The organism is Pseudomonas fjordensis (genome assembly GCF_976987115.1).
This window is the reverse complement of record NZ_OZ336860.1, coordinates 1,750,885-1,805,203: the sequence shown is the minus strand read 5'-3', so window position 1 is coordinate 1,805,203 and position 54,319 is coordinate 1,750,885. Positions and strand designations below refer to the sequence as shown.

At 60.2% G+C, this 54,319-nt stretch carries 56 protein-coding genes, 1 tRNA gene and 1 pseudogene (2 of these 58 running past the window's edge); 26 read left to right on the top strand and 32 right to left on the bottom strand.

Annotation, left to right across the window (positions count from 1 at the left end; translation table 11 throughout):
* From rnd to ACWHXD_RS08290, 3 genes are all read right to left on the bottom strand, one after another.
* Window positions 1-946 carry the 5' portion of a ribonuclease D gene (gene rnd, locus ACWHXD_RS08300; protein ID WP_032892875.1) on the bottom strand. It extends 188 nt beyond the left edge of the window, so only the first 946 of its 1,134 coding nucleotides appear in the window; the start codon lies at window positions 944-946; its stop codon lies beyond the left edge, outside the window.
* Window positions 947-1,068: 122 nt separating this feature from the next.
* Window positions 1,069-1,668: a class I SAM-dependent methyltransferase gene (locus tag ACWHXD_RS08295; RefSeq protein WP_032892876.1), complete on the bottom strand. Its 600-nt coding sequence runs from the start codon at window positions 1,666-1,668 to the stop codon at window positions 1,069-1,071.
* 101 nt (window positions 1,669-1,769) lie between these two features.
* Window positions 1,770-3,140: a glutamine synthetase family protein gene (locus ACWHXD_RS08290; protein WP_138762181.1), complete on the bottom strand. Its 1,371-nt coding sequence runs from the start codon at window positions 3,138-3,140 to the stop codon at window positions 1,770-1,772.
* Between the two features lie 448 nt (window positions 3,141-3,588).
* On the opposite strand from ACWHXD_RS08290, the gene ACWHXD_RS08285 reads away from it, so the two are divergent.
* Window positions 3,589-4,362, top strand: coding sequence for a transporter substrate-binding domain-containing protein (locus ACWHXD_RS08285; protein ID WP_138762182.1), 774 nt, complete (start codon window positions 3,589-3,591; stop codon window positions 4,360-4,362).
* Between the two features lie 568 nt (window positions 4,363-4,930).
* On the opposite strand, the gene cynR is transcribed toward ACWHXD_RS08285, so the two are convergent.
* A complete protein-coding gene (gene cynR / locus ACWHXD_RS08280; RefSeq protein ID WP_138762183.1) occupies window positions 4,931-5,782 on the bottom strand; it encodes a transcriptional regulator CynR in 852 nt (283 codons plus the stop codon).
* 112 nt (window positions 5,783-5,894) lie between these two features.
* Between cynR and ACWHXD_RS08275 the strand changes: the two genes are divergently transcribed.
* The 4 genes from ACWHXD_RS08275 to ACWHXD_RS08260 all read left to right on the top strand — a co-directional run bounded on the left by ACWHXD_RS08275 (window position 5,895) and on the right by ACWHXD_RS08260 (window position 10,127).
* On the top strand, window positions 5,895-6,536 hold the full coding sequence (locus ACWHXD_RS08275) for a carbonic anhydrase (protein WP_138762184.1): 642 nt from the start codon (window positions 5,895-5,897) through the stop codon (window positions 6,534-6,536).
* Between the two features lie 28 nt (window positions 6,537-6,564).
* Complete coding sequence (gene cynS / locus ACWHXD_RS08270; RefSeq protein WP_032892881.1) at window positions 6,565-7,035, top strand: cyanase; 471 nt, start codon at window positions 6,565-6,567, stop codon at window positions 7,033-7,035.
* 286 nt (window positions 7,036-7,321) lie between these two features.
* Window positions 7,322-9,157 carry a phospholipase effector Tle1 domain-containing protein gene (locus ACWHXD_RS08265; RefSeq protein ID WP_138762185.1) on the top strand — a complete coding sequence of 612 codons (1,836 nt, stop codon included), beginning with the start codon at window positions 7,322-7,324 and terminating at the stop codon, window positions 9,155-9,157.
* A gap of 130 nt (window positions 9,158-9,287) precedes the next feature.
* Window positions 9,288-10,127, top strand: coding sequence for a cache domain-containing protein (locus ACWHXD_RS08260; protein ID WP_138762186.1), 840 nt, complete (start codon window positions 9,288-9,290; stop codon window positions 10,125-10,127).
* 163 nt (window positions 10,128-10,290) lie between these two features.
* Here ACWHXD_RS08260 and ACWHXD_RS08255 read toward each other — a convergent pair whose 3' ends face one another.
* Window positions 10,291-11,808 (bottom strand): MDR family MFS transporter, encoded by a 1,518-nt coding sequence (locus ACWHXD_RS08255; protein ID WP_138762187.1) that lies wholly within the window; start codon window positions 11,806-11,808, stop codon window positions 10,291-10,293.
* Between the two features lie 66 nt (window positions 11,809-11,874).
* Complete coding sequence (pobA, locus tag ACWHXD_RS08250) at window positions 11,875-13,068, bottom strand: 4-hydroxybenzoate 3-monooxygenase (RefSeq protein WP_499083787.1); 1,194 nt, start codon at window positions 13,066-13,068, stop codon at window positions 11,875-11,877.
* 180 nt (window positions 13,069-13,248) lie between these two features.
* On the opposite strand from pobA, the gene ACWHXD_RS08245 reads away from it, so the two are divergent.
* Window positions 13,249-14,124, top strand: coding sequence for a helix-turn-helix domain-containing protein (locus tag ACWHXD_RS08245; RefSeq protein ID WP_003189581.1), 876 nt, complete (start codon window positions 13,249-13,251; stop codon window positions 14,122-14,124).
* On the opposite strand, the gene ACWHXD_RS08240 is transcribed toward ACWHXD_RS08245, so the two are convergent.
* Together ACWHXD_RS08240 and ACWHXD_RS08235 are read right to left on the bottom strand one after the other, a co-directional pair.
* Window positions 14,117-14,296, bottom strand: coding sequence for a hypothetical protein (locus tag ACWHXD_RS08240; RefSeq protein WP_003189580.1), 180 nt, complete (start codon window positions 14,294-14,296; stop codon window positions 14,117-14,119). The genes ACWHXD_RS08245 and ACWHXD_RS08240 overlap by 8 nt on opposite strands.
* A 91-nt stretch (window positions 14,297-14,387) precedes the next feature.
* Window positions 14,388-15,293, bottom strand: a complete 906-nt coding sequence (locus tag ACWHXD_RS08235; protein WP_044273488.1) for a LysR family transcriptional regulator — start codon at window positions 15,291-15,293, stop codon at window positions 14,388-14,390.
* A 105-nt stretch (window positions 15,294-15,398) separates the two neighbouring features.
* On the opposite strand from ACWHXD_RS08235, the gene ACWHXD_RS08230 reads away from it, so the two are divergent.
* Window positions 15,399-16,265 (top strand): MBL fold metallo-hydrolase, encoded by an 867-nt coding sequence (locus tag ACWHXD_RS08230; RefSeq protein WP_138762189.1) that lies wholly within the window; start codon window positions 15,399-15,401, stop codon window positions 16,263-16,265.
* 34 nt (window positions 16,266-16,299) lie between these two features.
* Window positions 16,300-16,914, top strand: a complete 615-nt coding sequence (locus ACWHXD_RS08225; RefSeq protein ID WP_138762190.1) for an NAD(P)-dependent oxidoreductase — start codon at window positions 16,300-16,302, stop codon at window positions 16,912-16,914.
* A gap of 512 nt (window positions 16,915-17,426) precedes the next feature.
* On the opposite strand, the gene ACWHXD_RS08220 is transcribed toward ACWHXD_RS08225, so the two are convergent.
* Window positions 17,427-18,299, bottom strand: a complete 873-nt coding sequence (locus ACWHXD_RS08220; RefSeq protein WP_138762192.1) for a LysR substrate-binding domain-containing protein — start codon at window positions 18,297-18,299, stop codon at window positions 17,427-17,429.
* Window positions 18,300-18,410: 111 nt separating this feature from the next.
* Between ACWHXD_RS08220 and ACWHXD_RS08215 the strand changes: the two genes are divergently transcribed.
* The 3 genes from ACWHXD_RS08215 (at window position 18,411) to ACWHXD_RS08205 (ending at window position 22,436) form a co-directional block, all read left to right on the top strand.
* A complete protein-coding gene (locus ACWHXD_RS08215; protein ID WP_138762193.1) occupies window positions 18,411-20,033 on the top strand; it encodes a 5-guanidino-2-oxopentanoate decarboxylase in 1,623 nt (540 codons plus the stop codon).
* A 142-nt stretch (window positions 20,034-20,175) separates the two neighbouring features.
* Entirely contained in the window at window positions 20,176-21,363 is a 1,188-nt protein-coding gene (locus ACWHXD_RS08210) for a cyanate transporter (RefSeq protein WP_138762194.1), read from the top strand.
* Window positions 21,364-21,500: 137 nt separating this feature from the next.
* Entirely contained in the window at window positions 21,501-22,436 is a 936-nt protein-coding gene (locus ACWHXD_RS08205; protein ID WP_032892894.1) for a LysR family transcriptional regulator, read from the top strand.
* Window positions 22,437-22,544: 108 nt separating this feature from the next.
* Here the strand turns inward: ACWHXD_RS08205 and ACWHXD_RS08200 are convergent, their stop codons facing one another.
* The 3 genes from ACWHXD_RS08200 to ACWHXD_RS08190 form a co-directional block, all read right to left on the bottom strand.
* Window positions 22,545-22,907 (bottom strand): 5-carboxymethyl-2-hydroxymuconate Delta-isomerase, encoded by a 363-nt coding sequence (locus ACWHXD_RS08200; protein WP_069558512.1) that lies wholly within the window; start codon window positions 22,905-22,907, stop codon window positions 22,545-22,547.
* A gap of 57 nt (window positions 22,908-22,964) precedes the next feature.
* Window positions 22,965-23,888 (bottom strand): LysR substrate-binding domain-containing protein, encoded by a 924-nt coding sequence (locus ACWHXD_RS08195; protein ID WP_014717462.1) that lies wholly within the window; start codon window positions 23,886-23,888, stop codon window positions 22,965-22,967.
* A gap of 192 nt (window positions 23,889-24,080) precedes the next feature.
* Window positions 24,081-24,224: a hypothetical protein gene (locus ACWHXD_RS08190; RefSeq protein ID WP_003189552.1), complete on the bottom strand. Its 144-nt coding sequence runs from the start codon at window positions 24,222-24,224 to the stop codon at window positions 24,081-24,083.
* Between the two features lie 197 nt (window positions 24,225-24,421).
* Here ACWHXD_RS08190 and ACWHXD_RS08185 point away from each other — a divergent pair, with 197 nt between their 5' ends.
* Together ACWHXD_RS08185 and ACWHXD_RS08180 are read left to right on the top strand one after the other, a co-directional pair.
* Window positions 24,422-25,729, top strand: a complete 1,308-nt coding sequence (locus ACWHXD_RS08185; RefSeq protein WP_032892897.1) for an MFS transporter — start codon at window positions 24,422-24,424, stop codon at window positions 25,727-25,729.
* Window positions 25,726-26,484 (top strand): substrate-binding domain-containing protein, encoded by a 759-nt coding sequence (locus ACWHXD_RS08180; protein WP_138762195.1) that lies wholly within the window; start codon window positions 25,726-25,728, stop codon window positions 26,482-26,484. The genes ACWHXD_RS08185 and ACWHXD_RS08180 overlap by 4 nt, the downstream gene beginning before the upstream one ends.
* Here ACWHXD_RS08180 and ACWHXD_RS08175 read toward each other — a convergent pair.
* The 4 genes from ACWHXD_RS08175 to ACWHXD_RS08160 all read right to left on the bottom strand — a co-directional run bounded on the left by ACWHXD_RS08175 (window position 26,476) and on the right by ACWHXD_RS08160 (window position 31,249).
* Entirely contained in the window at window positions 26,476-27,378 is a 903-nt protein-coding gene (locus ACWHXD_RS08175) for a LysR family transcriptional regulator (RefSeq protein WP_032897556.1), read from the bottom strand. The genes ACWHXD_RS08180 and ACWHXD_RS08175 overlap by 9 nt on opposite strands.
* Window positions 27,379-27,577: 199 nt before the next feature.
* Window positions 27,578-28,615 (bottom strand): histone deacetylase family protein, encoded by a 1,038-nt coding sequence (locus ACWHXD_RS08170; protein ID WP_138762196.1) that lies wholly within the window; start codon window positions 28,613-28,615, stop codon window positions 27,578-27,580.
* 73 nt (window positions 28,616-28,688) lie between these two features.
* Complete coding sequence (locus tag ACWHXD_RS08165; protein ID WP_138762197.1) at window positions 28,689-29,921, bottom strand: Zn-dependent hydrolase; 1,233 nt, start codon at window positions 29,919-29,921, stop codon at window positions 28,689-28,691.
* 11 nt (window positions 29,922-29,932) lie between these two features.
* Window positions 29,933-31,249: an MFS transporter gene (locus tag ACWHXD_RS08160; protein ID WP_032892903.1), complete on the bottom strand. Its 1,317-nt coding sequence runs from the start codon at window positions 31,247-31,249 to the stop codon at window positions 29,933-29,935.
* Between the two features lie 157 nt (window positions 31,250-31,406).
* Between ACWHXD_RS08160 and ACWHXD_RS08155 the strand changes: the two genes are divergently transcribed.
* The 4 genes and pseudogenes from ACWHXD_RS08155 (at window position 31,407) to ACWHXD_RS08140 (ending at window position 34,256) form a co-directional block, all read left to right on the top strand.
* Window positions 31,407-32,348 carry a LysR family transcriptional regulator gene (locus ACWHXD_RS08155; RefSeq protein ID WP_032892905.1) on the top strand — a complete coding sequence of 314 codons (942 nt, stop codon included), beginning with the start codon at window positions 31,407-31,409 and terminating at the stop codon, window positions 32,346-32,348.
* A 30-nt stretch (window positions 32,349-32,378) separates the two neighbouring features.
* Window positions 32,379-32,497, top strand: a pseudogene (locus ACWHXD_RS08150) (type II toxin-antitoxin system RelE/ParE family toxin); the annotation flags it as partial.
* Between the two features lie 2 nt (window positions 32,498-32,499).
* Window positions 32,500-32,787 carry a NadS family protein gene (gene nadS / locus ACWHXD_RS08145; protein ID WP_032892906.1) on the top strand — a complete coding sequence of 96 codons (288 nt, stop codon included), beginning with the start codon at window positions 32,500-32,502 and terminating at the stop codon, window positions 32,785-32,787.
* A gap of 242 nt (window positions 32,788-33,029) precedes the next feature.
* A complete protein-coding gene (locus tag ACWHXD_RS08140) occupies window positions 33,030-34,256 on the top strand; it encodes an MFS transporter (protein ID WP_138762198.1) in 1,227 nt (408 codons plus the stop codon).
* A 72-nt stretch (window positions 34,257-34,328) separates the two neighbouring features.
* On the opposite strand, the gene ACWHXD_RS08135 is transcribed toward ACWHXD_RS08140, so the two are convergent.
* A complete protein-coding gene (locus ACWHXD_RS08135; RefSeq protein ID WP_138762199.1) occupies window positions 34,329-34,583 on the bottom strand; it encodes a DUF6124 family protein in 255 nt (84 codons plus the stop codon).
* Between the two features lie 653 nt (window positions 34,584-35,236).
* Between ACWHXD_RS08135 and ACWHXD_RS08130 the strand changes: the two genes are divergently transcribed.
* Both ACWHXD_RS08130 and ACWHXD_RS08125 read left to right on the top strand, forming a co-directional pair.
* On the top strand, window positions 35,237-35,476 hold the full coding sequence (locus ACWHXD_RS08130; protein WP_020301039.1) for a type II toxin-antitoxin system RelB/DinJ family antitoxin: 240 nt from the start codon (window positions 35,237-35,239) through the stop codon (window positions 35,474-35,476).
* Window positions 35,466-35,759, top strand: coding sequence for a type II toxin-antitoxin system RelE family toxin (locus ACWHXD_RS08125; protein WP_032892910.1), 294 nt, complete (start codon window positions 35,466-35,468; stop codon window positions 35,757-35,759). Before ACWHXD_RS08130 ends, ACWHXD_RS08125 begins: the two co-directional genes overlap by 11 nt.
* A 95-nt stretch (window positions 35,760-35,854) precedes the next feature.
* Here ACWHXD_RS08125 and ACWHXD_RS08120 read toward each other — a convergent pair.
* From ACWHXD_RS08120 to dapA, 5 genes are all read right to left on the bottom strand, one after another.
* Window positions 35,855-35,944: transfer RNA gene (locus tag ACWHXD_RS08120), tRNA-Ser, on the bottom strand.
* A gap of 83 nt (window positions 35,945-36,027) precedes the next feature.
* On the bottom strand, window positions 36,028-36,741 hold the full coding sequence (gene purC / locus ACWHXD_RS08115; RefSeq protein WP_027604309.1) for a phosphoribosylaminoimidazolesuccinocarboxamide synthase: 714 nt from the start codon (window positions 36,739-36,741) through the stop codon (window positions 36,028-36,030).
* Window positions 36,742-36,768: 27 nt separating this feature from the next.
* On the bottom strand, window positions 36,769-37,527 hold the full coding sequence (locus ACWHXD_RS08110; RefSeq protein ID WP_003189469.1) for an MBL fold metallo-hydrolase: 759 nt from the start codon (window positions 37,525-37,527) through the stop codon (window positions 36,769-36,771).
* A 4-nt stretch (window positions 37,528-37,531) separates the two neighbouring features.
* Window positions 37,532-38,647, bottom strand: coding sequence for an NlpB/DapX family lipoprotein (gene bamC / locus ACWHXD_RS08105; RefSeq protein WP_032892980.1), 1,116 nt, complete (start codon window positions 38,645-38,647; stop codon window positions 37,532-37,534).
* Window positions 38,648-38,664: 17 nt separating this feature from the next.
* Entirely contained in the window at window positions 38,665-39,543 is an 879-nt protein-coding gene (gene dapA, locus ACWHXD_RS08100) for a 4-hydroxy-tetrahydrodipicolinate synthase (protein WP_014717368.1), read from the bottom strand.
* A gap of 262 nt (window positions 39,544-39,805) precedes the next feature.
* Here dapA and ACWHXD_RS08095 point away from each other — a divergent pair, with 262 nt between their 5' ends.
* Window positions 39,806-40,366 carry a glycine cleavage system transcriptional repressor gene (locus tag ACWHXD_RS08095; RefSeq protein WP_003189463.1) on the top strand — a complete coding sequence of 187 codons (561 nt, stop codon included), beginning with the start codon at window positions 39,806-39,808 and terminating at the stop codon, window positions 40,364-40,366.
* Between the two features lie 14 nt (window positions 40,367-40,380).
* A complete protein-coding gene (locus tag ACWHXD_RS08090; protein ID WP_003189461.1) occupies window positions 40,381-40,854 on the top strand; it encodes a peroxiredoxin in 474 nt (157 codons plus the stop codon).
* A 598-nt stretch (window positions 40,855-41,452) separates the two neighbouring features.
* On the opposite strand, the gene ACWHXD_RS08085 is transcribed toward ACWHXD_RS08090, so the two are convergent.
* Complete coding sequence (locus tag ACWHXD_RS08085) at window positions 41,453-41,692, bottom strand: sulfurtransferase TusA family protein (RefSeq protein ID WP_278914802.1); 240 nt, start codon at window positions 41,690-41,692, stop codon at window positions 41,453-41,455.
* Window positions 41,693-41,787: 95 nt separating this feature from the next.
* On the opposite strand from ACWHXD_RS08085, the gene ACWHXD_RS08080 reads away from it, so the two are divergent.
* Window positions 41,788-43,221 carry a M48 family metalloprotease gene (locus ACWHXD_RS08080; protein WP_032892982.1) on the top strand — a complete coding sequence of 478 codons (1,434 nt, stop codon included), beginning with the start codon at window positions 41,788-41,790 and terminating at the stop codon, window positions 43,219-43,221.
* 68 nt (window positions 43,222-43,289) lie between these two features.
* On the opposite strand, the gene ACWHXD_RS08075 is transcribed toward ACWHXD_RS08080, so the two are convergent.
* From ACWHXD_RS08075 to rpoE, 5 genes are all read right to left on the bottom strand, one after another.
* A complete protein-coding gene (locus tag ACWHXD_RS08075) occupies window positions 43,290-44,726 on the bottom strand; it encodes a DegQ family serine endoprotease (protein ID WP_014717365.1) in 1,437 nt (478 codons plus the stop codon).
* A gap of 39 nt (window positions 44,727-44,765) precedes the next feature.
* Window positions 44,766-44,894: a hypothetical protein gene (locus ACWHXD_RS08070; protein ID WP_269150157.1), complete on the bottom strand. Its 129-nt coding sequence runs from the start codon at window positions 44,892-44,894 to the stop codon at window positions 44,766-44,768.
* Window positions 44,895-44,960: 66 nt separating this feature from the next.
* Window positions 44,961-45,920 (bottom strand): MucB/RseB C-terminal domain-containing protein, encoded by a 960-nt coding sequence (locus tag ACWHXD_RS08065; RefSeq protein ID WP_138762202.1) that lies wholly within the window; start codon window positions 45,918-45,920, stop codon window positions 44,961-44,963.
* Between the two features lie 16 nt (window positions 45,921-45,936).
* Entirely contained in the window at window positions 45,937-46,524 is a 588-nt protein-coding gene (locus tag ACWHXD_RS08060; protein WP_032892984.1) for a sigma-E factor negative regulatory protein, read from the bottom strand.
* Window positions 46,525-46,556: 32 nt separating this feature from the next.
* Entirely contained in the window at window positions 46,557-47,138 is a 582-nt protein-coding gene (gene rpoE / locus ACWHXD_RS08055) for an RNA polymerase sigma factor RpoE/AlgU (protein ID WP_138762203.1), read from the bottom strand.
* Between the two features lie 459 nt (window positions 47,139-47,597).
* Between rpoE and nadB the strand changes: the two genes are divergently transcribed.
* Complete coding sequence (nadB, locus tag ACWHXD_RS08050) at window positions 47,598-49,214, top strand: L-aspartate oxidase (protein ID WP_032892985.1); 1,617 nt, start codon at window positions 47,598-47,600, stop codon at window positions 49,212-49,214.
* Here nadB and ACWHXD_RS08045 read toward each other — a convergent pair.
* Together ACWHXD_RS08045 and ACWHXD_RS08040 are read right to left on the bottom strand one after the other, a co-directional pair.
* Window positions 49,183-49,629: a protein YgfX gene (locus ACWHXD_RS08045; RefSeq protein WP_032892986.1), complete on the bottom strand. Its 447-nt coding sequence runs from the start codon at window positions 49,627-49,629 to the stop codon at window positions 49,183-49,185. The two genes, nadB and ACWHXD_RS08045, sit on opposite strands and share 32 nt — an antisense overlap.
* Window positions 49,613-49,867: an FAD assembly factor SdhE gene (locus tag ACWHXD_RS08040; protein WP_014717362.1), complete on the bottom strand. Its 255-nt coding sequence runs from the start codon at window positions 49,865-49,867 to the stop codon at window positions 49,613-49,615. The genes ACWHXD_RS08045 and ACWHXD_RS08040 overlap by 17 nt, the downstream gene beginning before the upstream one ends.
* Window positions 49,868-50,006: 139 nt before the next feature.
* Between ACWHXD_RS08040 and ygfZ the strand changes: the two genes are divergently transcribed.
* Both ygfZ and ACWHXD_RS08030 read left to right on the top strand, forming a co-directional pair.
* Window positions 50,007-50,948: a CAF17-like 4Fe-4S cluster assembly/insertion protein YgfZ gene (gene ygfZ, locus ACWHXD_RS08035; protein ID WP_056790519.1), complete on the top strand. Its 942-nt coding sequence runs from the start codon at window positions 50,007-50,009 to the stop codon at window positions 50,946-50,948.
* Window positions 50,949-50,984: 36 nt separating this feature from the next.
* Window positions 50,985-51,806 carry an HDOD domain-containing protein gene (locus ACWHXD_RS08030; RefSeq protein WP_138762205.1) on the top strand — a complete coding sequence of 274 codons (822 nt, stop codon included), beginning with the start codon at window positions 50,985-50,987 and terminating at the stop codon, window positions 51,804-51,806.
* Here ACWHXD_RS08030 and ACWHXD_RS08025 read toward each other — a convergent pair whose 3' ends face one another.
* Both ACWHXD_RS08025 and ACWHXD_RS08020 read right to left on the bottom strand, forming a co-directional pair.
* Window positions 51,807-53,192: a sensor histidine kinase gene (locus ACWHXD_RS08025; protein ID WP_003189439.1), complete on the bottom strand. Its 1,386-nt coding sequence runs from the start codon at window positions 53,190-53,192 to the stop codon at window positions 51,807-51,809.
* The gene (locus ACWHXD_RS08020) at window positions 53,185-53,856 is read right to left on the bottom strand and encodes a response regulator (RefSeq protein ID WP_014717358.1); all 672 of its coding nucleotides are present in this window, start codon (window positions 53,854-53,856) and stop codon (window positions 53,185-53,187) included. Before ACWHXD_RS08020 ends, ACWHXD_RS08025 begins: the two co-directional genes overlap by 8 nt.
* Before the next feature lie 235 nt (window positions 53,857-54,091).
* Here ACWHXD_RS08020 and ACWHXD_RS08015 point away from each other — a divergent pair, with 235 nt between their 5' ends.
* Window positions 54,092-54,319, top strand: partial view of an OprD family porin gene (locus ACWHXD_RS08015; RefSeq protein WP_138762206.1) — the start only. It continues 1,065 nt past the right edge of the window; 228 of the gene's 1,293 nt are visible here — the first part of the coding sequence; it begins with the start codon at window positions 54,092-54,094; its stop codon lies beyond the right edge, outside the window.

Here is a 54,319-nt window from a genome sequence, read left to right as displayed (position 1 = left end):
GGCCCAGGGCCCGCAGTTGCTTGATCAGCGCGGCGGCGTCCACAGGCAAAGGCTCAGCCACGGCAGGCGGCCATTGGTCCATGGGCACGCTACCGGCGCGCTTGATCAGGTCCAGCAGGAACTGGCCGTCCTGGCGCACGGTGCGCGGGTGCATGTCTTCGATCTTGCCCAGGGCGGCGAGGTTATCCGGCTGGGATTTGGCCAAGGGCCACAACGAGTGTTCGCGAACGATGCGGTTGCGCGGCAAGTCGCGGGCACGGGCCTGCTGCTCGCGCCAGGCGCACAGTTCACGCAGCACCGCAAGTTGAGCACGGGACAACTTCCACGCCAGCTTGGCGTCGCGGTACAGCTCGTAGGGGTCGATCTCGCGGCGCAGGTTGGCCACCAGTTCGGCGCCGTCTTCCAATACCCAGGCGTATTTGTCGTCCGACAGTTGCGGGCGCAGGCGGGTGTAAACCTCGGCCAGGTGCACCGCGTCTTCGGCGGCGTAGCTGATCTGCGTCTCCGACAATGGCCGCTGCAGCCAGTCGGAGCGGGTTTCACCCTTGGGCAGCTCGATATCCAACACCGCCTGCACCAGGCGCGAGTAGCCCATGGAGAAACCGAGGTTGAGGTACGCCGCCGCCAATTGGGTGTCGAACAACGGCACCGGCAAGCTGCCGGTCAGGCGCAACAGCACTTCCAGGTCTTCGCTGCAGGCGTGCACCACCTTGATCACCGCTGGGTTTTCCAGCAAGGCGGCCAAAGGTTGCCAATTGTCGATGGTCAGGGGGTCGATCAGGTAAGCGCGCACGCCATCACCGATCTGGATCAGCCCGGCAATAGGGTAAAAGGTGTCGACCCGCATGAATTCGGTGTCGAGGGCGACGAATGGCAACTGCTGCCATTCGGCGCAATGCTGGCCGAGGCTATCGTTGTCGCAGATCCAGTGAATATCGATGGCCACACGGCTCTCCCTTGAAGAATGGCGCGCAGTATATATCGCGAAAGGGGCTTGCGAGCATCCGCAGTGCACACGCCATCATGAAAACTCCGACAGGAGATGAAGAATAGTCCGACAAAGGGGAGTTATCCCTTCTTACGCAAAACGTAGACGCACCATAGTCGCGAGCCCGGCAGGAACTCTTGGTAGTTGAGGATTTTGAAGCCGGCTTGGCGAAACTCGCTCTCTACCGGCGTGCCCACGTTCACGGCAACAATCACCGTGTCGCGGCTGACGCGGTGAAATTCATGCAACAACATGAGACGCGCATCGCTGTCGGGCACATGGCGAAACAAATCCAGGCAGAAAATGCAGTCCACCGCATTTGCCGAAAGGCCAATGGAAAACGCCGAGCCCTGGAATGTTTTGACACGCTTGAGCAATGCGCCCGGGTGATGGGTGCGTGCGTGATCGAGCATCGCCTGGGAGTTGTCCGAGGCCAGGATCACGCGGTTGACGTGTTCGGCCAGCACCGGCCAGAAGCGCCCGGAACCGCACGCCAGGTCGAGGATAAGCCCAGGCTCGCCCGCCACCTTCAGGGCTTGGCGCACCAGCCGCGCATCGCGCCACGCCGACAGGCGCTGCAACAGCCTGGGCGGACGCGGGTCGCCACAGCCCCTGGCATGCTCACGGTCATAGCGCTCGGTGAATTCGGTCTCGATGGAGGATGGAGGTTGTGGCGACATCGCGGGCTCATGTGAATGAAACGGTAGTAAACGACCTTGATTCGCAGCTTAACCGCCGCAACGTGAAAAAAAGGTCGAAAGCCCCTACCCGCTAAAATCGATCATGCCTGGTGCAAATACCAGCGCCAATCCTGCTCCCCCACCTCGCCCATGAACTGGCGGTATTCGGCACGTTTGACCGCCAGGTAAACGCCGAGGAATTCACGCCCGAACGCGTCCGGCGCCCAGCGGGAAGCTTCAAGCGCGCGCAAGGTGGTCAGCCAGTCGGTGGGCAGCAGCTCCTTGGCCTGGGCGTAGCCGTTGCCTTCCACCGGGGCGCCAGGGTCGAGCTGTTCGCGGATGCCTCGATGAATACCGGCCAGAATGGCGGCTGCGGCCAGGTAGGGGTTGGCGTCGGCGCCACAGATGCGGTGTTCGATATGCCGGGACTGGGCCGGGCCACCGGGCACGCGCAGGCTGACGGTGCGGTTGTCCACGCCCCAAGTGGCGGCGAGCGGCGCATAGCTGTTGGTTTGGAAGCGCCGATAAGAGTTGGCGTTGGGGCAGAACATCAACAGTGAATCGAGCAAGGTACTGAGCATGCCGCCCACGGCCTGGCGCAGCAGTGGCGTGCCGTCGGCCGCTTCACTGGCAAACAGGTTATTGCCCTGGGCATCGGCCAGGCTGACGTGCATGTGCATGCCGGTGCCGGCCAGGTCGTCGAATGGCTTGGCCATGAAGCAAGCGGTCATTCCATGCTTGTGCGCCACGCCCTTGACCAGGCGTTTGTAGCGCACGGCTTCGTCCATCGCCTGCAGCGCGTCGGTGCGGTGTTCGAGGGTGATTTCCACTTGGCCCGGCGCGTACTCGGAGATGGCCGTGCGCGCCGGAATGCCTTGCAGTTTGCAGGCGCTGTAGAGGTCGGCAAGAAACGGCTCGATCTGCTCCAGCTCGCGCAGGCCGTAGACCTGAGTCGAGCGCGGACGATTGCCATCCACATCCCGTGCCGGTTGCGGGCGGCCGTGGCTGTCGGGCTTCTGGTCGAGCAGGTAGAACTCCAGCTCCGCCGCCATTACCGGGTAATAACCGTCGGCCTTGAGCGCCTCGATAACATTGGCCAGCAGGTGCCTGGGGTCGGCTACAGTGGCGGGCAGGCCTTCGGTGGGGTGCATGCTGACTTGCACCGCCGCGGTGGGGATCAAGCGCCACGGCATGCGTTGCAAGCTGCCGCTGATCGGGTAGGCGCGGCAGTCGATATCCCCCACCTCCCACACCAGCCCGGAGTTTTCTACGTCATCGCCATTGATAGTCAGGCCGAGGATGGTGCTGGGAAGAGGCCGACCACTTTCGTACACCGCCAGCAGTTCGTCGCGGTGCAACAGCTTGCCGCGCGGTACGCCGTTGTTATCAAGGATAAACAGCTCGAACATCTCAATGTCGGGGTTCTGTTCAAGGAACGCCTGGGCTTCGTGCAGGCTGGCAAAAACACTCATGGGAATTCTCATACGTTTGCGTCAGGCAAGCGCGCAGGCGCCGCCAGGCAGATGCGCACAGGTGCGCGTCATCCATGTGGGTAGATCAACGTAGGAGAGAGGTATCTGGCGGGCGCGCGTGCCGGCAATGGAACAAGGCCCAGAACGCAAGCGCAGACGGCAATGTCGCGGTGTGAGTGTCGGGGCAAGCGTGCATGCGCAAGTCACAGTGAGAGAGATACCGGAGCGTCACACGGTGGGATACGCGGGTCAATTCAGGCTTGACGGAGTTTGGTTGCAGTTTGGCTAAACATTCAGTCTGTAGGAGCGAGCTTGCTCGCGAAGATCGTCAACGAAAACGCGGGACGCCTGATTCACAGCGGCGCACTCAGGTTTTTCGCGAGCAAGCTCGCTCCTACAAAAAACGGGCATTATGCTTGCCTCGACCGTGCCCTAAGGATTCGACTCCATGAAAGCGCCTCTGGCCCTCTGTGTACTGGCAAGCCTGGCCAATGTCGCCCTGGCCGACACCGCCGCGTCACGCCTTGACGAAGTAATTGCACGCGGCACCCTCACCGTGTGTACCACCGGCGACTACAAGCCTTACACCTCGCTGCGCAGCGACGGCAGCTACGAAGGCATCGACATTGCCATGGCCGAGTCCCTGGCCAAGAGCCTCAACGCCAGAATCACCTGGGTGCCCACCACCTGGAAAACCCTGATGCCGGACTTTCTGGCCCAACGCTGCGACATCGCCGTGGGCGGTATTTCCGTGTCGTTGGAGCGTCAGAAAAAAGCCTTCTTCAGCCAGTCGCTCGGGGTCGATGGCAAGATCCCACTGGTACGCTGCGCCGACGTGCAGCGCTACCAGACAGTGGAACAGATCAACCAGCCCCAGGTGCGGGTAATCGAACCGGCGGGCGGCACCAACGAAGTGTTTGCCCGTGCACACCTGGGCCAAACGCAAATTCGCCTGCATGACAACGTAACGATTTTTGATGAACTGCTGACGGGCAAGGCCGATGTAATGATCACCGACGCCAGCGAGGCGCGGTATCAACAGAAGCTCAAACCGGGTTTGTGTGCGGTCAACCCGGAGCAACCGATGCAGTACAGTGAAAAAGCCTTTTTGCTGCCGCGCGATGATGTGGCCTGGAAGAGTTATGTGGATCAGTGGTTGCACTTGAGTGTGGCGACCGGGGCGTATGCGGGGATTGTCGGGCAGTGGTTGGCTGCGCCATAAATGTGGCCGGCGCCATCTAAATGTGGGAGCTGGCTTGCCTGCGTTTTGGCCATAAATACCTACACAAAAAGCTGCTGCAGCCCAAGCTAACCACGATGCGAAGCGAGCCGCTCTTGATCTTGATCTTGATCTGAAGCGCCCCGTTAAACCACGCTGGCCGGAATTCGACAGGGATTTGGGGGGTAAACCGGCAGGGATGCCGGTTTAGCCGCCCCGCGCCATGGATGGCGCGTGGCGGCGGCCCCCCAAATCACTGGCGAATTCCGGGCACACCGAGCCTAAGCGAGGTGCCGAGTGGTGGGGCAAGAGCGCTTTGCTTACTTTCGCGCTTTTCGAAAGTGAGCCGCCGTCAGGGCGGAACCCTAAGTGGCCGTTACCTAAATAACGGATATGTACCCGGTCCAACTGTGTTGACTGCCAGGCCGCCTTCGCGAGCAAGCCCGCTCCCACATTTGAATCGCGGGGCATCAGGTAGAAAGGCGTCGGCTGGCGGGCCGTCATCGCAGGCAAGCCAGCTCCCACATTTGGATCGCGGGGTGTCAGATAGAGATGCGTTGGCTGGCGGGCCCTACTCCTTGATCAACGCTACAAACGCCGCACACGCAGCACTGCGGTACCCCCCCTTGCGGCTCAACAAGGCCGCAGTACGCTGCGGCAACGCAGGCTCGATCACCACAGCATGCAGACCCGCCTGAGCCTCGGCCAGTGCCCGGGGCAGGATAGTTGCCAGGGGCGTGCTGCGTACGATCTCGATAATCGCACTGATGGAATTGGCTTCCATGGCAATCTGCGGTTTAACCCCTTGCCGGTGGCAGTAATCGTCGATATAGCGGCGGGTGGCAAAGCCAGTGTTCAGCAGCACCAGAGGCTGTTCGAGCCAGGCCGGTTGTGTGCGTTCGGGATGACTGGTACTGACGACCAGGCTCAGCTCTTCGACAAACAGCGCCTCACAGTCGATCTCTAGCCCATGCTCGCCAGTAAACCCGATGCCGATATCCAGCAGGTCCTCCCCCAGCGCGGCTTCGATACGGTCTTGGGTCAGTTCCTCGATGCTCAGGGTGATGCCGGGGTACAGCGCATTGAACCGTGCCAGCAGCGGGCCGATCAGGTAGGCAGTAAAGGTCGGCGTCATCGCCAGACGCAAATGCCCTCGGCGCAGGTCCTGCACGTCGTGTATCGCACGGGTGCCGGCCTGTAGGTCCTGCAAGGCCAGCCGCGCATAACGCACATAGGCCTGCCCCGCGTCGGTCAGGCTGATGCGGCGCCCAGTGCGGTCCAGCAGTGGCGCGCCCAGGTTTTCTTCCAGTTGCTTGATCTGCTGCGACAAAGTCGGCTGCGACACGTGCAGCGCCTCGGCAGCCCGCGTGAAGTTGCGGTGCTCGGCAACGGCCAGCAAGTAACGGATATGACGCAACAGCATGGGCAGCGCTCCAACTATAGGCATGACTTATAGAAAGCATCATAAACCGGTCTTGGACGCTATAACCGAAAACTTCCATCCTTGCCCCATCAGCGACGCAAGGAGAACCACCATGCAGCATCTCATCGACGGCTTTCGCAAATTCCAACGTGAAGCCTTTACCCCTCGCAGTGACTTGTTCAAACACCTGGCGACCACGCAAAACCCCGGCACCTTGTTCGTGTCCTGCTCTGACAGCCGCGTAGTCCCCGAGCTGTTGACCCAGCAGGAACCCGGTGATCTGTTCGTCATCCGCAACGCCGGCAACATCGTGCCGTCCTACGGCCCGGAACCTGGCGGCGTGTCGGCCACGGTCGAATATGCCGTGGCGGTGCTGGGCGTCAGCGACATTGTGATTTGCGGGCATTCAGACTGCGGCGCGATGACTGCGATTTCCACCTGCAAATGCCTGGACCACCTGCCCGCCGTAGCCAACTGGTTGCGCCATGCCGAGTCGGCCAAAGTGATCAATGCCGCCCGCACACATGCCTCGGACGCTGCACGCCTGGATGCCTTGGTGCGCGAAAACGTGGTCGCCCAACTGGCTAATCTCAAAACCCACCCTTCGGTCGCCCTGGCGCTGGAACAAGGCCGGATGAACCTGCATGGCTGGGTGTACGACATCGAAACCGGCGGCATTGACGCTTTGGACGCGCACACCGGGCGCTTCGTCTCCCTGCTCGACCACCCCAGCACCCGCGCCCACGCCGCCTGAACCTTATTCAACCCAAGAGGACCTCACCATGTTGCAATCCCAATTCGCCCAAACCCCACGCCTGGCCCTGGCCGACACCGTTATCGACCTCAAGGCACGCAAAAACCTGTCGTGGCAGGACCTCACCGACGGCACCGGGCTAAGCCTGGCATTCGTCACCGCCGCCCTGCTCGGCCAGCACCCGCTGCCCAAGGAGGCAGCCGATATCGTGTGCAGCAAACTCGGCCTCGACGAGGACGCCAGCCGCCTGTTGCAAAGCGTACCCCTGCGCGGCAGTTTCCCAAGCGGTGTGCCGACCGACCCGACTATGTACCGTTTCTACGAAATGCTGCAGGTCTACGGCTCTACCTTGAAGGCCCTGGTGCATGAGCAGTTCGGCGACGGCATCATCAGCGCCATCAACTTCAAACTGGACATCAAGAAAGTCGAAGACCCGGACGGCGGCTCCCGTGCGGTCATCACCCTGGACGGTAAATACCTGCCAACTAAGCCCTTCTGATTCCTGGGCGGCCGTCGCTCGATCTTGTCACATCAACAAGATCGAGCGACGGGTATATGAACACTGCCGTGACTCACAGGGCTGCTGTGTTGCAGTCAAGTACGTGCCGACTGAAAAGTTAACGTATGAATATTCGAATTTCACCTGCACCTTTTTCGCAAATCAACAGCTTCACCCTTCACGGCCCCAAGCTTAATTTATTCAACGACTAGGGTAACGGCACGGTCACTTTTTATCAGCCGACGATCAAAACCCAGTACCTGGATAACAGCATGGAGCCAAGCAAATGACACTTGATACACCAACAATCACTATAAGGATCGGATTATTCTTTGATGGAACCGGAAATAACGCTTTGAACGTCCTGGCTGGCACCCCTGATAAAGGAGCCAGCTACCAAGGTGCAATTTCAAATATTTATCGACTCTATAAATACTACACCACTACCACCGCGCCAGAAACATTGTTGCAAGCGGGGATTTATATCGAGGGTGTGGGTACAAAAACCAACGATTTTGATAGCACGCTGGCGATGGCTGTAGGCGTTGACCTTCCATTAACCGTAGGCGGCTACGGCGTTTTCGCGAAGTATGCGATGGCAATCACCAAAGCCTGTGCAAAGATCGGGCAATTATTGTCTTCCATGCTACCAACACAGAAGAACGTTAAAATCGAATTTGACGTATTTGGCTTCAGTCGCGGCGCCACCATTGCAAGACACTTTACCAACATGATCATGTCAAAAAACGACTCTATATACCTGCCCATCGCTGAAATATTAAAAAAACACGACAAACTACTCTCACGCGCTCTAGATATTCATTTTCTGGGGCTCTTCGACAGCGTCGCAAGTATCTGGGCATTGGATAAGGGTCAATGGCAAGACCCTCATGACACGGGCAACACTTCCGGCATGGACATTGAATTGCGGTTGATTCACCCCAACAAAGTACTGCAAATCCGATCCATGCATGAGTATCGATACAACTTCCCTCTGCGCAGTGTGCAACCGCCTTATGTCGAACTCCCCTTGCCCGGCTGCCACTCCGATATAGGTGGCAGTTATGCACTGGGTCCTGCCGTTCAAACTGAAGTTTGCCACATTACGCCAAAACGTTATTGGCCTAACCCGTACTACGATCCCAGAAAACATGTGGTGGATGAAATTGATAATTTAAGAACCGACCCTATGCTTGATGTGCTGCTGGAGCATAGTTCTGTCGAGTACGCTGCACGGCCACTGCCTTATTATCAAGGTATCAGTCGTCGCGAGGTGAAAGGCGAATTGCAGCTCATTGCTGGCTGGGTAATGCTCGATACCGTCTGCCATAACGGTTGCCGGTTTGAGAAGGAATTGTTCAGAGCAGAATACCCATTACCTGAAGACCTCAAGCCTTTTTTACGCATGGGACTGATTCGGCGAAACGAAGTGAGCGCCGACATGCCCTTGACACCGTACTCCCCGCCACAGCTGGCGTTCCTTGCGAGAAACTATATTCATATTTCGGTGGACTGGAAAAACGTATTAATGCCTGTTGCTCCGAGGCCGCTCACCCTGCCCACAGAGCAAGCGCAATTAGCGCTGGAGGCGCACTTCAACGGGATCTTTGGCAACGAATGTCCCAATCGACCCGATATGAATTGGCAACGCAAAATCTTCTTGAATGCTCACTCGATTTTACCCCACCTCAATCTGGGTGACATGCGAGCAGAAAATTTTGTATCCGATAGCGCGGTAATCCTCAACAAAGTCGTGAATTATCTCGCGCCTTCCGTTCTGTCCCTCGATCACTGGAGCCTGGAAGGGTTATGGAACTACGCCAACCAGACAATAACCCAGGACGCGCCTGACGGCCGTATTGTCTATCGCTTCAATCGCCCTGATCTCTACTTGGTGCTGGGCCCCGCCGTCGACGGCAATCCTGTCCATTTCGAGGTCAAGCTCGACAGCCAGGCACCCACCCCGTATTCGGGCAGCGATGTCGCGCCAGACGGCACCGGCACCGTGGTATCGAAGCGAAAGTATCATCTGGTTCATCGAACCGATACCACTGAAGAGCAAACATTCAGCATCACGTTTTCCGGACCTAAAGTCGTGGTCTATCCTTTCGCCCTTGAATGATTGCCCAGTTCTAAATCAACTCGACTCAAGCACATCACGCTCACCCGTCTCTCTTCAGCTATAGCTGACGGCGCGTTGACCAAGAGCCGTCTACGCTCCTGTCACACCAATCAGATCGAGGTTCAAGAATATGAACACACTGCTGCGATTCACCTGGCTGCTGCTGTTGTGTTGCAGCCAGGTGCATGCCGCAACGGCACAGGAAGCGGATGCCCAAGCCGCCAAGGCCCTGCTGGAAAAGGCCTTGGCGTACTACCAAAAGCAAGGTGACAAGGCCTTCGCCGCCTTCAGCCGTCAGGGCGAGTTCATCGACCAGGACCGCTATGTGTTTGTGGTCGATACAAAAGGCGTGCTGCTGGCCAGTGGCGGGCCCTCCTCCGCGCTGATCGGTCGCGATGTGTCCGAGGTGCTCGGGCCCGACCTGCAAGCCTCGTTCAAACAAGCCCTTGGTGTGCCCGAAGGCCAGGGTATCCAGCAGGCTGACTATCGCTGGCAGAACTGGAATGACGGCAAGGTCGAACACAAGCATGTGTTTTATCAGCGGGTGGGTGAACGCATCCTGGCGGTCGGTTATTACCTGCCGCGCGCCACGCCGGAACAGGCACGGGCGCTGCGCAACAAGGCGGTGGAGGCGTTGGTCAAGGATGAAACAGGCACGCTCAAGGCGATCAACTCTTTGCAGGGCGGATTCCTGCAAGATGACCTGTACGTTTTCGTGGTGGACCTGAACACCCGGCGCTACGTCGCCCAAGGCACCAACCTGCGCCTGATCAACACCGATTTCGCCAAGATCAAGGACCCGGATGGCAAACCGGTGGGTGTGCCGATCCTCCAGATGATGGCCGAACAAGACCAGGGCGAATACAAATACCGCTGGAAAAACCCGGTGACCGGCAAGGTCGAAAACAAGCATGCCTATGTGCGCAAGAGCGGGCATTTCATGGTTGCGGTGGGGTATTACAGCCCCTGATCCAAGATGTGAACTGCAATAAAACGGTGGGCGGGGGCAGCGCTTTTTTGTAGGAGCGAGCTTGCTCGCGAAAAACTCAAAGGCACCGCGTTCACTCAGAAAGCCCGCGTTATCGTTGATGTTTTTCGCGAGCAAGCTCGCTCCTACAGTGGGCGATTAACCGTTATTGGGCTTTGTCTTCACGACCGCGCAGTACCCGGTTGGGCATCGCTATCGCAGCCGCCAACCCCAGCAGCGACACCGCCGCACTCACCATCAGCAAATGCCGAAACGTCACCGCCAGCTCGCCGCGCAACGCATCCTGCGCCGGGCCGGGTGCGGCGTTGAGGCCGTCGAGCAGTACGTTGCCGGAACTGCCTTCGGCCATCAGCGCGCCGCTTGCCAGATGGGAGAAACTGGAGTCGTGCAACAGCGCCAGCAGCAACGCCGACATGCAGGCCACCCCCACTGCCCCGCCCAGGGAGCGGAACAGGTTGGTGGTGCTGGTAGCGACGCCGATGTCCCGCTGTTCCACCGAGTTCTGCGTACCCACCAACGAGGTCGGGAACTGCATGCCGGCGGCGATACCGCACAACAACATGAAGACGCTGGTGAGCACCACCGCCTGGGGCGCGCTGTAGGCCATGCCGAGAATCGCCAGTGGGCTCAACACCGCGCCGCTGAGGATCATCGGTTTGTAGCGGCCGGTCACCGAGGTCATGCGCCCGGCGAAATACGCGCCCATCGGCAAGCCCATCGCCAAGGGCAGCAAGTGCAAGGCCGCGCTATCGGCACCGGCGCCGGTCACGCTCTGGTAACGCAGGGGCATCAGCACGGTCAGGGAAATCGCCTGGAAACTGGTGACAAAAATCGTGCACCAGCACAACACCGCGCTGTGGTTGGCAAACAAGTGCATGGGCAGCAGCGGCTCTCGCGCCCGACGTTCGTGCCACACAAACGCAGTCAGCGCCAGCAGTGCGCAGGCCAGCAACCCCAGCACTTGATCGTCATGCCACGAATGGCCCTGGCCGATTTCGGTGATGCCCAGCAACAAGGCAGTCAGGCCGATGATCATCAGCACCGTGCCGAGGTAATCGATAATGGGCTTGCGCTGCGGTACCGGCAGCCCCACCAGGGTGCGATGGGCCACGTACCAGGCGCCGGCACCCAGTGGCAGGTTGATCAAAAACACCCAGCGCCACGACAGGTACTCGGTCATATAGCCACCCAACACCGGCCCGGCCACGCTGGCTACCGCGTACATGCTGCTGAAATAGCCCTGATAACGCCCACGCTCGCGGGGAGGAATGATGTCGCCAATGATCGCCTGGCTCACCGAGACCATCCCACCCGCGCCGATACCCTGCAGCACCCGCGCCAACACCAGTTGTTCCATGCTTTGCGCCAGGCCACAGAACAGCGACGCCAGGGTGAACACGCCCATGCCGATCAGCATCATGGGCCGACGCCCATACAAATCACCCAGCTTGCCGTAGATCGGCACCGCCACGGTCATCGCCACCATATAGCCGGAGATCACCCAGGCCAGCAGGTTGACGTCATGGAACTGCGCAGAAATGGCCGGCATGGACACGGCGACGATGGTCTGGTCCAGGGCACCCAGGAAGATCGCCATCATCAGCGCGACCAGGATACTGCGTACGGCGGGGACGGTTGGAGCGGGCTGATTGAGGTGTGTCACGGCAGAACCTTCGAGCAGGGCCCACAGGCAACGGTCACCGGTGGGAATGCTCGATACGATAGCAGGCTATTCGATAGGCTCGTAAGGAAGGCCGACGTAATTTTCTGCGATGGTTTTGCGCCCGGCCTGGGAGTGAATGAAATAGTCCAGCTCGCTTTCGGCAATGCGCTGGCTGAAGCCATCCGCCTGTGGGAATTGATGCAGCATCGAGGTCATCCACCAGGAAAACCGCTCGGCTTTCCACACCCGGCGCAGGCAGATTGCCGAGTACTTTTCCAGCAGGTCCAGGCGCCCTTCGCGGTACACCTTGAGCAAGATGCGGAACAAGGTGCTCACATCACTGGCCGCCAGGTTCAAGCCCTTGGCGCCGGTGGGCGGCACAATGTGTGCGGCATCGCCGAGCAGGAACAGGCGGCCGTACTGCATGGGTTCCACCACAAAGCTGCGCAGCGGCGCGATGCTTTTCTCGATCGAGGGGCCGGTCACCAATTGTTCGGCCAATGAGCCGGGCAGGCGGCTTTTGAGTTCATCCCAGAAACGTTCATCTGACCAGTCTCCCAGCTTCTCTTCGACCGGCACTTGCAGGTAGTAACGGCTGCGGGTCGGCGACCGCATGCTGCACAGCGCAAAACCCCGCGTATGTTTGGCGTACACCAATTCGGCGTGTACGGGCGGCGTGTCAGCCAACACGCCCAGCCAGCCGAAGGGATAGACCCGCTCGAACACCTTCAGCGCTTGCGCCGGTATCGACTGGCGGGCCACACCATGGAAGCCATCGCAGCCGGCGATGTAGTCGCACTCCAGGCGACAGGCTTGGCCTTCATGCTCGAAGGTCAGCCACGGCTGTTCACTCTTCAGGTCATGGGGCTGAACATTGGAGGCTTCGTACAGGGTGATGGCACCAGCGGCTGCGCGGGCGGCCATCAGGTCGCGGGTGACCTCGGTCTGGCCGTAGATCATCACCGACTGGCCGCCGGTCAAGGCCTTGAGGTCGATGGAGGTGAGTTGGCCATTGAGGGCAATGTCGAACCCGTCGTGCACCAGACCCTCGGCGTCCATGCGTTGGCTGACCCCGGCTTCGCGCAGCAGGTCGACCATGCCCTGCTCCAACACACCGGCGCGGATACGGCCTTGCACGTAATCGGCGCTCTGGCGCTCTAGAACAAGGGTTTGGATGCCAGCATTGTGCAACAGTTGGCCGAGCGACAATCCGGAAGGACCGGCGCCAATAATGGCGACTTGAGTTTTAAGGGTTTTCATTATTTTTATGGCCTTCAAGCTTCATGCGAACGTATGGAGTGAAAGAGTTGTCATTGCTCTTATGGCTGACATTTTTCACTTGAGCGAGCCGCATAAGAAGGTGAAAACTGCGTCAAAACCTGTGCTTTTCGCCAATCGGGGCGATTACCGAACCATTATCCTGAGTATCGGATTGAAACCATGACCAAAACCGCGATTCCGGTCTTCAAGCTTTACGGGGAAAGCCAGCAGTGGCCGACTCCCGATTTGTTGCACTGCGAAACCATTTCCCGGCGCAGTCGGGAATACCAGTGGGAAATCCAGCCCCACCGGCACGCGGACCTGTGCCAGTTGCTGTATGTGCACAAAGGCCAGGCACAACTGGAAATCGAAGGCCAGCGCACCACGCTCAATGAGTCGAGCCTGCAAGTGCTGCCACCGCTGTGCGTGCATGGCTTTCGTTTTTCCGAGGATGTGGAGGGGTTCGTGGTGACGCTTTCGGCGCCGCTGGTCAGCCACTTGCAGGCGCAACTGGGCTCTACCGTCGATGGCCTGCACACCCTGGGCAGTTACCCAGCGGGCAAGGACAGCGATTACTTGAACAGCCTGTTCATGCGTTTGCAGGACGAATACGCCGATGATCAACCAGCACGGGACATGATGCTGCACGCCCTGGTCAGTGTGTTGCTGGTATGGGTCAGCCGCCAGGCGATCCAACGCCGCCATCCACGCGCACCGCGGGGTCGTGAGTACTTTCGGCGGTTTACGCAACTGGTCGAACAGCATTACCGCGAACACCCCAAGATTGAAGACCTGGCCCACAAGCTGGGCATCTCGGTCTCACACTTGAACGGGACGTGTCGGGAGTTGGGTGGGCAGCCGGCATTGCAGATCATGCATGACCGCCAGTTGCTGGAAGCCAAGCGCCTGCTGACCTACACCAGCATGACCATCAACGAGATGTCCGAGGTGTTGGGCTTTTCCGACCCGACCAACTTCTCACGGCTGTTTCGCCGCAGGGTCGGGTTTTCACCCAAGGCGTTTCGTGAACAACTGAAGGCAGAGCAGCCTACCTGAGTGCACTGAAACTGCCGGTGCGCGGAACGCATTGGTCCTGATGGCAGCTGATGGCGAACGCCGCCGGCTGCATGCGTGTTTGCTCGACGCGATAGGCGGCAGTCCCATACAGCGCTGTCGCCAATGCGCAGAGGGTGAAAATGGTCAGGTACTTTCTGGTTTTGATGCTCATGGCACAGACCTCTGAACGGATCTACAGGGTGCTGTTTAAAGCATAGGTCAACTTGCCCTGATGCGATGCCATTCAGCGCGCTTATTTCAGCTCAAAGCCCGACGTCCCAAACAGGCTCTTCGGGGAAACGCAGCACCAGGAAATCCAGGAGGCTGCGCAGCGCCGAGGGCATGTGTTTACGTGAGGCGTACACCGCGTAAATATTCATCTGGCGTGGCTCGGCGTGCGGCAGCAAGCGCACCAACTCCCCACTGCGAATCAGCTCACCAGCCTGATAACTGGGCAGCATCGCCACCCCTGCCCCGGCCAGCGTCACGCGCATTAACGTGCTGGCCTCGTTGGCCGTGATATTGCCGTGGACCGGCACCGACACGTGTTCGCCATTTTCTTCGAAATGCCACAGGCTTTTGCCGAAGTAAGAGTGGGTCAGGCAGTTGTGCCGGGCCAGGTCTTCGACTTTCTGCGGCGCCGGATGCTCGCGCAGATAGGCCGGTGTGGCGCACACCACCGAGCGGCATACGGTCAGGCGCCGGGCGATCAGGTTGGGGTCCAGGTCGTTGCTGGTGCGGATCGCCAGGTCAATGCGCTCGTCCACCAGGTTCACCGTGCGGTCGAGCATCTGTAAATCGACCGTCACCAACGGGTAGCGTTTGACGTACTCGGCAATCGCCGCGCCCAGTTGCGCCTGGCCGAACGAGGTGCTGACGCTCAGGCGTAACAGGCCTCGAGGCGCGTCATCGGGCTCGCTGACGGCGGCCTGCATATCCCCACACAAGTCCAACAATTGCCGGCAACGCGGCAGCGTTTCTCCCCCGGCGGCGGTGAGGCTGAGCTTGCGCGTGGTGCGGTGCAGCAGGCGTGCGCCCACCCAGTCTTCCAGTTCGGCCAGGTAGCGCGAGACCACCGGGCGCGAGAGGTCCAGGTGGTCGGCAGCGGCGGATTGGCTGCCCAGGTCCACCACGGTGACAAACACGCGCATTGCTTGAAGACGATCCATGATTTGCCCGCTTTTAGAAACAAACTATGTCCCAGCATCGCATTTTTTGTTGCGTTTTATGCAACTAAGCTCTGTGCATCCCTTACCGATGGCAGGAGCTGCCCGATGTTCTCGACCTTCAAACGCTTGACCCTGGCCACCGCCGCCCTCGCCTTCGCTGCCCACGCAACGGCGGCAGAGCTGACACTGGACGTGTACAACCCAGGCGAAGCCGCGATCTTCCCGGTCAGCTCGGTGCTGGTGAGCGGCGAGAAAGACGCGATCCTGGTGGATGCGCAATTCGGCAAAGGCCAAGCCGAGCAACTGGTGCAGAAGATCCGCGCCAGCGGCAAGCACCTGACCACCATCTACATCAGCCATGGCGACCCGGACTACTACTTCGGCCTCGACACCCTGACCGCCGCCTTCCCCGACGCCAAGGTGCTGGCGCCGCAGCCAGTGGTGGACCATATCAACGCCACCGTCGCCGACAAGCTGGCCTTCTGGGGCCCGAAAATGGGTGCCGACAAACCGGCCAAGACCCTTGTGCCGCAAGTGCTTAAAGGCCACAGCCTGACCCTGGAAGGGCAACAGCTTGAAGTGGTGGGCCTTGACGGCCCGCAGCCGGATCGCAGCTTTGTGTGGATCCCGTCGATCAAGGCCGTGGTCGGTGGTGTGGTGGTCGCTGAAAATATCCACGTCTGGATGGCCGATACCCAGAGCGCGCAATCCCATAAAGACTGGTTGGCCACCCTCAAGCGCATTGAAGACCTGAAGCCCAACACCGTGGTGCCGGGCCATTACCTGGGCAAGCCGTCGCTGGCCTCGGTCACCTTCACCGCCGATTACATCAAGGCCTTCGACCTCGAAACCGCCAAGGCCAAGGATTCCGCCGCACTGATTGCGGCCATGAAAAAACGCTACCCCACCCTCGCCGACGAAAGCTCGCTGGAACTGAGCGCCAAAGTCGCCAAGGGCGAAATGAAGTGGTGATTGGTTTTAAACCCTAACCCTGTTGGAGAACATCATGAGCAAGATTGCAATCATTGGTGCCACCGGCCGCGCCGGTAGCCAACTGCTGGAAGAAGCACTGCGTCGCGGGCATACCGTGACCGCCATCGCCCGCAATACCGACAAGCTGGCTGTGCGCCCAGGCGTTACGGTCAAACAGGCCGATGCCCTGGATGCCAAGGCCTTGCAACAAGCCATCAGCGGCAGCGACGTGGTGATCAGCGCCGCGCACTTCTCCACCCTCCCCGCCAGCGCCGTGATCGGCCCGGTGAAAAAGGCCGGCGTGAAACGTTTGTTGGTGGTCGGCGGCGCAGGTTCGCTGCTGTTGCCCGGTGGCGGACGCGTGATCGACAGCGAAGGCTTCCCGGCTGAATATAAAGCTGAAGCCAGTGCAGGAGCTGACTTCCTGGAAACGCTGCGCCAGGAAAAAGAACTGGACTGGACCTTCCTGTCGCCCTCGGCCCTGTTCGACGGCACCGAGCGCACCGGCAAATTCCGCCTGGGCAAGGATGATCTGCTGGTGAGCAGTGACGGCACTAGCTCGATCAGTTTTGCCGACTTCGCCATCGCCATGCTGGATGAAGTAGAAAACCCGAAGCACTCTCGCCAGCGCTTCACCGTCGGCTACTGACCCAACGCCGTCAACGCTAACCACGATGCGAAGCGAGTAGCTCTTGCTCTGCTTTTGATCTGCTTTTGATCTGCTTTTGATCTTAGGCGCCCCGTTAAACCACGCTGGCCGGAATTCGACAGGGATTTGGGGGGTAAACCGGCAGGGATGCCGGTTTAGCCGCCCCGCGCCATGGATGGCGCGTGGCGGCGGCCCCCCAAATCACTGGCGGATTACGGGCACACCGAGCCTAAGCGAGGTGCCGAGTGGTGGGGCAAGAGCGTTTTGCTTACTTTTGCGCTTTTCAAAAGTGAGCCGCCGTCAGGGCGGAACCCTAAGCGGCCGTTACCGCAGCAATGGATATGTACACAATCCAACTGTGTCGCCTGCCAGGCCGCCTTCGCGAGCAAGCCCGCTCCCACAGTTGGATCGTGGGGTGTCAGGTGGATAAATGTCGGCTTTCAGGGCGTCATCGCAGGCAAGCCAGCTTCCACAGTTGGATCGCGGCGAGTCAGGTAGATAGGCGTTGGCTATCATCCCACACCGGCCTCACTGACCAACCAATCCATCAGCTCGACCAACCCAACCGACGGTTCCTTCCCCGGCGGATACACCAAGTAATAGCCCATCCCCGTCGACACCCGCAGCTCAAACGGCATCGCCAACCGCCCCGCCTTCAGATCCTCGCCAATCAGCGCACTGTCACCCATCGCCACCCCGGTGCCCTGGGACGCCACAGTCATTGCCAAGTCCAACGTTTCGAAGTGATGCCGTTGGACGGGATCGCTCAAGCAGGCATTGGCAGCCTTGAGCCACAACGCCCAGTCGCGCTCGTCTCGGGTCGGGTGCAACAGCACCTGATGCTGCAAATCCTGCGGCGTACGCAAACTGCCCAGCAACCCAGGCACGCAGACCGGCGTAAGGCGCTCGTCGAACAGATGCCGCGCCTCGGCCGGCTGCTCGGCGATGGGCCCATAGATCACCGCCGCGTCAAACGGCTCACGACGAAAGTCGACGTTATAGGCCACCGTCGTGGTGAGCTCCACCGGCACATCCGGGCGTTCTTTTTGCCAGTGCAGCAAGCGCGGTAACAGCCAGCGCATCACGCAGGTGGACGCTTTGAGCTGCAAGGTTCGGCGCCGGTCACCGATGTGCTCCACAGCCTCAGCGAGCAAGCCAAACACCTGCTGCGTGCACACCAGCCATTCGCGCCCCTCCTGCGTCAGGCACAAGCCGCGCGCCTGGCGCTGGAACAAGGCATAGCCCAACTGGCTTTCCAGCCCGGCCACCTGCCGGCTCACCGCGCCCTGGGTGATGTGCAGGTGTTCGGCGGCACGGGTGAAGTTGCAGCACTGGGCCGTGACCCAGAAGGTGTGCAACGCAGGTAACGGTGGGAGGCGTTTCATCGGGGCACAGCCATGACGGGAGGACATGGCGAGTATGACTTTTTATCCATTGTTGCCGCCACCGGCCAACCGCTCCAATAGCGCTTCGAATCCCTCACAAGAGCGACCTGTATGGCGACCTGCGGCGAAGTATTGGTGCACCTCCTGGAACGCTACGGCGTGGACCACGTATTCGGCATTCCCGGCGTACACACCGTGGAGCTGTACCGGGGCTTGGCGCGCTCCAGCATCCGGCATGTCACCCCGCGCCACGAACAGGGCGCCGGCTTCATGGCCGACGGTTATGCGCGCACCCGTGGCAAGCCCGGCGTGTGCTTTATCATCACCGGCCCCGGCATGACCAATATCACCACAGCCATGGGCCAAGCCTATGCCGACTCGATCCCGATGCTGGTGATATCCAGCGTGCAGTCACGCAGCCAACTGGGCGGCGGGCGCGGCAAGTTGCATGAGCTGCCGAACCAGAGCGCGCTGGTGGCCGGGGTGGCGGCGTTCTCCCACACCTTGATGTCGGCGGCGGAACTGCCAAGTGTGCTGGCGCGGGCATTCGCGTTGTTCCAGGCCGGTCGGCCGCGCCCGGTGCATATCGAGATTCCCCTGGATGTACTGGTGGAAAATGCCGACGCATTGCTGGGCAGCACGCCCGTCAGTGTCGCCCGCGCCGGCGCAGCACCGGCGGCCGTGCAGCAGATGAGCCAGAGGCTGGCTGCGGCCAAGCGCCCGCTGATCCTGGCCGGTGGCGGCGCCATTGACGCAGCCGCCGAACTGACCCGTCTCGCAGAAGCCCTCGGCGCGCCCGTGGCCCTCACCATTAACGCCAAGGGCATGCTGCCCGCCGCGCACCCGCTGCTGATCGGCTCCACGCAAACCCTGCTCGCCACCCGTGCCTTGGTGGCTGAAGCCGACGTGGTGCTGGCCATCGGCACGGAATTGGCCGAAACCGACTACGACGTCACCTTCGCCGGCGGTTTCGACATTCCCGGTGCGCTACTGCGCGTTGATATCGACCCGGACCAGACCGTACGCAACTACCCGCCTCAAGTGGCGCTAGTGGCCGACGCACGCATCGCTGCCCAGGCGCTGCTCACCGAAGTGAACCGCCAGCCATTGGCGCCTCACACGCCCGATTGGGGCACCGCACGCGTCGCCCGCTTGTGGGCCGAGCTGGAACCTGCGTGGGACGCTGCGACGCGCGCGCAAACCCGGTTTCTCAACGTCGTTCTGGAGGAACTGCCCGGCGCGGTGTTCGTGGGCGACTCCACTCAACCGGTGTACAGCGGCAACCTGACCCTGAACCTCGACCACCCACGCCGCTGGTTCAACGCCTCCACCGGGTACGGCACCCTGGGTTATGCCCTGCCCGCCGCCATTGGCGCCTGGCTCGGGCGCGGCGATGGCCAACCGGTCGTGTGCCTGATCGGCGACGGCGGGCTGCAATTCACCCTGCCAGAACTGGCCAGCGCGGTGGAGGCCCGTACACCGGTGATCGTGCTGTTGTGGAATAACCAGGGGTATGAAGAGATCAAGAAGTACATGGTCAACCGTGACATCGAGCCAGTGGGTGTGGACATCTACACGCCGGACTTTATCGGTGTGGCCAAGGCCCTGGGCTGCGCGGCGCAAAGCGTCCAAGGCATTGAAGCGTTGCGCACGGCTTTACGTGCCGCCGCTGATCGCCAGGGGCCGACGCTGCTTGAAATCGACCAGGGGCGGTGGGAGTTACCGAGCCTGTAATCCCGGCCTGATAGCCAACGCCCACTGCGCGCTTACCTCACCACTCGGCATCCGCATTTTTTCAATAGCCCCTGCGACTTTCTGATTTGCCCCGCTACACGCTGCATGGCCTGATTCGCCCTTGTTCATTCAAGGCAAGCCCATGGAAAACGTTCAGGCAAAATCTACCACCGCCGTATGGCTGATGATCAGCGTGGTGCTCATCGCCCTCAACTTGCGCCCCTCGATGGCAGCCGTGGGGCCGCTACTGGCGTCGATTCGCGCGGATGTGCCACTAAGTTTCAGCAGCGCCGCCTTACTGACCATGTTGCCGGTCATGACCATGGGCCTGGCGATGTTCTTTGGCATGGGGCTGGCCAAGCGCGTGGGCGAGCATCGCAGCATTGTGCTGTCGCTGCTGGTGATTGGGCTGGCGACTGTGTCGCGGCTGTTCCTGGATTCGGCACTGGAACTGATCGTGAGTGCCATTGCCGCGGGTGTCGGCATTGCGCTGATCCAGGCATTGATGCCGGCGCTGATCAAGTCGCGCTTCAGCGCCAACGTCTCGTTGTTCATGGGCCTGTATGTCACCGCGATCATGGGCGGCGCGGCGCTGGCTGCTTCGTTCTCGCCGTGGATGCAAGCCCACACCGGTAGTTGGCGTATCGGCCTGGCAATCTGGGCAGTGCTGGCGTTGCTGGCCCTGGTGTTCTGGTATGCCCAGCGTTCGGCCCTGCCGCCCTTGCCTCAGGCCGGCTCAGGCCCCCAGGAGGCATTTTTCAGCAACCGCCGCGCCTGGTTGCTGGCGATCTTTTTTGGCCTCGGCACCGCGTCCTACACCTGTGTACTGGCGTGGCTGGCACCGTACTACGTCGAGCAGGGTTGGAGTGAACAGAATGCCGGCTTGCTGCTGGGCTTCTTGACCGCCATGGAAGTGATCTCCGGCCTGGTCACCCCCGCCATCGCCAACCGCCGCCAGGATAAACGCGGCGTGGTGGCGGTGCTGCTGGTGCTGATCATCCTGGGCTTCTGCGGCCTCATTCTCAGCCCGCAACACTGGAGCCTGTTGTGGCCCTGCCTGCTCGGCCTGGGCATTGGCGGTCTGTTCCCGATGAGCCTGATCCTGTCCCTGGACCACCTCGACAACCCACGCCGCGCCGGTGGCCTTACCGCGTTCGTGCAGGGCATCGGTTATCTGATTGCCGGCCTGTCGCCGCTGATCGCCGGCATGATCCGCGACCGGTTGGGCAGCTTCGAATGGGCCTGGTGGTCATTGATGGCCGTGAGCGGGCTGATGCTGCTGATCGTCATGCGTTTCAACCCGGCGCATTACGCACGGCATATCCGCTGACGTCGTATTGCAAACACTTTTTGTCCCACACAAAACATTGAAGCGTCCTACAGAGCTTTCTATTGGTACGAGCGTTCCGTTAACATTTTGCTCAGTCTTGTACTGAGTTCGGTACAAAGGGTTTACGGACGAAACCGATGCTAAACAGTAACTTGCTCAGAAAGCTCGATATGCAGGATTTGATGGTGTTTATCGCCGTCTACGACCAGAGCAGCGTTACCGAGGTGTCCGAAACGCTGTTCGTCAGCCAGTCCACCGTGAGCTATAGCCTCAAGAAGCTGCGCACCAGCTTTGAAGATGAGCTGTTTATCAATACCCGTGCAGGCATGCGTCCTACGTACAAGGCCACCACCATGTACGAGCATGTGCAGAAAATTCTGCAAAGCATCAACCTGTGCCATGCCGGTGGCCAGGCGTTCGACCCAACCCAACAGGCGGTGACCTTCAATGTGTGCGCGCCAGAATATTTCGAACAGTTGATCCTGCCGCGCCTGCTCAAGCGCTTCGACCATGCCGACCTGCCGGTGATCGTCAACGTGCAGAAGCTGGAAACCGAGATCCCCGCCGACGACCTGCGTGAAGGTCGCCTGGACCTGGTGATCTGCTTCGGCCCGCACTTTCACCGCGCCCACAAAGACTTCAAGACCCAGATGCTGTTGGAGGACGACTTGGTCTGCGTGTGCGACCAACGCTCTGCACCCAGGGAACCGGCGTTCAGCCTGCAATCCTTCGTTGAGCGGCGCCACGTATTCCCAACGCCTTGGACCTCCGACACCAACATGATCGACGGCTGGCTCGCCCGCCAGGCCCGCAAGCGCCAGGTGATCGCGCGGGCCAACAGCTACAGCGCGGCATTGAAGATGATTGCCGGCACCGATTTCATCGTCACCCTGCCCCGCCGCGTGCAAAAATTGCTGGCGCCAGCGCCGGCATTCGGCGTTTGCGAAGCCCCCAATGGTTTGCCGGGTTTCACCCTGGATATGCAGTGGAACGAAACCAGTGGGCAGGACAGCGCCAATACCTGGTTTCGGGAACAAGTGGTGAAGGTATGCGCGGACCAAGGCCTCTTGTAGGAGCGAGCTTGCTCGCGAAGAACCAGAGTGCGCCGCTGTGAATCAGGCACCCCGCGTTATCGTTAGCGATCTTCGCGAGCAAGCTCGCTCCTACAGGGGTGGTGGGAGTCAGCCGATGGCGATTTTGCTGTAGGAATCGCGATCAATATCCAGCAGCTCGACACTCAGTTGTACCTGAACACCTTCGGGCCATGGGCCCAGGTCCTGGAGCACCGCCAGCAGGCTTTCTGACAGTTGTTTCTTGACCTGCGGCGAACGCCCGCTCAATAACGCCAAACGCACCGCGACAAAACCGCGCTCCCCCAGGCCAGTGCCGACCCGAAAACGCTCGACCGTCACCGCACGGCTCTTGATGTCGAACTCGGCGCCGAACTGACCGGAGGCCACCAACGCATGATTAAGGCGCAACAGGGCCTTGTCGGTGTCCAGTTGCGTCAGGTTGGCGGTGTGTTCCAAGTGCAGGTGAGGCATGCTTTTCTCCGAGTTTTTTGTAGGAAGATGCCTAGCTATATACCACGGAAAAACACCTCAAGCCTTGGCCACCAGCCCTCTATCACTCATGAATGCCTCCAACCGCGAGCGCATCCAGCGTTCCGCCGGGTCGGTGTCGACATGGCTGAGCCACACCATCGACAAATCCAGGGTCGGGGTTTCGAACGGGAATGGCTCGCAGAACAGGTTCCCGCTGGCGGCCATGGCCTGGGCGGTGTAATCCGGCAGGCTGGCGATCATGTCGGTACCGGCAAGCAAGGCCGGCAACGAACTGTATTGCGGCACCGAGAGCACTACATGGCGTTTGCGGCCCACCTCTGCCAGCCACTCATCGGCAAACCCGGCCACGTTGGCGGTGTGGGACACCAACACGTGGGGCCGTGCGCAATATTCGTCGAGGGTCAGCGGTGTGTCCGAAGCATCGGCGCGCAGCAGGCACGGGCGGATGTGCCGCAACAGCTTGCGCTTGGCATTGGCCGGCAGCCCGCGGGTCTGGGTGATGCCGACGGTAATATCGCCGGAAGCCAGCAGGTCGGGAATGCGCCAATAGTCCACATGCTGCACCACAAACACCACCTGCGGCGCCTCCTGGCGCAAGGCGCGCAGCAAGGGTGGCAGCAGGCCGAACTCCACGTCATCGGACAGGCCGATGCGGAAAGTCATGGTGCTGATGGACGGGTCGAAATCATGGGTCAGGCTCAGGGCCGAAGACAGCGAGTCCAAAGCCGGCGACAGGTGCTGGATGATCTCCTCGGCGCGCGCCGTAGGCTCCATGCGATGGCCGACACGAATAAACAGCGGGTCGTTGAACAGGGTACGCAGGCGGTTGAGAGCCGAGCTGATGGTCGGTTGGCCGAGAAACAGCTTCTCCGCCACCCGCGTCACATTGCGCTCGAGCATCAGTGCTTCGAAGACCACCATCAGGTTGATGTCGGCCTTGCGTAATTCATTGCGATTCATCGGCGCCTGCCCCTTTCCCCAAGACAAGCGGCAGTTTAGGAAGGCTGCGGGGCTGCGTCTATGTGCACGGTAAAAACATGTGGGAGCGGGCTTGCTCGCGAATGCAATGGTTCAGCCGACGACTCCGTTGACTGACACGCCGCCTTCGCGAGCAAGCCCGCTCCCACAATTAGACCGCGTTTTACCTGATGCTCAGGGCTTCAGCGGGCGCTCCTGGTCACGTTCGGAAAGCTCGGTGCCGTCGTCCGGATGCTTCCAGGTTTGCGGCTTTTCGTCTTCGCGCGGCTGCCGGGGTTCTTCACGCTCCGGCTTGTTGTGCTGCTGTTCGTTCCCCATAGCGATCTCCGCCGATAAGAATTGGACCCAGGTTCAAGCATAGAACACGGCAGGCCGTTTTGAAGCCGGCTCAGATTGATAGCTAACACACATCAATCAATCCAAATTTGTCACTTATCATTTCTAAATGTGTCAGCCACTATCCCAAGTCTTAAGCGAAACAAGCACTTTAAAAAGAACGCTGGAGACACAAAACCATGACGACCCCTTCCCGGCCTGCGGCTGCCCCCTCGAAAGTAGGCGCGGTATTGCGCGTGACTTCGGGCAATTTCCTCGAACAGTTCGACTTCTTCCTGTTCGGTTTCTACGCCACCTATATCGCTGCCGCGTTCTTCCCGGCCGCTAATGAGTTTGCGTCATTAATGATGACCTTCGCCGTGTTCGGCGCGGGCTTCCTGATGCGGCCATTGGGCGCGATTATCCTGGGTGCCTACATCGATGACGTGGGCCGCCGCAAAGGCTTGATCGTGACCTTGTCGATCATGGCCAGCGGTACGCTGCTGATCGTGCTGGTGCCGAGTTATCAGACCATCGGCCTATGGGCGCCATTGCTGGTGCTGTTGGGGCGCCTGCTGCAAGGCTTCTCGGCCGGCGCGGAACTGGGTGGCGTGTCGGTGTACCTGTCCGAAATGGCCACGCCAGGCCGTAAAGGCTTCTACACCAGCTGGCAGTCGGGTAGCCAACAGATCTCCATCGTCGTCGCCGCGGCCCTGGGTTATGGCCTGAACATGTGGATGGAACCTGCGGTGGTGGCCGATTGGGGCTGGCGGATTCCGTTTGCGGTCGGTTGCGTGATCATTCCGTTTATCTTTGTGTTGCGTCGCAACCTGCAGGAAACCGAAGAGTTCGCCAAGCGCAAGCATCGCCCAACCATGCGTGAAGTGATGGCGACCCTGGTGAAGAACTGGACCGTCGTCATCGGCGGCATGCTGATGGTGGCCATGACCACCACCGCGTTCTACCTGATCACCGTGTACGCACCGACCTTCGGCAAAACCGTGTTGCACCTGAGCACCTCGGACGCCTTGCTGGTGACCTTGCTGGTCGCGATCTCGAACTTCTTCTGGCTGCCGATCGGCGGCACGTTAAGCGACCGCTTCGGCCGTAAACCGGTGCTGATCGCCATGACGGTGCTGACTGTCCTTACGGCTTATCCAGCGCTGTCCTACGTGGTCAACGCGCCCAGCTTTGCGCACATGCTGGAGACCCTGCTGTGGTTCTCGTTCCTGTATGGCATGTACAACGGCGCGATGATCCCGGCGCTCACCGAAATCATGCCGGTGGAAGTGCGCGTGGCGGGTTTCTCCCTGGCTTACAGCCTGGCGACAGCCGTGTTCGGTGGCTTCACGCCAGCGATTTCCACCTGGTTCATTCACATCACCGAAGACAAGGCTTCACCTGCGTACTGGATGATCTTCGCCGCGCTGTGTGCCTTGTGTTCGACCCTGGCGTTGTATCGCCGCGCCAACACCCGTGGTCAAGTCATGCAGGAGGCCGCGCAATGAAGCCGCTGTTCAAGACCCTCACCGCTGTCGTCCTCGGCACCCTGGCGCTGGCCGCCCAGGCTGAGCAACTCAAGGTCATGACCTCGGGCGGCTTCACCGCCGCGTATAAATTGCTCGGCCCGCAATACGCCGAGCAAAGCGGGGACACCCTCGACACCATCCTTGGCCCGTCCATGGGCAAGGCGCCGGAAGCGATTCCCAACCGCCTGGCCCGTGGTGAACACGCCGATGTGGTGATCATGGTCGGCTATGCCCTGGATGAACTGATCAAACAAGGCAAAGTCGACCCCGCCTCCCGCGTGGAATTGGCGGACTCGCGGATCGGCCTGGTGGTGAAGGAAGGTGCGGCCAAACCTGCGATCAATACCGATGCCGAGCTCAAGGCTGTGCTGAGCAAAGCCAAGTCGGTGGCCTATTCCGATAGCGCCAGCGGCGTGTACGTCGAGAAGCAATTGTTCAAGAAACTCGGCATGCCGGCCAAAGGCACCATGATCGAACGCGTACCGGTGGGCGAGCAGGTAGCCAAGGGCGATTACGAAGTCGGCTTGCAGCAAGTGGCGGAGTTGTTGCCGGTCAAGGGCGTGACATTTGTAGGTAAGATCCCGGAAGACGTGCAGTCCGTTACCCGGTTTGCCGCCGGTATTCCGGTGAACGCCGAACACCCGGAGCGGGCCAAGGCGCTGTTGCAGTTCATGGCATCACCCGAGGCCCAACCGGAGGTGCAATCCACCGGCCTGGACTCGGTGTCACGCTGACCGGAACGGCATCTCCCGCACCAAACGCTCCAGCTCCAGCGCCGCCGGTGGCAACGTCCGCCCGCGGCGCTTGATCAAGCCCACATTGCGCAGCACATGAGGCTCCACCAGCGGCACACTGACCAGAATCGGGTGAGTGTGCGCCGGCATCGCAATCGACGGCACCATCGCTACGCCCAACCCCGCCTCCACCAGCCCGATCATCGTGGTCACGTGGTGCGTCTCGCAGATACTCGGCTTTTTCACCCGCACCCCACGCAGGGCCTGGTCGAGCAGGAAGCGGTTGCCCGACGTCTTGTCCACCTCGATGTAGTCATGCTCATAGGCCTCGGTCCAGCTCACGCTGTCACGCCCAGCCAGAGGGTGATCACGCCGACAGGCCAGCACGTAGCGCTCCTGCAACAGCAACTCGAATTCCACCTCATCGGCCAGGCTGCCGCTGAAACTCACGCCAAAGTCCGCCTCGCCGCTGGCCACCGCATTGCTCACCTCGCCGGCACTGGCATCCAGCACCCGCAGGCGAATCTTCGGGTACAGCTTGTGGAATTCGGAGATCACGTGGGGCATGAAGTAGTACGCGGTAGACGGCACGCAGGCGATGGTGACATTACCCATGCGCGTCGAGGCAACGTTGCTGATACCCATCAGCGCGATGTCGAGATCATCCAGCATGCGCTCGACCTGGGGCAAAAACGCACGCCCGACCATGGTCAGGCTGACCCGCCGCGTAGTGCGTTCGAACAGCTTTACATCCAGCGCCGATTCGAGCTTTTCGATACGCCGGCTGAGGGCCGGTTGCGAGATACGGATGGCCTCGGCAGCGCCACGAAAACTGCCCTTGTCCACCACGGCGCGGAAGGCTTGGAGGTCGTTGAGGTCGAAGTTGATGATCACGGGAGGCAGGCCAAAGTGGTCGAGGTGGCGAGCATTATCGTATGGGAACCGGTGGGGCGCCATGTGTGCCGAGAGGGTCTGCCGAGATAATCCTGTTACACATATGGAGTCATACATATCAGCGGGTTATCAGCCGCCGAACGAGCGCCCATCAATGTATGAAAAGCCTGCTGAAAACTGATCAACAGGCTTTTAGCACTTAATCGCCTGATCGCTTCTCCCAAGCCGCTGGCGTACTGAAAAACGCCTGAGCGTTACTGTCCAGCGTCTCCAGGTGATAACCACCCTCCTGCACGATCAGGCACGGCAACCCCAGCCCTCGAATGTACTGCCCCAACCGCGCAAAGCCTTCGCGCGTCACCGCGACTTTGCTTTGGGGGTCCAGCTCGTAGATATCAAAGCCCAATGACAACACCAGCACATCCGCCGAGAAGTTCTTCACCGCTGCCAGAGCCTGCTCCAGCTTTTCGAAGAACACCGCTTCGCTGGCACCATGGGGCATAGGCAGGTTGAGGTTGTACCCTTCGCCGGCGCCGTAGCCTTTTTCCTCGGCAAAGCCTGCCACGCCCGGATAGAAGTTGGTCGGGTCGCCGTGAATCGACACATACAGCACGTCGTCGCGGTCGTAGAAAATTTCCTGGATGCCTTGGCCGTGATGCATATCGGTATCGAGCACGACGACACGCTGGAAACCTTGGCGCAGCGCTTGCGCAGCCACGGCCGCATTGTTGATGTAACAGAAGCCACCGGCCGCGTCGAAGCGGGCGTGATGGCCCGGGGGCCGGCACAAGGCGTAGGCGGCAGGTGCGCCATCGAGGATGTCACCCGCTGCGGCGACGGCGCTTTGGGCTGACCAATAGGCCGAGCGCCAGGTCAACTCACCGATGGGGCAACTGCCATCGGCCAGGTAGCGTGCCGCCTGGGCCAGGATGCCGCGCAAAGCATTGGGTTCACGTACGAAGATGTTGGACATGACTTCGTCGCCCCAGTCTTCGGGGATCTCTTTCCAGCGCTGGTGAGCTTCTTGAAGAAAAGCCAGGTAGGCGCCGCCGTGCACGGCGAGCAACGGGTCCATGCCGTAATCGGTGGGTTGCTGGATATCGAAGCCCAGGGTTTGCGCAGCCAGCAGCAGGTTGCGCGCACGCTCGGGAACCTCCTGGGGCGTGCGCATCTGGCCGCGAGAGTAGTAGCTGCGTGGATGATGCAGGAGTTGTTCGGGGTGGAAAAACGTCTTCATGAGTTGCTCCTGAGTAAACACGGCACCTGTGGGAGCTGGCTTGCCTGCTCCCACAGGGGTACGGCGTCGGCCTTTAGAAATGAACGCGCCCGGCGCGTTTCAACACGGCGTTGAGCAGCACGTCGGTGCCCTGGCGCACATCGTCGGGCAAGACATCTTCGGCTTCGTTGTGGCTGAGGCCGCCAACGCAGGGGATGAAGATCATCGCGGTGGGGCAATAGCGCGCCAGGTGAATCGCATCATGGCCGGCGCCGCTAACGATGGTCTGCTGGCTGTAGCCCAAGCCGTCGACCGCAGCCTGCACGCAGGCCACGCACTCGGCGTCAAACGGCGTGGCCGGGCTGATCCAGTGCGGGGTGATGGTGACGCTCAGGCCACGGTTGTCCGCGATTGCCTGCAGGCGTGCACGCACTTGCTGCTCCATGGCGTCGATGTCGGCGTCGTGGTGATGGCGCAGGTCGACGGTAAAATTGAGCAAGCCGGGAATGGTGTTGCGCGACGACTTGGCAATGCTCAGTTCACCCACAGTGGTGAGCCCCTGTGGGGCAAAATCGGCGGCAAGGTTTTCCAGGGCCTGGATCATTTTCGCCGCGCCGTACAGCGCATCTTTACGCAACGGCATCGGCGTGGTGCCGGCGTGCGCGGCCATGCCTTCGACCCGCACATCGAGCCAGCGAATCGCTTGACCACCGGTGACTACGCCGATGCTGTTGGCGTTGTCCTCCAGGATCGGGCCTTGCTCGATATGCGCTTCGAAATACGCATCCACTGCGCCGCCCAACGGGCGCTCGCCGTTGTAGCCGGTGGTGCGCAACGCCTCGGCCACGCTGATACCGTCGACATCGGCGGTGGCCAGTGCCTTGTCCAGGGCGAGCGTGCCGGTGAATACCGCCGAGCCCAGCATCGCCGGGGTGAAACGGGCGCCCTCCTCGTTGGTCCACACCGCAATTTCCAACGGCTTGCGCGTCTGGATGCCGTGGTCGTCGAGGCTGCGGATCACCTCCAGGCCAGCCAATACGCCGTACACGCCATCGAAGCGCCCGCCTTCGGGCTGGGTATCCAGGTGGCTGCCCATCATCACCGGGGCGGCGTCATTGTCGGTACCCGCGCGGCGAGCGAACAGGTTGCCGATAGCGTCCACGCTCAACGTCAGGCCAGCGGCTTTACACCAGTGACTGAACAGCTCCCGACCGGCCTTGTCTTCAGCGCTCAATGCCAGACGGCAGCTGCCACCGCGTGCCGTCGCGCCGATCTCGGCCATGGCCATCAGGCTATGCCACAGGCGCTCGCCATTAATCTTCAACATTGCTGACTCCCTTAACTGTGTGCCATTTCCAGGCGATGAGCCGTGGCGTGACGGCGGGACAAAGCGAGTACACACACCAACGACACCCCTGCGATCACGCTGTAGAACACCGCCATCGGCCACCATTGGCCCAGGTATTGATGGGCCAGCCAGGTGCCGATCAGCGGCGTCAAGCCACCGGCCAAAGCGCCGCAAACCTGATAGGCCAGCGAGATCGCGGTGTAGCGCACACGGGTTTCAAACAGGCCGCTGACATAACCTGCGATCACGGCGTAGAACGACGCCATGCACACCACCGCCAAGGCAATGCCGAGGATGATCAAGGGCGCCTGGCCGCTGCTGACCAAGACGAACATCGGATACGGCGAAGCCATTGCCAGTACGCACATGGCGCACAGGAACCGCGTAGCGCCGACCTTCTCTGCCACCCAGGCGGCCAATGGCTGGACGCAGAACTGGATAATGGCCACGAAGAACAGACACTCCAGGATCAGCGATCGCGGCAGGTCCAATTGCTGAGTGCTGTAGGCAATCATGAAGGTGTTGGTGAAATACACGCCGGCAATCCCCAACGTGTTGGCGCCAATGCACAGCAACAGTGGGCGCCAAGCCGTCTTCAGCACTTCCAGCACAGGGGCTTGGTCTTTCTTGATGGCGCGGGCTTTTTCCGCCAGGGCTTTGTCTTCGAGGAACTCCGGCGACTCGTTCACACCCAGGCGAATCGCCAGGCCGACCACCAACAGCAAGGCACTGGCCAGGAACGGCAGGCGCCAGCCCCAGCTGAGCAGGTCTTCTTCCGGCAGACGGGTGACGGCGCTGAACGCCAGCAAGGAAAGGATCAAACCGGCCGGGCTACCCAACTGCGCAAAGGATGCAAAGAAGTTACGGCGCCCCTTTGGCGCATGTTCCCCGGCCATCAACACCGCCCCACCCCACTCGCCGCCGACCGCGATGCCCTGCACCACGCGCAGCAAAATCAGCAACACCGGGGCCGCAGCGCCGATCTGCGCATAGGTCGGCAACAGGCCGATGCACACCGTCACCACGCCCATCATTACGAGGGTGATCACCAGGGACTTCTTGCGCCCGATGCGGTCGCCGATATGGCCGAACACCACGCCACCCAAAGGTCGCGCGAAAAAGCCCACGGCGAAGGTGCCGAATGCGGCCATGGTGCTGAACAATTTATCGTCAGAGGGGAAGAACAATTGACCGAACACCAGCGCGGCGGCGGTGGCATAGATGTAAAAGTCGTACCACTCGATCATGGTGCCGATAAAGGCGGCGGCCGCGGCACGGCGAGGCTGCGGCGAAGCGGAAGGCTTCATGGGGCTGGCTCCTTTGGTTATTTTTTTGGCAGGAGAAGGACAAACCGAGGCGCTCTGTTGGCGCTTGTTAAGCCCGATTTTTCGGCCCGGGGCTATGATTAGTCAATTTTCTATTTATTATCTTGATTATAAAAACTGCTTATTATCGAGCGACCCCATGCCCGAATCCCGTCGCAATATTCACCCCCTGCTCAATGACCGCCTGGACTGGAACCTGCTGCGCACCTTCCGCGTGATCGGCCAGGAACTGAGCATCAGCCGAGCCGCCGCCCGCCTGCACCTCACGCAGCCGGCCATCAGCCAGGCGCTCAAGCGCCTGGAAGAACAGCTCGATTGCCAACTCATCCTGCGCCGTGGCCCGCGCTTCGTGCTTACCGAGGCCGGTGAGCAGATCTTCGCCATTGCCGGCGAGATGTACGGCCAGGTCTCGCAGATGAGCAATGCCCTGCAAAAGCCGGGTGATGAAGTGATCGGCAAAGTGCGCTTGCTGATGATCAGCCGGATTAATTCCGACACTTTCGATGACTTTCTCGCAGGCTTTCATCGCGAGCACCCACGGGTAGACCTGGAGGTCGAAGTGATGCGCAGCTCCGACATCGTCGCCGCCCTGCTGGAAAAAACCGCAACACTGGGGCTGAGCCTCAACCGCCGGCCACAGCCGCGCCTGGAACAGCATCTGTTTCTACGTCAGCGCTATGCGTTTTTTTGTGGGAAACACCACCCCTTGTTCGGGCGCACAGGCTTGGTCGAAGGGGACTTGCAGTCGGAAAACTTCGTGAGTTTTACCAGCGACCAGATCGGCGGGATGCTCTCGCCGCTGACGATTTTTCGCGATCAGCAAGGGTTCGGCGGGCGGATCGTGGCGTCGTCATCCAGCCTGGAAGAAGTGCGGCGCCTGGTAATTGCCGGGTATGGCCTGGGATGCCTGCCGGTGCATGTGGTGGCCGAAGATGTGCAGAACGGGCTGCTCTGGCGGCTGCCGCCGGATGAGGGCATTGCGGATGTGGATATTCACGTGCTGTGGAATCGGGAGCAGAAGATGAGTCGGGCGGAGGGGGTGTTTATTGAGTGTCTTTTGGGGCGGTTGGCCAGAACATAATTGGCCGTATTCTAGTGCAACAAAAATTGTTACCACTTCGTCTCGGCATCACAGATTATTTACTGATGATCTATCCCAAAAATGAACAGCAGGACTTGAGCGCCGACGAGCGCAAGTCACTGAAGGCTGCGATTGAGCACTGGAGATAGCTATGAGCAGATTTTTTGATGAATTGATGGAAAGCGTTCAAGAGATGAACGAGATCCTGCACGGAGAACGGGAGCCCTCGCGTGAATTCCATGTTGACTCAATGCGAGTCAAAGAGATCCGGAAGGCGACAGGGCTGACCCAGGCTAAATTCGCAGCGTTGATTGACGTTCAGCTCGGTACGTTGCGCAACTGGGAGCAGGGTCGTCGCGAACCTACTGGGCCGGCGAAGGCGTTGTTGAAAGCTATCCATAATGACCCAGTACATGTACTGAATGCGCTGGCTAGCTAAAATAGATTCCACGGCGGCAGCTAAAACATCGTCATAACCGGAAAGCTCGAAGCTGAATCAACTTCGGGCTTTTTCATTTTTTATGCAGAGTGAGGACTCGTCAAAAACCTCACATCGATAGCTCTGATGATTACTATCGAAACGAGCGCCTGCTCGATTGCCAGCACTGATTCCTATAATCGCCCCCAGCTTCCCTCTCCTGCGTCTGACTTCAGGCGACTTTCACCTTGGAACCCCACACCATGCCAAGCGCGAGCCAGGCCCCTAGCGGCCTTCCCGAACATAACCAACAAAGCGTCAAACAGCAGTGGCTGGCGATTCTTTCGGTCGCCGTGGGTGCCTTTGCCCTGGTGACCAGCGAGTTTCTGCCGGTGGGCGTGCTCAACGACGTCGCCAGCGACTTGGGCATCAGTGCTGGCCACGCGGGCCTGATGGTCACCCTGCCCGGCATCATGGCGGCCCTCGCCGCGCCGTTACTGTCGGTCGGCATTGGCGCCATGGACCGCCGCTATCTGCTGATCGGCCTGACGCTGGTCATGATCCTCGCCAACGGGGTGGTGGCCTTTGCCACCGATTTCAGCCTGCTGCTGTTCGGGCGTGTATTGCTCGGCATCAGCATCGGCGGCTTCTGGGCCACGGCCATCGCCCTCAGCGGCAGGCTGGCGCCCAAGGGCGTCGGCGTCGCAAAAGCCACGTCGATCATCATGATGGGTGTGACCCTGGCCACCGTACTCGGCGTACCCGTAGGCACCTGGCTCAGCGGCCTGATGGGCTGGCGCATGACCTTTCTGGTCACCGCGCTGGTGGGTGTGCCAGTGCTGCTGGCGCAAGTCTTCCTGCTGCCGCGCCTCAAACCGGAAAAGGCCATTGAGGTTCGTGACCTGCCAGCCCTGTTTATCAACCCACAAGCGCGGGTCGGGTTGATTGCCGTATTGCTGATCGGCCTGGCGCACTTTGCTGCGTACACTTATGTCGCGCCGTTCTTTAAACACAGTTCCGGCTTCGACGGGCCGACGATTGGCTCATTGTTGTTGCTGTATGGCGTGGCAGGCGTGCTGGGCAATGTGTTCGCCGGCTTCGCCGCCAACCGCAGCGTACGCAACACGCTGCTGCTGGTGGCGCTGATGATCGGTACCAGCACCGCCCTGTTCCCCTACTTCGCCACCGGTATGACAGGCGCCGTGGTGCTGATCGCACTCTGGGGCTTTGCCTTTGGCGCCTTCCCGGCCTGCGCCAGCATCTGGATGTTCGTGGTGGCGCCCAAGGATGTGGAGCGAGGCATGCCGCTGTTCGTGGCGCTGTTTCAGGTGATCATTGCCCTGGGCTCGTTCTTTGGTGGACGGATCGTCGACCAAATGGGCAGCGCGGTGTTGTTGAGCCTGGCCACTGTGTTGGTGGGGTTGGGGTTTGCGACCGTACTGGTGTTGGGCCGCAAGGTGAGCAACAGCTTGGTGGCGCAGCCTGCCTGACCGGGTTTTAACCGCAAAAAAGCCTGCTGAGCGTTGAGTTCGGCAGGCTTTTTTCGTTTCAGAAGCAGGTATTTATTTGGCCGTGGGGAAATCACGTTCAAGGACAGCGTCCACCAGGGCTTGCGCGTTCTCAATCAATTGAGCCAGGGCCATGATCACCGGAGACTGCGTGCTGACTGGATCTTCGGCGCATTGGTAGGCGGTTTGCAGGGCAGATGACAGGATTTCGGTGGCGTTTGTGAGGGCTTCTTCGGTGCCGACGTCATCGGCTACGCAAAAAAGTTTGCGCGCATGCCCTTCGTTAAAATCAGCGGTGCTGTTCTTCATGATGTAACTCCACGTTATGAAAAGAAGCTACCACTCCCCCGCTGTCAAACAGGATTGGGTGGCAGCTGTACGCGGGTTGACAGACCGGAAACGTGGAAACCCGGCGCACCCGAAGATGCCCCACGCACAGCCGCCATAACAAATGGGCACAGACAGACGCCTGGAACCAGTTTGGGGATGCACAGAGATCGCACGTTATTCGGCCTGTCAAAACCGGTCGCCATGAGGGCGACGGCGGAAGGTTAGCGCCCTACCCCAGCCAACGCAACCCTGCTCGAAAACAGCCGAACCCGCATAACGTAAGCACCTGTTTCGGAAAAGCTTGGTAACCAGAATGCCCATAGGAAACCTTGTGCGCATAAGCCTCTGAGCTAGCCTGAAAAAGGTCGCCGCCGGGGCGGCATACTGTCAAGGGTGCTTACATGCCAACAAGATATCGCGATGCGGTCACAGGTGAATACGTAACAGAGCAAGAGGCGAAGAAAAGACCAAGGGAAACGGTGAAAGAATCCGATAAAAAGCGCCCGGCGAAGCCGAAGGCCAAAAAGTAGGATCAACAGATGAGAGCGATTGCCGTATGTCTAGACAGACTTGCCAATGAAACCCGATTGCCCCAATGTAATGACCAACGTCATTACATAAGGAGCTATCCCTTGGCATCTATCAACATCCGTATCGATGACGACCTGAAAACTCGCGCCTACTTGGAGCTGGAGAAACTCGGTGTCACCCCTTCCGAACTGATACGCCAGGCGTTGCAATATGTTGCCGAGCGCGGCCAGTTGCCATTTAAGCCTGTGCTGATGACTGAAGAGGATGAAGCCTTGATGGCGACGGTACGTGAGCGCCTTGCGTCGCCTCAACGAGTGAGGGTTTCTTTGGATGACCTATAGCCTTGATTTTGATGCGCGTGCATTGAAGGAATGGCAAAAGCTCGGTGACACCCTCCGTCAGCAACTCAAAAAGAAGCTGGTCGAAATCCTGAACAACCCACGTATTGAAGCTAATCGCCTACATAGCCTGCCTGACTGCTACAAGATCAAACTGCGTAGCAGCGGGTACAGGCTGGTGTATCAAGTGATCGATCAAGAAATTACAGTGTTCGTGGTCGCCGTTGATAAACGTGAGCGTGATCAGGCTTATCGCAAAGCGTCTGAGCGCCTTGAACAGCGCTAGGCAGGACTACAATAAATCCCTGAAGCAGCCGTTAATAACGGCTTGAAACGAAAAAGCCCCGCAGCTTATTCAGCTACGGGGCTTTTTCTATGTAATGGCGGAGAGATAGGGATTCGAACCCTAGGTACCGGTGAAGGTACAACGGATTTCGAATCCGTCCCATTCGGCCACTCTGGCATCTCTCCAACGGCGCGCATCATAACAGCATGATTGATGGATGCAAAGCGCCGAAGCGAATTTTTTCCGTGCTATCAGATGCTTGCGTCGATTACAGCGGTACGCCGAGCCGCTTGGCGACTTCTTCGTAGGCTTCGATCACGTCACCGAGGCCTTGGCGGAAGCGGTCTTTGTCCATCTTCTTCTTGGTGTCTTTGTCCCACAGGCGGCAGCCGTCCGGGCTGAATTCGTCGCCCAGGACGATGGAACCGTCGTGGAATACGCCGAATTCGAGTTTGAAGTCCACCAGCAACAGGCCGGCGTCGTCGAACAACTTGCTCAGCACGTCGTTGACCTTGAGGGACAACTCCTTCATGCGCGCCAGTTGCTCAGCGGTGCCCCAGCCGAACGCCACGACGTGGGATTCGTTGATGAACGGGTCGCCCTTGGCGTCGTCCTTCAGGAACAGTTCGAAGGTGTAAGGGTTGAGCTTGAGGCCCTCTTCCACGCCCAAACGCTTGACCAGGCTGCCGGCGGCGTAGTTACGCACGACGCACTCGACCGGGATCATGTCGAGCTTCTTGACCAGGCATTCGTTGTCGCCCAGCAGTTTGTCGAATTGGGTCGGGATACCGGCCGCTTCGAGTTTCTGCATGATGAAGGCGTTGAACTTGTTGTTCACCATACCTTTGCGGTCAAGCTGTTCGATGCGCTTGCCGTCGAACGCCGAGGTGTCGTTGCGAAACAGCAGGATCAGGCGGTTGGCGTCGTCGGTCTTGTACACCGACTTGGCTTTGCCGCGGTAGAGTTCTTCACGTTTTTCCATGATGGGCTCCGCTTTGAGTAAGGTGGGCTAGGCGATGTGTCGCCAGTCGAGCCCTGAATCTTGATCGGCCAGTTGCAGCCAGTCCGGGTCGCACCCTAGAGTGTCGACAAAACATTGCCGGGCAAGCGTCGGCAGGTTGTTCTTGCTGCTGAGGTGAGCCAGGACCAGGTGTTGCAGGTCTTGCCAGCCCAACTCGTACACCAGGTATGCGGCCTGGTGGTTGTTCAAATGTCCCAGCTCGCCGCCCACCCGTTGCTTGAGAAAGTAGGGGTAATGACCGCGTGCCAGCAGGTCTCGGCAGTGGTTGGACTCGATCATCAAGGCATCGAGGTCCCGGTAACCCTCCAGCACCTTGGCGCAATAGGAACCCAGGTCGGTGAGCACACCGAAGCGCCGCTCACCGTCACTGAATACATATTGCGTCGGCTCCTGGGCATCGTGAGCAACCGCAACAACATTGATGCTCAGGGCGCCAATTTGCAGTTGCTCACCACCGGCCAGGAAGCCAGCAGGCTCAATGGGTTTGCGCATCCCGCGCAACGTGCCGCGACTCAAGTACACCGGTAAATTGTAGCGCCGAGACAGCAAACCCACGCCATGCACATGGTCGGCATGCTCGTGGGTTACCAGAATCGCGCTCAGTTGCGTGGGGTGAACCCCCAGGCGCAACAGGCGCCGCTCGGTTTCCCGCAGGGAGAAACCACAATCGACCAGCACGTACGTGTCATCATGGGCGACCAGCGTACCGTTCCCTTGGCTACCGCTGCCGAGAACGGCAAAACGCATCGGATCAGCCCAGGTTGTCTTGAATCACGCCCAACACTTTGCGCGCTGTTTCAGCTGGCGCGACGGTGTTGATGTTCTTCTCGACGGTGACTTGCACGCTTTCGCCCACCTTGCTCAAACGAACCTGGTAACGCTCGGCGCGGGTTTCGATCTCTTCCTTGGTCGGCGCGCTGCCGAACAATTTGCCGAAGAAACCTGGCTCGTCGTCTTTCTTCTCGGCTTTTTCAGCCACGTTGATGTAGTACAGGCCCAGGCTGCGGTTGATGTCTTCAACGCGCCAAGGGCCCTGCTCCAACGCACGGCCAACACTGGCCCAGGCGCGGTCGAGGTCTTCACCCAGGTTCAGCACGACGTTGCCGCTGCCGTCTTCGGTGAGGCTGACGCGGCTAGGGGTGTCGTAATCACGGGCGGCGAGCAGGGAAACGGAACCGCCCTTCTCGGAGATACGGCTCATGCTGGCCAGCATCTCGTCGACCAGCGCGGCGTCCACGCCGGTGTTGACCGAGCGCGGGGTGAAGTCGACGTCAGCCGTGCTGCCCGCAGGCCGTTCGGCACTGACTACATAGACTTCGCTGGTGTTGCGCTGCACGCCAGGCTCGATGCGCACACGCACACGGGCTTCGCTGTCGGCGGCTACACCGCCCGCCAGCAGGCGCTGGGCCATGTTGGCAGACAGCTCACGACCTTGCTGCCACGCGGTGGTGAACTCACCGGTTTGCGGGCGTTGCTGGTCAAGGCGGAAACCGTTGTCCTGGAAGAACTGCACCGCCACCGGCCAGACTTCGGCAGGTGGACGCTGGGCTACGATCCAGCGGTTGTCGCCGCTTTTTTGCAGGCTGTAGTCGCTGGCATCGGCCACGGCCATGATCGGCTGTGGGCGCGGCACTACGTACTCACCCTTGACCGTGTCGTCGGCGACGTTGCGTGGAATTGGCAGCAGCGGGTCAAGGCGCTTGGCGACATTGACATCAGGCGGCAGTTGCATAGGTTTGGTTGCTTGCGCTTCCAGGTAATCGCTGCCGCGGTCACGGAAGTAGCCTTCCGGGCCCCATACCCAACCGCAGCCACTGGTGCTGGAGATAATCAAGGCAAGTGCGGAAAGTCCGGCCAATCGCTTCATGCGTAGTGCTTCCTCAATTAAACCAGGACGCCGGACTGGCGCAGAGCCTGTCGCAGCGGTTCGTGACAGGCTTCGCTGAGGCGGGTGAGCGGCAGACGGATACCGTCCGGCATCAGGCCCATCTCAAACAGCGCCCACTTCACGGGAATAGGATTGGATTCGATAAACAGTGTCTTGTTGAGCGGCATCAGCTTCTCGTGGATCGCACGAGCAGTGGCTGCATCGCCGGCAATGGCGGCGGCACACATATCGCTCATGGCGCGCGGGGCCACGTTGGCAGTCACGGAGATGTTGCCCTTGCCGCCCAGCAGGATCAGCTCGACAGCGGTGGCGTCGTCACCGGAATACACCAGGAAGTCGCTGCTCACGCCGGCCAGGATGTCCTTGGCGCGCTGCAGGTCGCCGGTGGCTTCCTTGATGCCGATGATGTTCGGCACGGTGGACAGGCGGATAACGGTCTCGGCCTTCATGTCGCACGCGGTGCGGCCCGGCACGTTATAGAGGATCTGCGGGATCTGCACGGCTTCGGCGATGGCTTTGAAGTGCTGGTACAAGCCTTCCTGGGTCGGCTTGTTGTAGTACGGGGTTACCAGCAGGCAAGCGTCGGCGCCGGCCTTCTTGGCATTCTTGGTCAGCTCGATCGCTTCACGCGTCGAGTTGGCGCCCGTACCGGCGATCACGGCAATGCGGCCCGCCACGCGCTTGACCACGAATTCGATCACCTGGATGTGTTCTTCCACATCGAGGGTGGCCGATTCACCTGTGGTGCCGACCGCCACAATGGCGTTGGTGCCCTCTTGCAGGTGGAAGTCCACCAGTTTGCCCAGGCTGTCCCAGTCGAGACGACCTTGTGCATCCATGGGTGTGACCAGTGCCACCATACTGCCCGCAATCATGCAACCGCTCCTGCCGGAAAAAGAGAGCCGTAATGGTACTGGCGCCAAGATGCTTGTACAAGCGAAGTACCGCGTGAGGATGCGTTCTGGCGCAACTAAACGTCGGGCAATGCCATCATTGGGCCAAAGCACCGCCCGAAGCCGGCTGATCACGCAATGAAAACGCCACCTCCTAGCCCTTGGCGACGCTTTTCGCTACCCTTGATCCTTTGATCGATACCGCCCACACGGCATCGACCGCTCATCGCTTTAGGAAGGCTGCATGTCCACCCCCACAGTTCGCGAACAATTCCTTGTTATCAGTGCCCTCGGCGCCAACCCCATGGAGCTGACCAACGTCCTGTGCCGCGCCAGCCATGAGAACCGCTGCGCCGTCGTGACCTCCCGCCTCACCCGCCATGGCGAGTGCAGTGCGCTGGTCCTGCAGATTTCTGGCTCCTGGGATGCCTTGGCGCGCCTGGAAACCGGCCTGCCGGGCCTGGCCAAGAAGCATGACTTCACCGTCAACGTGGTACGCAGCGCCGCCCTGGAAAACCGCCCCCAGGCCCTGCCTTACGTAGCGTATGTCAGCTCGGCCTACCGCTCGGACATCGTCAACGAGCTGTGCCAGTTCTTTATCGACCATAACGTCGAGCTGGAAAACCTCACCTGTGACACCTACCAGGCGCCACAAACCGGCGGCACCATGCTCAATGCCACCTTTACCGTGACTTTGCCGGCCGGCGTACAGATCAGTTGGCTGCGCGACCAGTTCCTGGATTTCGCCGATGCCCTGAACCTCGACGCCTTGATTGAGCCATGGCGCCCACAGAACCCAATGTAAGGAAGTACTTCTCTATGCCGGTAGCCATCGACACACCCGTGGCCGATTTCGAGGCCCAGGCCACCAGCGGCCAGACCTTCAGCCTCGCAGCCCTCAAGGGCAAGCAAGTGGTGATCTACTTTTACCCGAAAGACAGCACCCCTGGCTGCACCACCGAAGGCCAGGGTTTTCGTGACCAGTACGCCGCATTCAAGGCCGCCAATACCGAAGTGTTCGGCGTGTCGCGTGACAGCGTGAAGTCCCACGAGAACTTCAAGGGCAAACAAGAATTTCCTTTCGAGCTGATCAGCGATAAGGACGAAGCGGTCTGCCAGCTGTTTGATGTGATCAAGTTGAAGAAGCTGTACGGCAAAGAATACCTGGGCGTGGATCGCAGTACCTTCCTGATCGACAGCCAAGGCGTGCTGCGCCAGGAATGGCGCGGCGTGAAAGTGCCGGGGCATGTTGACGCCGTGCTGGCGGCAGCGCAGGCGCTGAACAAGGCTTGATCTTGCCTCGATAAGCATAGACTTTGTGGGCTGTAGCAGCACACGGTAACCACGATGCGAAGCGAGCCGCTCTTGATCTGCTTTTGATCTTAGGCGCCCCGTCAAACCACGCTGGCCGGAATTCGACAGTGATTTGGGGGGTAAACCGGCAGGGATGCCGGTTTAGCCGCCCCGCGCCATGGATGGCGCGTGGCGGCGGCCCCCCAAATCACTGGCGGATTACGGGCACACCGAGCCTAGGCGAGGTGCCGAGTGGTGGGGCAAGAGCCCTTTGGTTACTTTGGGGCTTTTCCAAAGTGACCCGCCGTCAGGGCGGAACCCTAAGCGGCCGTTACCGCAGCAATGGATATGTACACAATCCAACTGTGTTGACTGCCAAGCCGCCTTCGCGAGCAAGCCCGCTCCCACAGTTTGATCGTGGGGTGTCAGGTAGATAGGGGGCGGCTGTCAGGCCGTCTTCGCAGGCAATCTCCCACATTTGGATCGTGGTGCCCAGGTAGACAAGCATCGGCCGCCAGGTCGTCACGAGAGCAAGCTCCCTCGCCACAGGGGCCAGCTTGGTACCGAAGTTGTGTAGATACCTTGCCTCGTAAGGCCTTCAGGCCTTTCGCAACCAATAGCAGTACACGCCAGCAGCCTCTTCTTCCCGAACCAGCGTATGGCCCGCCAACCTGGCAAAAGTGCGGAAGTCACGCTGGGAGCCTGCATCGGTGGCGGTCACTTTAAGCACGGCGCCGCTGGCCAATCGATTGAGCTCCAGCTTGGCCTTGAGCAAGGGCAACGGGCAGTTCAGACCGCTGGCGTCGAGTTCGGCGTCACAGGCTGCAACGTCGGTCATGGTGTTACTCCAGGCAAACATTTGGGCTGCTTAGAATATCTGGTCCCAAGCTCAGTGTCCGGCTACAGTAAGCTCTTTGTCGAAAGGCTTTGTGCATGACTTTTTTGCGCCCTACCCTGCTGACGCTGGCCTGCCTGCTGGCCTCCCCGGCCTTCGCTGACGACCTGCCGTCACTTGGTGATGCCAGTTCTGCCATTGTCTCGCCGCAACAGGAATACCAACTGGGCCGCGCTTGGCTGGCTTACCTGCGCGGCCAGGTCTCGCAACTCAATGACCCGCAACTCAAGGATTACGTCGAAACCAGCGTGTACAAGCTGGTGGAGACCAGCCAGGTCAATGACCGGCGCCTGGAATTTATCCTGATCAACAGCCCACAGCTCAACGCCTTTGCGGCTCCGGGCGGGATCGTGGGGGTCAACGGCGGTTTGTTCCTCAATGCACAGACCGAAGGCGAATACGCGTCGGTACTGGCCCACGAACTGGCGCACTTGTCTCAACGCCACTTCGCCCGAGGCGTGGAAGCGCAATCACGCATGCAACTGCCGATGATGGCTGCCCTGCTTGGCGGCATTATCGCCGCCGCTGCGGGTGCCGGCGATGCCGGTATCGCCGCGATTGCCGGCTCACAAGCCGCCGCGATCCAGGAACAGCGCCGCTTCTCCCGCCAGAACGAGCAGGAGGCCGACCGTATCGGCATCCTCAACCTGGAGAAAGCCGGCTACGACCCGCGCTCCATGCCCACCATGTTCGAACGGTTGATGCGTCAATACCGCTTCGACGCCAAGCCGCCGGAGTTCCTGCTGACTCACCCGGTCACCGAATCGCGTATCGCCGACACCCGCAACCGCGCCGAACAAGCCAAACCCGGCGGCAAGGAAGACAGCCTGCGCTATCAATTGATTCGCGCGCGGGTACAGCTCAAGTACGAAGACACACCAGGCCTGGCTGCCAAGCGCTTCCAGGCGCAGCTGGATGAAAACCCTAAAAATGACGTGGCACGCTATGGCCTGGCCATCGCCCAGATCAAGGGCACTCAACTCAAGGAAGCACGGGAAAGCCTGGCGCCGCTGCTGGCCAAGGCGCCCAACGACATCACCTACAACCTGGCCCAAATCGAACTGGACATCACCAGCAACCGCATGCCGGATGCGCAGCAACGTACCGACCGCATGCTCACCCAGTACCCCAGCAACTATCCGCTGAACCAGGTGCGAGTAGACCTGCTGCTTAAACAGAACCGTACCGCCGATGCAGAAAAGGCACTGGACGGGCTGCTCAAGTCGCGCCCGGACGATCCGGACGTGTGGTATCAGGTCGCCGAAACTCGCGGCTTGTCCGGCAACATCATTGGCCTGCATCAGGCCCGCGCCGAATATTTCGCACTGGTGGGGGATTTCCAGCAAGCGATCCAGCAGTTGGACTTTGCCAAGCGGCGCGCGGGCAGTAACTTCCCGCTGTCCTCACGCATCGACGCCCGTCAGCGTGAACTGATCGAACAAGAGCGCCTGGTAAAAGGCATGATGAGCTAAACCCGCCGCCCACAAAAAAGCCCCGCTGCCGTTAACCGGCAGCGGGGCTTTTTTATGGGGCTAGCGGATTACTCGGCCAGCTTGAAGGTGATGAAGCTGGCACGGCCTTGACGCAGGACGCGCATCGACACCGAGCGATTCTTCGGCAACGCCTTGGCGATGTCGGCGAATTCCTTGGTGGTGTCAATTGCCTGGTTGTTCAAGTGAGTGATCACGTCACCCGGTTGCAGGCCGATCAAGGCGGCTGGGCCGTCCTGAACTTCCTTGATCACCACACCGCTTTGCAGGTCGAAGGTTTTCTTCTGCTCGGCGGTCAGCTCAACCACGGCGATACCCAGGCGGTTACTGCTGCGCTCGGCACCTGGCTTGGCGTTGCCCAAGGCATCCAGGGTCGCGCCTTCTTCCGGAATTGCACCAACGGTCAGTTCGACGTTCTGGCGCTTGCCATCACGAATCACTTCCAGCTTGGCTTTGCCGCCGGCCTTGAGCGCGCCGACCAGATGAGGCAGGTCCGCCGACATGATGATCGGCTGGCCGTTCATGCTCAGGATGACGTCACCGACTTTCAGGCCGCCTTTGGCCGCAGGGCCATTGTCCTGAATCTGCGCAACCAGGGCACCGGCCGGCTTGTCGAGACCGAAGGACTCAGCCAGGTCCTTGTTCACTTCCTGGATCACCACGCCCAACCAGCCGCGGCTGACCTTGCCGCCGCTTTTGAGCTGATTGGAGACGTCCATGGCCACATCGATCGGGATCGCGAAGGACACGCCCATGAAGCCACCGGAGCGGGTGTAGATCTGCGAGTTGATCCCCACCACTTCGCCGGCCAGGTTGAACAGCGGGCCACCGGAGTTACCCGGGTTGATCGGCACGTCGGTCTGGATGAACGGCACGTAGTTTTCGTTTGGCAGGCTGCGACCGATGGCGCTGACGATGCCTTGAGTAACGGTGTGGTCAAAGCCGAACGGTGAACCGATCGCGACCACCCACTGACCGGCCTTCAGGTCCTGGGACTTGCCCAGTTTAAGCACCGGTAAATCCTTGCCATCGATTTTAAGCAAGGCCACGTCGGAACGTGGATCGGTGCCAATCAGCTTGGCCTTGAGTTCACTGCGATCGGCCAGGCGCACGAGAATCTCATCGGCATCGGCAATCACGTGGTTGTTGGTGAGGATATAGCCATCAGGCGAAATGATGAAGCCGGAGCCCAGGGATTGGGCTTCGCGCTGGCCACCGCCGCCACGGGGGGAGCGCGGTTGCGGCATCCCTCGCTCGAAGAACTCGCGCAGCATGGGCGGCAAGCCTTCCAGGTCGGGCATCTGCTGGTTCGAGACCTTGCGATCCGGCAGCTTCTGCGTGGTACTGATGTTCACCACGGCAGGCGAGGCCTGCTCCACCAGTTGGGTGAAGTCAGGCAACTCGACCGCTTGCGCAGGTAAGGCCTGACCCAGCACCAGCACTGTGGCGACTATGGATAAGTAAGACTTCAAACGTGGTATCGACATACAGCTCCCGTTACGACGAGCAGGGTTAAGCGACAGGGTTCAATAAACGCCGGGGACTGCGACCGGCATTTCTGTTCCGCGAACAAACAAGGCCAGAGCCATCAAACCCTGACCTATAAAAAACATGGGAAGTTTTTGCAAGTGAAAATGCTGATCCAGAAATTTCATACACCCAGCACCCAATGAAATTCTGGCTCAGACTGAAAGAACAGGATGAACATAAGATTAACTATCTCAGGGCTTGGCGGCGGCCTTTTCACCACGCACCGACAACGCGATGCGTTCAGCAGTGCCGATGGGAATTTCGCCCACCACCGTGACCATCATTTCGCCATCGACCGTATTCAAACGCCGCGAGACTGCCACGGTCGGCCCAAGCTGAGCGCGGGTTTCATTCACGTCAGCGCCACTGAACGACTCGAGAAACACCGAAAAACGCGCGAGCCCATCGTCATACATCAGGCTGTCGACGGTAGATTTCGTTTGGGGATCTTTGCGCGTAGCGCTGCTGATCTGTTGGAAACCAGGCGGTAGCCAGTCCAGATGCCACCTTTGCGTGGCAGACAGGTCAGGTGCTTTAACGGCGGACATTGTTACCGGCGAACAGTCGCCGCTGGGCTGCAAGTCCTGGTCAGAAGGGGTAGCCGAAGTATCCAGGCGCGTGAACTGAAAACGCTCCAACAACTGCCCTTGATCGTTGAGCAGCAAGGACTTGAGCGGCAGCGCAGTCTCACGATCCAGGTGTAATTCAAACCCATAACGGTAAGGGTCACGCGCACTGATCGACACAATCACCGCATTACGACCAGCCACGCGGGATTTGCCAATGACGGCCAGTTCATAGAATGGATTGAGTTTTTTGGGATCAAGAACACGCGAGGGTGCATCAGAAGAATGACCGAGGCTGGCAACCAACGTGCCACTGACGCATTGCGCCCGGCCGTCTACCCGAACCGCTTCCTGGGCGGAGCCATCAAGCTGCAACAAGCGTTCACGGACATGACCATCCTGGACGCGGTGCCAGATGTCATGGGTGGAAAAACTGCCGTTACGTTCGTAGACAAACGTACCTTCAAAGCTTTGCTGCTGCTCTGCACGCCCAAGTCGAGTCAGCCAGTCTTGGGCTTCATCGGCATGGGCGGATAGTGCAAACCAACTACTGAGCAAAAGCGTAAGGAGCGGTATGGCGCGCATAGGGCTCCTTAGCGAATCAGCGGTTTTCCTGGCTTGCTGCACGAGCGTATGGCAGAGCGCTTTCAGTGCCTTTGGCGGCCGATTCCTGCGCATGTTGACGCAGGTAGCCTGGAAGGCGCTGATCCTGCCAGCCGGATTGCCCCTGAAGTACACCATTGGCCATAGGGCCGGTGGTATCGGTGCTTTCCTTGTAGCCAGCCAGCACGGCCGGGCCTTTGACTTGCGGACCGGCCATGACCGGTTGCTGAGTCTGTTGGGCCAGCTCGTTGCCTGCGATCTCGTCCTGGTTGTACAGGCGAACACCTGCCAACACAGCAACGGTCACCGAAGCGGCCACTGCCAGACGACCCAGGCTGCGCCATGGACCACGCGAGGCTTTTGCCGGAACGGCTTCATCAGCCAGTGCAGCAGAAACGGCCGCAGCAATATCCAGACGAGGGATTAGGAGATCCTTGTGCATCACCGCCCGAGCGACTTGGTAACGAGACCAGGTATCACGGGTTTGGGCGTCATCAAATGCATTGAGCACTCGACGAAGTTCCAGTTCATCCGCTTCGTTATCCATCACTGCGGACAGCGATTCCTGCAGGGCATCACGACTCATGGCGGTTCCTCTCTTGGCTGTCGCCGCTGTCTTTAGTTTTCCTGCAACAACGGTTGCAAGGCTTTGTCGATGGCTTCCCGGGCCCGGAAAATCCGTGACCTCACAGTCCCCACCGGACATTGCATGACGCTCGCAATGTCTTCGTAACTCAGACCATCGAATTCACGTAAAGTTAACGCCGTACGCAAATCTTCTGGCAGTTGCTGAATAGTGCGATGGACGGTGCCTTCGATCTCGTCGCGCAGCAATGCACGCTCCGGCGACTCGAGATCTTTGAGGCCGTGATCACCATCGTAAAATTCTGCATCTTCTGAACTGACATCACTGTCTGGTGGGCGGCGACCGCGTGACACCAGATAGTTTTTCGCCGTGTTAATGGCGATGCGGTATAGCCACGTGTAAAACGCACTGTCACCGCGGAAATTTCCAAGTGCACGGTAAGCCTTGATAAAGGCTTCCTGTGCAACGTCCTGCGCTTCATGGGTGTCGTGCACAAACCGCACGATCAACCCGAGAATTTTGTGCTGGTATTTCAGCACTAGCAGATCAAATGCTCGCTTATCACCGCGCTGTACGCGCTCGACCAGCCGCTGATCCTCTTCCTGGGTTAGCATGAACACTCCTCGTTGTACTTGAAGGAGGCTTGCATAACTAAACGATCAGGCTTGCAAACATAGACTCGGGCTTTTCGCAAAAGTTCTCCCCCTTCAAGCAAGTTTCCGGCATGCACTGATTTGGCACACACGAAAAACGCAGCACGGTCGGTGCCGGCTGCGCGAATAATCTTGTCGCCGGTTTCGTGACGCGTCCAATGCTCCCGACGGGCCAATAAACTCAACGTTTTCCCAGCTTTCGGGCAACCTGCTATTGAGTCGGGGCTTATGCAAAAAGTTCCCGTCCCGCCAACCGGCCATTTCCCAAAGCTGCGCAGCATAATCTCACAATGCCACGAAGGCGTGGCTATTGTGCCGCTCCACCCCTCTATATACTAGTGGCCCGTGTGACCCTTTGATTCGCCGATCCAGGCGTCCTGTTTGCGCCCCCTTTGGATCGCTTTTTGCGGAATCCGTCAAATGAGCCAACAGTTTCAACACGATGTCCTCGTAATCGGCAGCGGCGCCGCCGGCTTGAGCCTGGCCCTGACCCTGCCCAGCCATTTGCGTATAGCGGTTTTGAGCAAAGGCGACTTGGCCAACGGCTCGACCTTCTGGGCCCAGGGCGGCGTTGCTGCAGTGCTGGACGACACCGACACCGTGCAATCCCACGTCGAAGACACCCTCAACGCTGGCGGCGGCCTGTGCAATGAAGACGCCGTGCGCTTCACCGTCGAGCACAGCCGGGAAGCCATCCAATGGTTGATCGACCAAGGTGTGCCCTTCACCCGTGATGAACATGCCGGCAGCGACGACGGCGGCTTTGAGTTCCACCTGACCCGCGAAGGCGGCCACAGCCATCGCCGAATCATTCACGCCGCCGATGCCACCGGGGCCGCGATTTTCAAGACCCTGCTCGAGCAGGCCCGCCAACGCCCCAACATCCAATTGCTGGAGCAGCGCGTCGCCGTCGACCTGATCACCGAAAAACGCCTGGGCTTGCCGGGCGAGCGCTGCCTGGGCGCCTACGTACTCAACCGCACCAGCGGTGAAGTCGATACCTATGGCGCACGTTTCACCATTCTCGCCTCGGGCGGCGCCGCCAAGGTCTACCTCTATACCAGCAACCCCGACGGTGCCTGCGGCGACGGCATTGCGATGGCCTGGCGCTCGGGCTGCCGGGTCGCCAACCTGGAATTCAACCAGTTCCACCCCACTTGCCTGTATCACCCGCAGGCCAAGAGCTTCCTGATCACCGAAGCCCTGCGCGGTGAAGGTGCGCATTTGAAGCTGCCCAATGGCGAGCGCTTCATGCAGCGCTTCGACCCACGTGCCGAACTGGCGCCGCGCGATATCGTCGCCCGCGCCATCGACCACGAAATGAAGCGCCTGGGTATCGACTGCGTGTACCTGGACATCAGCCACAAGCCCGAAGCCTTCATCAAGACCCACTTCCCGACCGTCTACGAACGCTGCCTGACTTTCAATATCGACATCACCAAGGGCCCGATCCCCGTGGTACCGGCCGCGCACTACACCTGCGGGGGCGTAATGGTCGACCAGCATGGCCGCACCGACGTGCCAGGCCTGTACGCCATCGGCGAAACCAGTTTCACCGGCCTGCACGGCGCCAACCGCATGGCCAGCAATTCACTGCTCGAATGCTTCGTGTATGCGCGCTCGGCGGCAGCGGACATTCTTGAGCAACTACCGCGTATCCCGGTACCGGCCGCCCTGCCCCGCTGGGACGCGAGCCAGGTTACCGATTCGGACGAGGACGTGATCATCGCCCACAACTGGGACGAGCTGCGGCGCTTCATGTGGGACTATGTGGGCATCGTGCGCACCAACAAGCGCCTGCAACGGGCGCAACATCGGGTGCGCTTGCTGCTGGATGAGATCGATGAGTTCTACAGCAACTATAAGGTCAGCCGCGACCTGATCGAATTGCGCAACCTGGCCCAAGTGGCCGAGCTGATGATTCGTTCAGCCATGGAACGCAAGGAAAGCCGCGGCCTGCATTACACCCTCGACTACCCCCAGATGCTGCCCGAAGCCCGCGACACTATCCTGGTGCCAACCACCTACGGCGGCTGAACTTCAGGCGTACACGCAGGCGCCGGTGCACATCGGCGGCCTGCGCATCCTTGGGCACGCAGATGGACTGCACTCGCCGTTCACCCTGCACCCGGTAACGCAACACCACGATCAGCGGCAACGCCAGGCTGTCGGGCCGCAGTTGCACAGGGTGCCACCCGCGTGCGGCGCTCCATAATTGCCAGCCATCGTCGTCACGGCGCAGGCCACGAATCGACGAACGGTGAGTGAGTAGGATTTGCCGCGGTAATATCCAGGCACAATGAGCCAGGCATAACAGGATGCCAAGGCTTGAGTAAGGCAGGTTTAGAGCCAGCAGGCTGCCCAGCGCGATCAGTTGGGCAAGCACATAGGCCGCCAGCAACAGCCGCGAGGCCTGCCAGCGGCATTCGAAACGATTACTTGGGCTGGACACGGTCCAGGATCATCCGAACCATGCGCTGCAGCTCCGGGTCTTCGGATTCGGCGCGCTCCATGAACCAGCCAAACATGTCCTGGTCTTCGCACGTGAGCAACCTGACGTAGAGGTCGCGGTCCACCTGATTGAGCGTCGCGTACACCTCTTTAGTGAAAGGCACCAGCAGCACATCCAGCTCCAGCATGCCGCGACGGCTGTGCCAGTAGAGGCGATTGATTTCTACATCTTCGACCATGGAGCCCTCCTAAATTAGAGCGCAAGTATACAGCCCCGACGACACCGGAACAGTCGGCTTTGGTCGACCGCGACGAAACTATGCATTTGCCGGACGCCCCTCTATGATGCACCCATGACTTTTTGACCTGCGATGACCCATGGCTGACTCCGCTTTTTTCTGCTCCCTGTCCCACGAAGGCGTTCTCGCCGTCCGCGGCTCTGATGCTGCCAAGTTTCTGCAGGGCCAACTGACCTGCAACCTCAATTACCTGAGTGATACCCAGGCCAGCCTGGGCGCGCGCTGCACGCAAAAAGGCCGGATGCAGTCGAGCTTCCGCATCCTGCTACAGGGTGATGGCGTACTTCTGGCCATGGCCACCGAGTTGCTAGAGCCACAGTTGGCGGATTTGAAAAAGTACGCGGTGTTCTCCAAGTCCAAGCTCACCGACGAAAGCGCTGCCTGGGCGCGCTTCGGCCTGGCGAACGCAGACGCGGCCTTGACCGCTCTGGGCCTGGAACTGCCGGTCGAGACCGACAGCGTGGCACGCAACGAGGCATTGATCGCCGTCCGCGTTTCCCCGGGCCGTGCCGAACTCTGGGTACCTGCCGAACACGCCGACACCGTGCGCAGCCAATTGGCCGCACAGTTGCAGCAGGCTGACTTGAATGCGTGGCTGCTTGGCCAGATCCGTGCAGGTATCGGCCAGGTGATGCCCCAGACGCGCGAGCTGTTCATCCCGCAGATGCTCAACCTGCAAGCCGTGGGCGGCGTGAGTTTCAAGAAAGGCTGCTACACCGGCCAGGAAATCGTCGCGCGCATGCAGTACCTGGGCAAACTCAAGCGACGTCTGTATCGCCTGAGCCTGGAAACAGCCGAACTCCCCGAGCCAGGTACTCCACTGTTTTCCCCCAGCCATAACAGCGCAATCGGCGAAGTGGTCATCGCCGCAAAAGCTGACCAGTCGATTGAACTTCTCGCGGTGCTGCAAGCCGAAGCTGCCGACAGTGGCGACGTGCGCTTGGGCACCCTGGAAGGCCCAGGCCTGCACTTGCTTGACCTGCCCTACCCACTGGACCGAGATCGCGAGATCCAGCGTTAATCGCCGTACTTTTTTGCAGCACCCTAGAGAGCATGAATGAACAAGCTGGCGGAAAAAGTCCAACAAGCGTTGGTAACGGCCATCGATAACGATGACCTGGTTCTGCCGACATTGCCGGAGGTGGCCCTGAAAATTCGCCAGGCCGCCGAAGACCCGGAGATCAGCATCAGCCACCTGAGCAAGGTGATCAGTCGTGACACGGCCCTGTCGGCGCGCCTGATCAAAGTGGTCAACAGCCCGTTGCTGCGGGCCAGCCAGGAAGTTACCGACCTGCACACCGCCATTACCCGGCTTGGCACCAACTACAGCAGTAACCTGGCTATCGGCCTGGTGATGGAGCAGATCTTTCACGCCCGCTCCGAGGTGGTCGAACAGAAAATGCGCGACGTGTGGCGCCGCAGCCTGGAGGTGGCAGGCGTGAGCTACGCCTTGTGCCGTCGCCACAGCCAGCTCAAGCCAGACCAGGCGGCGCTGGGCGGCCTGGTACATCAAATCGGCGTGCTGCCGATCCTCACGTATGCCGAGGACCATTATGAGCTGCTGGCCGACCCCGTCAGCCTCAACCACGTCATCGACAGCATCCACCCGGTGCTGGGGGACAAGCTGCTACGGGTGTGGGACTTTCCCGAGATGCTGGTGAACGTGCCGGGCCAATACCTGGACCTGACACGCGACTCTGCCAGCCTGGACTACGTCGACCTGGTGCAGGTCGCCGCGCTGTACTGCCACCGCGGCACCGACCATCCCCTGGGGACCGCGCCGATTGCCACATTACCGGCCCTCATGAAGTTACGCATAGACCTGCACAGCGACGCCCTGCGCAGCGAACTGGACGAAGCGCGCTCGATGTTTTACTGATCAACCCGCGATAAAACTCACGCGTACCTTAAGCCCCGCCAGCTCGCCATCATGCAGGCTGATCTGCGCCAGGTGCGCACGGCAAATCTCCCCGACAATCGCCAGCCCCAAGCCCGAGCCCATGCCCTGCTGGCTGCGTCGATAAAAACGCTCGAACACCCGGTCCCGCTCATCCAGCGGGATACCGGGGCCGTCATCTTCCACCTCCAGCACCGCCGGGGCGGTCACCCGCAGAATCACATTGCCGCCGGGCGGCGTATGGGCCAAGGCGTTATCCACCAGGTTGCTCAGCAACTCATTAAGCAGCGTCGGTTCGCCACGCAGCCATACCGGCTCATCGGCCTCCAGCGCCAGGGCCACGCCCCGCGCGTGGGCCAGCGGCGCCATGGCCATACCGAGCTCACGGGCCAGTTGGCTTAAATCGAGCAGTTGCGCACCGCCTTCGGCAATGGCCCGGGCACCGTTCTCGATGCGGGCCAGTGACAACAATTGATTGGCCAGGTGCGTCAGGCGGTCGGTGCCCTGGGCGGCCGTTTCCAGGGTGCTGCGCCAGGTGGCCGGCTCTTCGGCACGCAGGCCCAGTTCCAGCCTGGCTTTGAGCGCCGCCAACGGTGTGCGCAGCTCGTGGGCAGCATCGGCAATAAACTGCGCCTGGCGCTCGAACTGCCCGCGCAGGCGTTCGGTGAAATGGTTGAGCGAGCGCACTAAGGGGCCGAATTCATCCTGAACTTCCACCAAAGGCAGGGGCCGCAGGTCATCGGGCTGGCGCTCTTCTACAGCCGTGCGCAGGCGTTCCAGCGGGCGCAGGGCGGCGCTTACCGCGAACCACACAAGCAACAATGCGCCGATGGCGAGCATGCCCAGGCGCAGCAGGGTATCAGCCATCAGGCTGCGAGCCATGGCCACCCGCGCTTCGTCGGTCTCCGCGACACGAATTTCGGCCATGCCATTCATGTTCGGCTCCGAGACGGCCTTGAGCAGGCTCACCACCCGTACATGCTGGCCCAGATACATGGCGTTGTAGAACCGCGCCAAGGCTGGGTAATCGTCAGTGCGGGGCGTGCCGGGCGGCGGGCCGGGCAGGTTTTCGTAACCGGAAATCAGCTTCTGATCAATGTCATTGACCTGGTAATAAATGCGCCCGGCACTGTCGTAGGCAAAGGTGTCCAGGGCTACATAAGGCACATTGGCGCTGAGGGTGCCGTCCACCTGGGTCAAGCCGGCGGCAATGGTGCGTGCCGAGGCCAGCAGCGTGCGGTCATAGGCGGTGTCGGCGGCTTCGCGACCGTTCCAATAAGCGCTCATGCCGCTGGCGAGCATCAACAGCACCAGCAACAGCGCGAGGTTGCACAGCAAGCGCCAGCGCAGGCTGCTGGGCTTATGCATCACGGGCTTCCAGCAAATAGCCAAGGCCGCGGAAGGTAACGATGGCGATGGGCTGGCCATCGAGCTTCTTGCGCAGGCGATGCACGTAGATCTCGATGGCGTCGGGGCTGGCCTCCTCGTCCAGGCCGAATACCTGGGAAGCCAATTGCTCCTTGCTCATCACGCGGCCCGGGCGGGCAATCAAGGCCTCGAGTACCGCCTGCTCTCGGGAGGTCAAGGTCATCAGTTCGCCTGCGACCGTGAAGCGCCGGGTGTCGAGGTCGTACACCAGCACACCGCAGGTCTGCTGGCGCTCGCCGCCCAACACGCTGCGCCGCAACAGTGCCTTGACCCGTGCTTCAAGCTCCGTGAGTTCAAACGGCTTGGCCAGGTAGTCATCGGCGCCCAGGTTCAGGCCGTGCACGCGGTCTTTTACATCACTGCGAGCGGTCAGCATCAGCACCGGCAGGTTTTTTCCACGTGCCCGCAAACGCGCGAGCACCTCGAAACCATCCAGGCGCGGCAACCCCACGTCCAGGATCACCGCGGCGTATTCCTCGCTGCTCAAGGCCAGGTCCGCCGCCACGCCGTCATGCAATACATCAACGGTCAAACCCATGCTCTTGAGCGCTTGGGCGACACTTTCGGCGAGCTGCAGATGGTCTTCAACCAACAGGACACGCATGGATTTCTACCTCATTCAGGGGTGGTCGGCGCCACGCTTTGCCCGGCAGTTTACAGCTGCAACCTGGCCTGTGAAGCCCGAAAACATTGAAAGGCGATTGAAAGGTTAGTGAAAGCTTCGCCCTTTAGCATCCAACCACGGTGGTCTATGCCCGCCGAGTTGCCTGACCCGTAGCGCCCGAAAAACGCCTTGAAGCGTTTTCGCCAAAATAAGAACAATAACGGAGTACACCACGATGCTGTCGACCCAGCCACAGGCTTGCCCGCCTGTTCGCTCTTCCCGCCTGACCCACACCGCCCTCGCCAGTGCCGCCGCCCTTGCCGGCTTTGCGCCGCTCAGCCAGGCTGCCTTCTTCGAAGACAGTAGCGCGACCCTGGAAACCCGCAACATGTACTTCAACCGCGACTTTCGCGACGGTACCAGTGCCCAGCAATCCAAGCGCGACGAATGGGCCCAGGGCTTC

What these genes read in the sequence shown, in the direction of transcription:
- ACWHXD_RS08215 (WP_138762193.1), top strand. Translation starts at nt 18,411, where the DNA reads ATGGCGACCTGCGGCGAAGTATTGGTGCACCTCCTGGAACGCTACGGC.
- ACWHXD_RS08225 (WP_138762190.1), top strand. Translation starts at nt 16,300, where the DNA reads ATGAGCAAGATTGCAATCATTGGTGCCACCGGCCGCGCCGGTAGCCAA.
- ACWHXD_RS08290 (WP_138762181.1), bottom strand. Translation starts at nt 3,140, where the DNA reads ATGAGTGTTTTTGCCAGCCTGCACGAAGCCCAGGCGTTCCTTGAACAG.
- ACWHXD_RS08080 (WP_032892982.1), top strand. Translation starts at nt 41,788, where the DNA reads ATGACTTTTTTGCGCCCTACCCTGCTGACGCTGGCCTGCCTGCTGGCC.
- ACWHXD_RS08260 (WP_138762186.1), top strand. Translation starts at nt 9,288, where the DNA reads ATGAACACACTGCTGCGATTCACCTGGCTGCTGCTGTTGTGTTGCAGC.
- ACWHXD_RS08285 (WP_138762182.1), top strand. Translation starts at nt 3,589, where the DNA reads ATGAAAGCGCCTCTGGCCCTCTGTGTACTGGCAAGCCTGGCCAATGTC.
- ACWHXD_RS08140 (WP_138762198.1), top strand. Translation starts at nt 33,030, where the DNA reads ATGCCAAGCGCGAGCCAGGCCCCTAGCGGCCTTCCCGAACATAACCAA.
- dapA (WP_014717368.1), bottom strand. Translation starts at nt 39,543, where the DNA reads ATGATTGCGGGCAGTATGGTGGCACTGGTCACACCCATGGATGCACAA.
- ACWHXD_RS08230 (WP_138762189.1), top strand. Translation starts at nt 15,399, where the DNA reads ATGTTCTCGACCTTCAAACGCTTGACCCTGGCCACCGCCGCCCTCGCC.
- pobA (WP_499083787.1), bottom strand. Translation starts at nt 13,068, where the DNA reads ATGAAAACCCTTAAAACTCAAGTCGCCATTATTGGCGCCGGTCCTTCC.
- ACWHXD_RS08135 (WP_138762199.1), bottom strand. Translation starts at nt 34,583, where the DNA reads ATGAAGAACAGCACCGCTGATTTTAACGAAGGGCATGCGCGCAAACTT.
- bamC (WP_032892980.1), bottom strand. Translation starts at nt 38,647, where the DNA reads ATGAAGCGATTGGCCGGACTTTCCGCACTTGCCTTGATTATCTCCAGC.
- ACWHXD_RS08020 (WP_014717358.1), bottom strand. Translation starts at nt 53,856, where the DNA reads ATGCGTGTCCTGTTGGTTGAAGACCATCTGCAGCTCGCCGAAAGTGTC.
- ACWHXD_RS08060 (WP_032892984.1), bottom strand. Translation starts at nt 46,524, where the DNA reads ATGAGTCGTGATGCCCTGCAGGAATCGCTGTCCGCAGTGATGGATAAC.
- ACWHXD_RS08160 (WP_032892903.1), bottom strand. Translation starts at nt 31,249, where the DNA reads ATGAAGCCTTCCGCTTCGCCGCAGCCTCGCCGTGCCGCGGCCGCCGCC.
- ACWHXD_RS08210 (WP_138762194.1), top strand. Translation starts at nt 20,176, where the DNA reads ATGGAAAACGTTCAGGCAAAATCTACCACCGCCGTATGGCTGATGATC.
- ACWHXD_RS08205 (WP_032892894.1), top strand. Translation starts at nt 21,501, where the DNA reads ATGCTAAACAGTAACTTGCTCAGAAAGCTCGATATGCAGGATTTGATG.
- ACWHXD_RS08295 (WP_032892876.1), bottom strand. Translation starts at nt 1,668, where the DNA reads ATGTCGCCACAACCTCCATCCTCCATCGAGACCGAATTCACCGAGCGC.
- ACWHXD_RS08040 (WP_014717362.1), bottom strand. Translation starts at nt 49,867, where the DNA reads ATGGTCGAAGATGTAGAAATCAATCGCCTCTACTGGCACAGCCGTCGC.
- ACWHXD_RS08275 (WP_138762184.1), top strand. Translation starts at nt 5,895, where the DNA reads ATGCAGCATCTCATCGACGGCTTTCGCAAATTCCAACGTGAAGCCTTT.
- ACWHXD_RS08235 (WP_044273488.1), bottom strand. Translation starts at nt 15,293, where the DNA reads ATGGATCGTCTTCAAGCAATGCGCGTGTTTGTCACCGTGGTGGACCTG.
- ACWHXD_RS08165 (WP_138762197.1), bottom strand. Translation starts at nt 29,921, where the DNA reads ATGTTGAAGATTAATGGCGAGCGCCTGTGGCATAGCCTGATGGCCATG.
- nadB (WP_032892985.1), top strand. Translation starts at nt 47,598, where the DNA reads ATGAGCCAACAGTTTCAACACGATGTCCTCGTAATCGGCAGCGGCGCC.
- rpoE (WP_138762203.1), bottom strand. Translation starts at nt 47,138, where the DNA reads ATGCTAACCCAGGAAGAGGATCAGCGGCTGGTCGAGCGCGTACAGCGC.
- cynR (WP_138762183.1), bottom strand. Translation starts at nt 5,782, where the DNA reads ATGCTGTTGCGTCATATCCGTTACTTGCTGGCCGTTGCCGAGCACCGC.
- ACWHXD_RS08085 (WP_278914802.1), bottom strand. Translation starts at nt 41,692, where the DNA reads ATGACCGACGTTGCAGCCTGTGACGCCGAACTCGACGCCAGCGGTCTG.
- ACWHXD_RS08025 (WP_003189439.1), bottom strand. Translation starts at nt 53,192, where the DNA reads ATGCATAAGCCCAGCAGCCTGCGCTGGCGCTTGCTGTGCAACCTCGCG.
- ACWHXD_RS08155 (WP_032892905.1), top strand. Translation starts at nt 31,407, where the DNA reads ATGCCCGAATCCCGTCGCAATATTCACCCCCTGCTCAATGACCGCCTG.
- ACWHXD_RS08200 (WP_069558512.1), bottom strand. Translation starts at nt 22,907, where the DNA reads ATGCCTCACCTGCACTTGGAACACACCGCCAACCTGACGCAACTGGAC.
- ACWHXD_RS08265 (WP_138762185.1), top strand. Translation starts at nt 7,322, where the DNA reads ATGACACTTGATACACCAACAATCACTATAAGGATCGGATTATTCTTT.
- ACWHXD_RS08195 (WP_014717462.1), bottom strand. Translation starts at nt 23,888, where the DNA reads ATGAATCGCAATGAATTACGCAAGGCCGACATCAACCTGATGGTGGTC.
- ACWHXD_RS08185 (WP_032892897.1), top strand. Translation starts at nt 24,422, where the DNA reads ATGACGACCCCTTCCCGGCCTGCGGCTGCCCCCTCGAAAGTAGGCGCG.
- ACWHXD_RS08070 (WP_269150157.1), bottom strand. Translation starts at nt 44,894, where the DNA reads ATGAAATTTCTGGATCAGCATTTTCACTTGCAAAAACTTCCCATGTTT.
- ACWHXD_RS08170 (WP_138762196.1), bottom strand. Translation starts at nt 28,615, where the DNA reads ATGAAGACGTTTTTCCACCCCGAACAACTCCTGCATCATCCACGCAGC.
- ACWHXD_RS08245 (WP_003189581.1), top strand. Translation starts at nt 13,249, where the DNA reads ATGACCAAAACCGCGATTCCGGTCTTCAAGCTTTACGGGGAAAGCCAG.
- ACWHXD_RS08065 (WP_138762202.1), bottom strand. Translation starts at nt 45,920, where the DNA reads ATGCGCGCCATACCGCTCCTTACGCTTTTGCTCAGTAGTTGGTTTGCA.
- ACWHXD_RS08095 (WP_003189463.1), top strand. Translation starts at nt 39,806, where the DNA reads ATGTCCACCCCCACAGTTCGCGAACAATTCCTTGTTATCAGTGCCCTC.
- ygfZ (WP_056790519.1), top strand. Translation starts at nt 50,007, where the DNA reads ATGGCTGACTCCGCTTTTTTCTGCTCCCTGTCCCACGAAGGCGTTCTC.
- ACWHXD_RS08240 (WP_003189580.1), bottom strand. Translation starts at nt 14,296, where the DNA reads ATGAGCATCAAAACCAGAAAGTACCTGACCATTTTCACCCTCTGCGCA.
- ACWHXD_RS08090 (WP_003189461.1), top strand. Translation starts at nt 40,381, where the DNA reads ATGCCGGTAGCCATCGACACACCCGTGGCCGATTTCGAGGCCCAGGCC.
- cynS (WP_032892881.1), top strand. Translation starts at nt 6,565, where the DNA reads ATGTTGCAATCCCAATTCGCCCAAACCCCACGCCTGGCCCTGGCCGAC.
- ACWHXD_RS08110 (WP_003189469.1), bottom strand. Translation starts at nt 37,527, where the DNA reads ATGCGTTTTGCCGTTCTCGGCAGCGGTAGCCAAGGGAACGGTACGCTG.
- ACWHXD_RS08190 (WP_003189552.1), bottom strand. Translation starts at nt 24,224, where the DNA reads ATGGGGAACGAACAGCAGCACAACAAGCCGGAGCGTGAAGAACCCCGG.
- ACWHXD_RS08125 (WP_032892910.1), top strand. Translation starts at nt 35,466, where the DNA reads ATGACCTATAGCCTTGATTTTGATGCGCGTGCATTGAAGGAATGGCAA.
- ACWHXD_RS08220 (WP_138762192.1), bottom strand. Translation starts at nt 18,299, where the DNA reads ATGAAACGCCTCCCACCGTTACCTGCGTTGCACACCTTCTGGGTCACG.
- ACWHXD_RS08180 (WP_138762195.1), top strand. Translation starts at nt 25,726, where the DNA reads ATGAAGCCGCTGTTCAAGACCCTCACCGCTGTCGTCCTCGGCACCCTG.
- nadS (WP_032892906.1), top strand. Translation starts at nt 32,500, where the DNA reads ATGAGCAGATTTTTTGATGAATTGATGGAAAGCGTTCAAGAGATGAAC.
- ACWHXD_RS08030 (WP_138762205.1), top strand. Translation starts at nt 50,985, where the DNA reads ATGAACAAGCTGGCGGAAAAAGTCCAACAAGCGTTGGTAACGGCCATC.
- ACWHXD_RS08075 (WP_014717365.1), bottom strand. Translation starts at nt 44,726, where the DNA reads ATGTCGATACCACGTTTGAAGTCTTACTTATCCATAGTCGCCACAGTG.
- purC (WP_027604309.1), bottom strand. Translation starts at nt 36,741, where the DNA reads ATGGAAAAACGTGAAGAACTCTACCGCGGCAAAGCCAAGTCGGTGTAC.